Source organism: Micromonospora sp. LZ37 (genome assembly GCF_059359015.1).
Genome location: NZ_JCADBL010000002.1, coordinates 565,216 through 620,423, shown reverse-complemented (window position 1 = coordinate 620,423; position 55,208 = coordinate 565,216). Strand labels below are relative to the sequence as shown.

The 55,208-nt window shown below is 71.7% G+C and carries 57 protein-coding genes and 2 tRNA genes (2 of these 59 only partly in view); 31 read left to right on the top strand and 28 right to left on the bottom strand.

What is annotated here, in order from left to right:
• Window positions 1–1,027 carry the start of a M36 family metallopeptidase gene (locus AC5L3Z_RS07070; RefSeq protein ID WP_494840445.1) on the bottom strand. The gene continues 2,129 nt to the left of window position 1, outside the view, so 1,027 of the gene's 3,156 nt are visible here — the first part of the coding sequence; it begins with the start codon at window positions 1,025–1,027; its stop codon lies off the left edge, out of view.
• A 211-nt stretch (window positions 1,028–1,238) separates the two neighbouring features.
• Between AC5L3Z_RS07070 and AC5L3Z_RS07065 the strand changes: the two genes are divergently transcribed.
• Entirely contained in the window at window positions 1,239–2,102 is an 864-nt protein-coding gene (locus tag AC5L3Z_RS07065; protein ID WP_494840444.1) for a class I SAM-dependent methyltransferase, read from the top strand.
• Between the two features lie 298 nt (window positions 2,103–2,400).
• A complete protein-coding gene (locus tag AC5L3Z_RS07060) occupies window positions 2,401–2,871 on the top strand; it encodes a hemerythrin domain-containing protein (RefSeq protein WP_494840443.1) in 471 nt (156 codons plus the stop codon).
• 97 nt (window positions 2,872–2,968) lie between these two features.
• Here the strand turns inward: AC5L3Z_RS07060 and AC5L3Z_RS07055 are convergent, their stop codons facing one another.
• Complete coding sequence (locus AC5L3Z_RS07055; protein ID WP_494840441.1) at window positions 2,969–3,697, bottom strand: histidine phosphatase family protein; 729 nt, start codon at window positions 3,695–3,697, stop codon at window positions 2,969–2,971.
• A gap of 129 nt (window positions 3,698–3,826) precedes the next feature.
• Between AC5L3Z_RS07055 and AC5L3Z_RS07050 the strand changes: the two genes are divergently transcribed.
• Window positions 3,827–4,450 (top strand): HIT family protein, encoded by a 624-nt coding sequence (locus AC5L3Z_RS07050; RefSeq protein WP_494840440.1) that lies wholly within the window; start codon window positions 3,827–3,829, stop codon window positions 4,448–4,450.
• A gap of 264 nt (window positions 4,451–4,714) precedes the next feature.
• Here AC5L3Z_RS07050 and prfH read toward each other — a convergent pair whose 3' ends face one another.
• Entirely contained in the window at window positions 4,715–5,383 is a 669-nt protein-coding gene (prfH, locus tag AC5L3Z_RS07045; protein WP_494840438.1) for a peptide chain release factor H, read from the bottom strand.
• Entirely contained in the window at window positions 5,380–6,579 is a 1,200-nt protein-coding gene (locus AC5L3Z_RS07040; RefSeq protein ID WP_494840436.1) for an RNA ligase RtcB family protein, read from the bottom strand. The genes prfH and AC5L3Z_RS07040 overlap by 4 nt, the downstream gene beginning before the upstream one ends.
• Window positions 6,580–6,862: 283 nt before the next feature.
• Here AC5L3Z_RS07040 and AC5L3Z_RS07035 point away from each other — a divergent pair, with 283 nt between their 5' ends.
• Both AC5L3Z_RS07035 and AC5L3Z_RS07030 read left to right on the top strand, forming a co-directional pair.
• The gene (locus AC5L3Z_RS07035) at window positions 6,863–7,609 is read left to right on the top strand and encodes a phosphotransferase family protein (RefSeq protein WP_494840435.1); all 747 of its coding nucleotides are present in this window, start codon (window positions 6,863–6,865) and stop codon (window positions 7,607–7,609) included.
• Between the two features lie 53 nt (window positions 7,610–7,662).
• On the top strand, window positions 7,663–8,319 hold the full coding sequence (locus AC5L3Z_RS07030; RefSeq protein WP_494840641.1) for an MOSC domain-containing protein: 657 nt from the start codon (window positions 7,663–7,665) through the stop codon (window positions 8,317–8,319).
• Window positions 8,320–8,389: 70 nt separating this feature from the next.
• Here AC5L3Z_RS07030 and AC5L3Z_RS07025 read toward each other — a convergent pair whose 3' ends face one another.
• From AC5L3Z_RS07025 to AC5L3Z_RS07010, 4 genes are all read right to left on the bottom strand, one after another.
• Entirely contained in the window at window positions 8,390–9,400 is a 1,011-nt protein-coding gene (locus AC5L3Z_RS07025) for a serine hydrolase domain-containing protein (RefSeq protein WP_494840433.1), read from the bottom strand.
• 324 nt (window positions 9,401–9,724) lie between these two features.
• Window positions 9,725–10,951, bottom strand: coding sequence for an RNA polymerase sigma factor (locus AC5L3Z_RS07020; RefSeq protein WP_494840639.1), 1,227 nt, complete (start codon window positions 10,949–10,951; stop codon window positions 9,725–9,727).
• A gap of 2 nt (window positions 10,952–10,953) precedes the next feature.
• Complete coding sequence (locus AC5L3Z_RS07015; protein WP_494840431.1) at window positions 10,954–11,277, bottom strand: YciI family protein; 324 nt, start codon at window positions 11,275–11,277, stop codon at window positions 10,954–10,956.
• Between the two features lie 232 nt (window positions 11,278–11,509).
• Window positions 11,510–11,956, bottom strand: a complete 447-nt coding sequence (locus AC5L3Z_RS07010) for a hypothetical protein (RefSeq protein WP_494840429.1) — start codon at window positions 11,954–11,956, stop codon at window positions 11,510–11,512.
• 374 nt (window positions 11,957–12,330) lie between these two features.
• On the opposite strand from AC5L3Z_RS07010, the gene AC5L3Z_RS07005 reads away from it, so the two are divergent.
• A complete protein-coding gene (locus AC5L3Z_RS07005; protein ID WP_494840428.1) occupies window positions 12,331–12,522 on the top strand; it encodes a general stress protein CsbD in 192 nt (63 codons plus the stop codon).
• 173 nt (window positions 12,523–12,695) lie between these two features.
• Here AC5L3Z_RS07005 and AC5L3Z_RS07000 read toward each other — a convergent pair whose 3' ends face one another.
• From AC5L3Z_RS07000 to AC5L3Z_RS06990, 3 genes are all read right to left on the bottom strand, one after another.
• Entirely contained in the window at window positions 12,696–13,409 is a 714-nt protein-coding gene (locus AC5L3Z_RS07000; RefSeq protein WP_494840426.1) for a hypothetical protein, read from the bottom strand.
• A gap of 576 nt (window positions 13,410–13,985) precedes the next feature.
• Window positions 13,986–14,894, bottom strand: coding sequence for a hypothetical protein (locus tag AC5L3Z_RS06995; RefSeq protein WP_494840424.1), 909 nt, complete (start codon window positions 14,892–14,894; stop codon window positions 13,986–13,988).
• 261 nt (window positions 14,895–15,155) lie between these two features.
• Window positions 15,156–15,923: a methyltransferase domain-containing protein gene (locus AC5L3Z_RS06990; RefSeq protein WP_494840423.1), complete on the bottom strand. Its 768-nt coding sequence runs from the start codon at window positions 15,921–15,923 to the stop codon at window positions 15,156–15,158.
• An 82-nt stretch (window positions 15,924–16,005) separates the two neighbouring features.
• On the opposite strand from AC5L3Z_RS06990, the gene AC5L3Z_RS06985 reads away from it, so the two are divergent.
• The 4 genes from AC5L3Z_RS06985 to AC5L3Z_RS06970 all read left to right on the top strand — a co-directional run bounded on the left by AC5L3Z_RS06985 (window position 16,006) and on the right by AC5L3Z_RS06970 (window position 19,842).
• On the top strand, window positions 16,006–16,422 hold the full coding sequence (locus AC5L3Z_RS06985) for a MerR family transcriptional regulator (RefSeq protein WP_494840421.1): 417 nt from the start codon (window positions 16,006–16,008) through the stop codon (window positions 16,420–16,422).
• A gap of 1,562 nt (window positions 16,423–17,984) precedes the next feature.
• Window positions 17,985–18,239 (top strand): hypothetical protein, encoded by a 255-nt coding sequence (locus AC5L3Z_RS06980; protein WP_494840638.1) that lies wholly within the window; start codon window positions 17,985–17,987, stop codon window positions 18,237–18,239.
• 77 nt (window positions 18,240–18,316) lie between these two features.
• Window positions 18,317–18,991 carry a hypothetical protein gene (locus tag AC5L3Z_RS06975; RefSeq protein WP_494840419.1) on the top strand — a complete coding sequence of 225 codons (675 nt, stop codon included), beginning with the start codon at window positions 18,317–18,319 and terminating at the stop codon, window positions 18,989–18,991.
• A gap of 473 nt (window positions 18,992–19,464) precedes the next feature.
• Window positions 19,465–19,842 carry a sigma-70 family RNA polymerase sigma factor gene (locus AC5L3Z_RS06970; RefSeq protein ID WP_494840418.1) on the top strand — a complete coding sequence of 126 codons (378 nt, stop codon included), beginning with the start codon at window positions 19,465–19,467 and terminating at the stop codon, window positions 19,840–19,842.
• A gap of 115 nt (window positions 19,843–19,957) precedes the next feature.
• Here AC5L3Z_RS06970 and AC5L3Z_RS06965 read toward each other — a convergent pair whose 3' ends face one another.
• Both AC5L3Z_RS06965 and AC5L3Z_RS06960 read right to left on the bottom strand, forming a co-directional pair.
• Entirely contained in the window at window positions 19,958–20,527 is a 570-nt protein-coding gene (locus AC5L3Z_RS06965; RefSeq protein ID WP_494840416.1) for a DUF5994 family protein, read from the bottom strand.
• A 3-nt stretch (window positions 20,528–20,530) separates the two neighbouring features.
• A complete protein-coding gene (locus AC5L3Z_RS06960; protein ID WP_494840415.1) occupies window positions 20,531–20,968 on the bottom strand; it encodes a lipopolysaccharide assembly protein LapA domain-containing protein in 438 nt (145 codons plus the stop codon).
• 353 nt (window positions 20,969–21,321) lie between these two features.
• On the opposite strand from AC5L3Z_RS06960, the gene AC5L3Z_RS06955 reads away from it, so the two are divergent.
• The 10 genes from AC5L3Z_RS06955 (at window position 21,322) to AC5L3Z_RS06910 (ending at window position 29,932) form a co-directional block, all read left to right on the top strand.
• Complete coding sequence (locus AC5L3Z_RS06955) at window positions 21,322–22,152, top strand: GAF and ANTAR domain-containing protein (protein ID WP_494840413.1); 831 nt, start codon at window positions 21,322–21,324, stop codon at window positions 22,150–22,152.
• A gap of 84 nt (window positions 22,153–22,236) precedes the next feature.
• Window positions 22,237–22,968 (top strand): GAF and ANTAR domain-containing protein, encoded by a 732-nt coding sequence (locus tag AC5L3Z_RS06950; RefSeq protein ID WP_494840411.1) that lies wholly within the window; start codon window positions 22,237–22,239, stop codon window positions 22,966–22,968.
• 221 nt (window positions 22,969–23,189) lie between these two features.
• Window positions 23,190–23,909 carry a SigB/SigF/SigG family RNA polymerase sigma factor gene (locus AC5L3Z_RS06945; protein ID WP_494840410.1) on the top strand — a complete coding sequence of 240 codons (720 nt, stop codon included), beginning with the start codon at window positions 23,190–23,192 and terminating at the stop codon, window positions 23,907–23,909.
• Window positions 23,910–23,979: 70 nt separating this feature from the next.
• The gene (locus tag AC5L3Z_RS06940; RefSeq protein ID WP_334613504.1) at window positions 23,980–24,153 is read left to right on the top strand and encodes a hypothetical protein; all 174 of its coding nucleotides are present in this window, start codon (window positions 23,980–23,982) and stop codon (window positions 24,151–24,153) included.
• Window positions 24,150–25,163, top strand: coding sequence for a glycosyltransferase family 4 protein (locus tag AC5L3Z_RS06935; protein WP_494840408.1), 1,014 nt, complete (start codon window positions 24,150–24,152; stop codon window positions 25,161–25,163). Before AC5L3Z_RS06940 ends, AC5L3Z_RS06935 begins: the two co-directional genes overlap by 4 nt.
• Before the next feature lie 121 nt (window positions 25,164–25,284).
• Window positions 25,285–26,421 (top strand): glycosyltransferase, encoded by a 1,137-nt coding sequence (locus AC5L3Z_RS06930; protein ID WP_494840406.1) that lies wholly within the window; start codon window positions 25,285–25,287, stop codon window positions 26,419–26,421.
• The gene (locus AC5L3Z_RS06925; protein WP_494840405.1) at window positions 26,418–27,470 is read left to right on the top strand and encodes a glycosyltransferase; all 1,053 of its coding nucleotides are present in this window, start codon (window positions 26,418–26,420) and stop codon (window positions 27,468–27,470) included. The genes AC5L3Z_RS06930 and AC5L3Z_RS06925 overlap by 4 nt, the downstream gene beginning before the upstream one ends.
• The gene (locus AC5L3Z_RS06920) at window positions 27,467–28,963 is read left to right on the top strand and encodes a glycoside hydrolase family 130 protein (RefSeq protein ID WP_494840403.1); all 1,497 of its coding nucleotides are present in this window, start codon (window positions 27,467–27,469) and stop codon (window positions 28,961–28,963) included. Before AC5L3Z_RS06925 ends, AC5L3Z_RS06920 begins: the two co-directional genes overlap by 4 nt.
• 14 nt (window positions 28,964–28,977) lie before the next feature.
• Window positions 28,978–29,154, top strand: coding sequence for a hypothetical protein (locus tag AC5L3Z_RS06915; protein WP_494840402.1), 177 nt, complete (start codon window positions 28,978–28,980; stop codon window positions 29,152–29,154).
• Between the two features lie 13 nt (window positions 29,155–29,167).
• Window positions 29,168–29,932, top strand: a complete 765-nt coding sequence (locus tag AC5L3Z_RS06910) for a DUF427 domain-containing protein (protein ID WP_494840400.1) — start codon at window positions 29,168–29,170, stop codon at window positions 29,930–29,932.
• 193 nt (window positions 29,933–30,125) lie between these two features.
• Here the strand turns inward: AC5L3Z_RS06910 and AC5L3Z_RS06905 are convergent, their stop codons facing one another.
• From AC5L3Z_RS06905 to AC5L3Z_RS06875, 7 genes are all read right to left on the bottom strand, one after another.
• Window positions 30,126–32,078 (bottom strand): hypothetical protein, encoded by a 1,953-nt coding sequence (locus tag AC5L3Z_RS06905; RefSeq protein ID WP_494840399.1) that lies wholly within the window; start codon window positions 32,076–32,078, stop codon window positions 30,126–30,128.
• 193 nt (window positions 32,079–32,271) lie between these two features.
• The gene (locus AC5L3Z_RS06900; RefSeq protein WP_494840397.1) at window positions 32,272–33,444 is read right to left on the bottom strand and encodes an alkaline phosphatase PhoX; all 1,173 of its coding nucleotides are present in this window, start codon (window positions 33,442–33,444) and stop codon (window positions 32,272–32,274) included.
• Window positions 33,445–33,677: 233 nt separating this feature from the next.
• Complete coding sequence (locus AC5L3Z_RS06895; protein ID WP_494840395.1) at window positions 33,678–34,790, bottom strand: hypothetical protein; 1,113 nt, start codon at window positions 34,788–34,790, stop codon at window positions 33,678–33,680.
• A gap of 203 nt (window positions 34,791–34,993) precedes the next feature.
• Window positions 34,994–35,767: a ZIP family metal transporter gene (locus AC5L3Z_RS06890; protein ID WP_494840393.1), complete on the bottom strand. Its 774-nt coding sequence runs from the start codon at window positions 35,765–35,767 to the stop codon at window positions 34,994–34,996.
• 136 nt (window positions 35,768–35,903) lie between these two features.
• Window positions 35,904–36,587 (bottom strand): HD domain-containing protein, encoded by a 684-nt coding sequence (locus tag AC5L3Z_RS06885; RefSeq protein ID WP_494840392.1) that lies wholly within the window; start codon window positions 36,585–36,587, stop codon window positions 35,904–35,906.
• A 75-nt stretch (window positions 36,588–36,662) separates the two neighbouring features.
• Window positions 36,663–36,824: a hypothetical protein gene (locus AC5L3Z_RS06880; protein WP_494840391.1), complete on the bottom strand. Its 162-nt coding sequence runs from the start codon at window positions 36,822–36,824 to the stop codon at window positions 36,663–36,665.
• Between the two features lie 61 nt (window positions 36,825–36,885).
• Window positions 36,886–38,841 carry an AfsR/SARP family transcriptional regulator gene (locus AC5L3Z_RS06875; protein ID WP_494840389.1) on the bottom strand — a complete coding sequence of 652 codons (1,956 nt, stop codon included), beginning with the start codon at window positions 38,839–38,841 and terminating at the stop codon, window positions 36,886–36,888.
• A 106-nt stretch (window positions 38,842–38,947) separates the two neighbouring features.
• On the opposite strand from AC5L3Z_RS06875, the gene AC5L3Z_RS06870 reads away from it, so the two are divergent.
• Both AC5L3Z_RS06870 and AC5L3Z_RS06865 read left to right on the top strand, forming a co-directional pair.
• Entirely contained in the window at window positions 38,948–39,826 is an 879-nt protein-coding gene (locus tag AC5L3Z_RS06870) for an alpha/beta fold hydrolase (protein ID WP_494840388.1), read from the top strand.
• 104 nt (window positions 39,827–39,930) lie between these two features.
• Window positions 39,931–40,983, top strand: a complete 1,053-nt coding sequence (locus tag AC5L3Z_RS06865; protein WP_494840386.1) for an FAD-dependent oxidoreductase — start codon at window positions 39,931–39,933, stop codon at window positions 40,981–40,983.
• Window positions 40,984–41,071: 88 nt separating this feature from the next.
• On the opposite strand, the gene AC5L3Z_RS06860 is transcribed toward AC5L3Z_RS06865, so the two are convergent.
• The gene (locus AC5L3Z_RS06860; RefSeq protein WP_494840385.1) at window positions 41,072–42,406 is read right to left on the bottom strand and encodes an APC family permease; all 1,335 of its coding nucleotides are present in this window, start codon (window positions 42,404–42,406) and stop codon (window positions 41,072–41,074) included.
• Between the two features lie 70 nt (window positions 42,407–42,476).
• On the opposite strand from AC5L3Z_RS06860, the gene AC5L3Z_RS06855 reads away from it, so the two are divergent.
• The gene (locus AC5L3Z_RS06855; RefSeq protein ID WP_494840384.1) at window positions 42,477–43,448 is read left to right on the top strand and encodes a helix-turn-helix domain-containing protein; all 972 of its coding nucleotides are present in this window, start codon (window positions 42,477–42,479) and stop codon (window positions 43,446–43,448) included.
• A gap of 399 nt (window positions 43,449–43,847) precedes the next feature.
• Here the strand turns inward: AC5L3Z_RS06855 and AC5L3Z_RS06850 are convergent, their stop codons facing one another.
• Complete coding sequence (locus AC5L3Z_RS06850) at window positions 43,848–44,471, bottom strand: TetR/AcrR family transcriptional regulator (protein ID WP_494840382.1); 624 nt, start codon at window positions 44,469–44,471, stop codon at window positions 43,848–43,850.
• A gap of 142 nt (window positions 44,472–44,613) precedes the next feature.
• On the opposite strand from AC5L3Z_RS06850, the gene AC5L3Z_RS06845 reads away from it, so the two are divergent.
• Window positions 44,614–45,429: an alpha/beta fold hydrolase gene (locus tag AC5L3Z_RS06845; protein WP_494840380.1), complete on the top strand. Its 816-nt coding sequence runs from the start codon at window positions 44,614–44,616 to the stop codon at window positions 45,427–45,429.
• A gap of 133 nt (window positions 45,430–45,562) precedes the next feature.
• Here the strand turns inward: AC5L3Z_RS06845 and AC5L3Z_RS06840 are convergent, their stop codons facing one another.
• The gene (locus tag AC5L3Z_RS06840) at window positions 45,563–45,841 is read right to left on the bottom strand and encodes a hypothetical protein (protein ID WP_494840378.1); all 279 of its coding nucleotides are present in this window, start codon (window positions 45,839–45,841) and stop codon (window positions 45,563–45,565) included.
• Window positions 45,842–45,973: 132 nt separating this feature from the next.
• Between AC5L3Z_RS06840 and AC5L3Z_RS06835 the strand changes: the two genes are divergently transcribed.
• Window positions 45,974–46,369, top strand: coding sequence for a hypothetical protein (locus AC5L3Z_RS06835; RefSeq protein ID WP_494840377.1), 396 nt, complete (start codon window positions 45,974–45,976; stop codon window positions 46,367–46,369).
• A gap of 91 nt (window positions 46,370–46,460) precedes the next feature.
• Here the strand turns inward: AC5L3Z_RS06835 and AC5L3Z_RS06830 are convergent, their stop codons facing one another.
• Together AC5L3Z_RS06830 and AC5L3Z_RS06825 are read right to left on the bottom strand one after the other, a co-directional pair.
• Window positions 46,461–46,955, bottom strand: coding sequence for a DinB family protein (locus tag AC5L3Z_RS06830; protein ID WP_494840375.1), 495 nt, complete (start codon window positions 46,953–46,955; stop codon window positions 46,461–46,463).
• 203 nt (window positions 46,956–47,158) lie between these two features.
• Window positions 47,159–47,509, bottom strand: a complete 351-nt coding sequence (locus tag AC5L3Z_RS06825; RefSeq protein ID WP_494840374.1) for a DoxX family protein — start codon at window positions 47,507–47,509, stop codon at window positions 47,159–47,161.
• 186 nt (window positions 47,510–47,695) lie between these two features.
• Between AC5L3Z_RS06825 and AC5L3Z_RS06820 the strand changes: the two genes are divergently transcribed.
• From AC5L3Z_RS06820 to AC5L3Z_RS06810, 3 genes are all read left to right on the top strand, one after another.
• Window positions 47,696–47,768 (top strand) — tRNA-Glu (locus AC5L3Z_RS06820).
• Window positions 47,769–47,778: 10 nt separating this feature from the next.
• A tRNA-OTHER gene (locus AC5L3Z_RS06815) sits at window positions 47,779–47,852 on the top strand.
• A 25-nt stretch (window positions 47,853–47,877) separates the two neighbouring features.
• Window positions 47,878–49,251 (top strand): SDR family NAD(P)-dependent oxidoreductase, encoded by a 1,374-nt coding sequence (locus AC5L3Z_RS06810; RefSeq protein ID WP_494840372.1) that lies wholly within the window; start codon window positions 47,878–47,880, stop codon window positions 49,249–49,251.
• 83 nt (window positions 49,252–49,334) lie between these two features.
• Here AC5L3Z_RS06810 and AC5L3Z_RS06805 read toward each other — a convergent pair whose 3' ends face one another.
• On the bottom strand, window positions 49,335–50,561 hold the full coding sequence (locus tag AC5L3Z_RS06805; RefSeq protein ID WP_494840370.1) for a PucR family transcriptional regulator: 1,227 nt from the start codon (window positions 50,559–50,561) through the stop codon (window positions 49,335–49,337).
• Between the two features lie 83 nt (window positions 50,562–50,644).
• On the opposite strand from AC5L3Z_RS06805, the gene AC5L3Z_RS06800 reads away from it, so the two are divergent.
• The 3 genes from AC5L3Z_RS06800 to AC5L3Z_RS06790 all read left to right on the top strand — a co-directional run bounded on the left by AC5L3Z_RS06800 (window position 50,645) and on the right by AC5L3Z_RS06790 (window position 54,323).
• The gene (locus AC5L3Z_RS06800) at window positions 50,645–51,736 is read left to right on the top strand and encodes a ferredoxin reductase (RefSeq protein WP_494840368.1); all 1,092 of its coding nucleotides are present in this window, start codon (window positions 50,645–50,647) and stop codon (window positions 51,734–51,736) included.
• Window positions 51,737–51,750: 14 nt separating this feature from the next.
• Window positions 51,751–52,899 carry a fatty acid desaturase family protein gene (locus AC5L3Z_RS06795; protein WP_494840366.1) on the top strand — a complete coding sequence of 383 codons (1,149 nt, stop codon included), beginning with the start codon at window positions 51,751–51,753 and terminating at the stop codon, window positions 52,897–52,899.
• 251 nt (window positions 52,900–53,150) lie between these two features.
• Complete coding sequence (locus AC5L3Z_RS06790) at window positions 53,151–54,323, top strand: alanine--tRNA ligase-related protein (protein ID WP_494840365.1); 1,173 nt, start codon at window positions 53,151–53,153, stop codon at window positions 54,321–54,323.
• 29 nt (window positions 54,324–54,352) lie between these two features.
• Here the strand turns inward: AC5L3Z_RS06790 and AC5L3Z_RS06785 are convergent, their stop codons facing one another.
• Both AC5L3Z_RS06785 and AC5L3Z_RS06780 read right to left on the bottom strand, forming a co-directional pair.
• Window positions 54,353–54,967 (bottom strand): hypothetical protein, encoded by a 615-nt coding sequence (locus AC5L3Z_RS06785; protein WP_494840364.1) that lies wholly within the window; start codon window positions 54,965–54,967, stop codon window positions 54,353–54,355.
• Window positions 54,954–55,208, bottom strand: the 3' end of a protein-coding gene (locus AC5L3Z_RS06780; protein WP_494840363.1) for an MAB_1171c family putative transporter. The gene runs 1,041 nt beyond the window's last position; the window shows 255 of its 1,296 coding nt (coding positions 1,042–1,296); its start codon lies off the right edge, out of view; the stop codon is at window positions 54,954–54,956. Before AC5L3Z_RS06780 ends, AC5L3Z_RS06785 begins: the two co-directional genes overlap by 14 nt.

Genomic DNA, 55,208 nt, shown 5'->3' with positions numbered 1-55,208 from the left:
GGTCGGCGGGCACCAGGAAGTTGGAGTAGTTGGCGTACGTGTTCGCGTTGTTGCCGAACGTTGTCGGCCCATCGAGCCCCGCCACACCGGTCGGGTCCACATAGCCCGACGGCGACTGCGCCGTCGGTCCGAACGACCTGACAACCGGAGTTCCGCCCGCGGCGGCCCCTGGGTGGTTCTCGTAGACCGTGCCCTCGGCATCGTGCGCCACCAGCGACGCCTGATACAGCGTCTCACCGGTCGCCCCGTCGACGACCAGGTCCCATGCCTGGTCCAGCGCCTTGACGAAGAGCACCCGGTAGGCCGGGCGAGCGCCGTCCCGGGTCGGAAACGCGCCCTTCTGAACGTAGGAGTCACCGGCGAAGGGACCCCTGGCGAAGACCTGGAACCCGGCGCGCTCCCCGGCCAGCTCCGCCGGGTAGCCGATGCCGGCGGCGAGCCGGCCGACCACGCCCTGCAACGCCTGCGCCGCGGAAAGCGTGTGCGCCGCGACCGGCCGCCCGCCGCGGGCGGAGTTGCCGGCGTAGGAGAGCACCCTCCCGTCCTTGGCGACCGTCACCCCAAGGCGGCCACCGCGCACCGCCCGCAGGCCGGCGTACGTCTGCGCGAAGTTGACCACGTGCGTGCCGGTGCCGACGAGTTCGTGGTCCCGTACCACGGTCAGCGCCGCCACGTCCGCCGCCGTCAGGCCGAACGCCTCCCGGTTGGCCTCGATGAAGGATCGGGCCACCGCCACCGGCTCGCCGGTGCGTGGACGGGTGAGCCACCCGCCGTCCCTGCGAATCGTCCGAGGCGTCCCGAAGCGTCCGTCCCAGCTGACCCGCGTGCCCGCACCCGCGGCCGCGACCAACGTACGCACCGCGGCGAGCTGCGCGTCCGTCGGTCGCACGGCTTCCGAGGTACGCCGCACGTCCAGCCGGTCACTGGTCGGTGACCCGACGTCGACGACAGCCGACGCCACCGATGGATTGAAGGTCAGCAGGAGGGCGATCGTCGCCCCGACGGCGAGGGGTGAACGGATACGCATGGAAGCTCCTCACGTGCCTGCGTCGTGACGGTAGAAGCCCGTCACTATGGACATCGCCGCCACCAGCTCAAACGCAACGTGATCCGCAGGCTCGATGTGGGCCCCTCGAGGTAGCCGACCGGCACCAGCTGCACGGCCAAGCAGGGGCCAACGAGTTCGCTGCCTGCGTCCGCGTCCCGATGAGCCCTCTCAGGCCGCTATGTTGTTCGGCGTGCTCGACTACGACCACGAGGCGATCACGTACGACGCGTCCCGGGGCGGGGAGGCGAGGGCCGGCGCTACGGCCGCGGCCGTGGCGTCGTTGCTCCCCGACGGTGCCCGCCTCGTCGTGGACGTGGGGTGCGGCACCGGCCTCGTGACGGCACGCCTCGGCGGGCCGGACCGGTGGGTAGCGGGGCTCGACGAGGCGGCCGGCATGCTGGGCGTCGCGGCGCCGCGTCTCGGCGGCAGGGTGGCGCGCGGCGATGCCCGACGGCTGCCGCTGCGTGCCGCTTCGGTGGACGCGGTCGTCCTGATGTGGGTGTTGCACCTGCTCGATCCGGAAGACGCCCGGCAGATCGTTGACGAGGCTGCGCGAGTGCTGCGTCCGGGCGGGGTGCTGATCATCACGGTGGACAAGAACCGGGCGAACTTTCGCGTCGACAGCGACGTCGCCGCCGTGGTGGGGCCGGTGTTCGACCGGTGCGCCCGACCCCAGGCCGACACCATCGCCCTGGTGACCGCCATGGCCGGCCGGCACGGGCTGGCGCCGGTGGGCGAGACGACGTTCCTCGGGCACGGCCAGGGGCGCAGTCCCCGCCAATGGCAGCAGAAGATCCTGAACCTGCCGTGGGTCGCCGAAGGCCGGCAGGAGACGCTTGGTGCACTCACCCGCGCGCTGGCGGCGCTGGGCGCCGCGGCTGTCTTCCAGGGTGAGCCCATGACCGCGGTCACGATCCTGGCCAGCGTGCTGATCATCTCCGGTGTCGCGGTCGGTGCGGTGCGCATGCCGCGACGGTCGTCGTCCGGAGCCACCCCGCCGGCCCCCGGAATGGACGAGCCCGTCCCGGTCCTCACGGCGCGGCGTCCGCGGTAGGGCCGGTCTCTGCCCGGGACGGTCACGTCCCGGATCGAGCGTGACAGCAGAGGCTGGTGAGCGAACCGAGTAGGCCAGTGGCCGGGAGCGGGAGGGGAACCCGGGCCGCAGCAGCGAGCCGTGATGGCGGGCGGCTGTTGTGTGGCTCAGATTTCTCCCTTGTCGAGCAGGGCCTCGGAACGCTTCATGATAGGTTCGGCCGCAGCGTCGCGTGCCGGTGGCAGACTGTGCCAGGCATGGAGGCGCCGGACCGAAGGGAACACGACGATGATGACCGTCGTCCCTTCGCCCTCCACCTGTGAGTGAGGGCGAGAAGACCAGGCTCGTTGCCTGGAGCAGAGAGCTACGCGGCGTCCACGACCGGCTGCGGCAAGCACTGACCGTGACCCAGCAGGCTCTGGCCGACGGCGAGCCGGCGCAGCCGGCAACCAGGGATCTGCTGCTGTTCTGTCACGGGTTCTGCGCCGCACTGACCGATCACCACGTTGGCGAAGACCGTGACCTGTTCCCCGCGATTGCCGAGCAGCACCCCGAGCTGCGCGAGACGCTCCACTACCTGCGGCAGGACCACTCGATGATCGCGCATCTGCTGGGTGGGCTGCAGGCCGCCGTGGCCAATGCCAGTCCGCCTGAGGAACTGGGCCGGCACCTGGAGGGCGTGGCGGCGATCATGGAGTCACACTTCAGGTATGAGGAACGCCAACTGCTGACAGTGTTGGAGACGCTGGCGCTGGACGCCGACCCCGAGGTCGTGCTGGGACCCCTGTGACCCGACCGACGCACCCACCGGTCGGGTAGGAGCGCCACCACCGTCGGGCGACCGGGTCGGCCTGTGGTGACGGGCTGCAGCGGCCTGGACCGCGTCGTCACGGTCCGACGAAGGCCCGATCGCCCATCCCTGGCGAAAGGTGAGGGGTCGTAGCGAATTCGACCAGGGTGAGGGTGCCGCTTGTGCCGTCGTACCGGGTGATCGACGTGTTCGCCACGGGCGTCGTCGCGACGATGGCGGCGATCTCGTCGAAAGCCAAGCCCTCGATGAGATGGCGCATCACCACGACCACGGCGTCGTGGGCCACGACCAGGACCCGCCGACCGGCGTGCCGGGAGTTCATCTCCGCCAAGACGGCGGCCAGGCGGCGCGCGATGTCGCCGAACGACTCACCACCGGGGGGCCGGTAGGAGAACTCGCCGTCGGCCTCGAGGCGGGCTGCCTCGGCGGGGAACCGTTGAGCGATCATGGCGGGGGTCAGCAGCTCCAGGTCGCCCATGAGCCGGTCGCACAGGCGATCCTCGACAACGGCGGTGGGGTACGGCAGGCCGAGCTGCGCCGCGGTTTCTGCCGCCCGGGACCAGGTCTGGCGGGCCCGGACGTAGGGGGAGCAGATGATGACGTCGGGCCGGCGGTGCACGGGCAGGGCGGCGAGCCAGTGACCGAGGTGGGTGGCCTGTTCCCGTCCCAGTGGTGACAGCTCGATGTCGGCGTCTCGCCCGGTCAGACCGTGGTCGGTCAGCCCGCGGGCGTGCGCGTCGGCGAAGGCCACGTTCGCCAGGCTCTGCCCGTGTCGGATGAGGGTCAACTCAGCGACGGTGTCCATGTCTCCATTGTCCGTGGTGACGGCCAGGCAAGGTTGGGGCCGGCAACGCCGTTCCTCTGATCAGATCAGCGCCGGCTGTCAGGCTGCGATTGTCGAGAGCTGAGATCTTGTCGTACTAGTCTTCGCCGCATGGCCTTGCGACCGGACGAGTTCTATGACCACGCAGTCGCCGCCGCGGACGGCGAGCGCCGGCTCCCGTTGGCGCGCATGACGGGATGGGAGATCAGTCCGTTCGAGCCGGACGGACTGCGCGTAGCGCCGTTGCGTCCGCCGGTGCTCCCGGAGCCCGCGCGGCACGGCGAGGATCCGTCGGACTGCGACGCCTGCCGCGACCGGGACGAAGGGATCTGGTTCAACGATCACTGGCGGCTGGCCCGGATTCGGGGAGTTGGTGTCCCGCTGGTGCTCATGCTGTATCCGCGCGACCACTACGACATGGCGGAGCTACCTGACGAGCTGGCCGCCGAACTGGGGCTGTTGAGCACTCGCATCGTTCGCCACATGCAGGCGCTGCCGCACATCTCGCGGGCTCACGTCTATCGCATCGGAGATGGCGGAGCCCACCTGCATGTCTGGTTCTTCGCTCGGCCCGAGGGGCAGGGCCAGTTGTACGGGTCGTGGCTGGCCGTCTGGGACGACCTGCTGCCGGAGTACCCGGCGGACGTCGCAGAAGCTGACGCCGAAATCGTGGCAGACGCGTTGATCGCCTGCCACGGAGGCCACCGGTCGCCCACCAGCGAACCGGCCGCCTGACCGGCCTGATCCACGACGTCGATCGTCACCGTGACGGCTGTTGCCGCCGCCGTGCGGATCTGCGCGGTCGGGTAGCGGGGGCTGCCGCCTACCGGTGGTCACTCCCGGTCACGGTGATTCAGATGGTCGTGTGATCGGCCGGATACCGGGGCTGACGCCGTGCCCGCCGCCACAGTTCCGCGCGGATGGCTGGCCACCGCTGTGGAAGCGCCTGCTGGGCGTACCACAGGGTGTCCGCTGGGTACGACCGGCCACCGGAGCCGGTCACCGTCGCCGCGAACGCTTCGCCCGCGCGCATGCGGTGATACCGCCGTGTCCCGACGTCTCCGGACGTTCGATGCGGGTGGGGTTGCCACGTTCGAGCTGATCGTGGATGCGCCAGCGGGCGGTGGTGACGGCGCGCCCTGCCGCCTCGTCGCCGTGTTCGATGCGCCGTCGCAGGAGCTGCATCGCGGTGCGGCGGTTGAGGCTGAACTGGCGCTCGGTGTCGACCACGACGACTGTCCCCGAGGGGCGGTGCGTCGCCCGCACCGCCGTGCTGGCCTTGTTTCGGTGTTGACCGCCGGGGCCGCCGGTGCGGCAGGCGACGATGTCGACATCCGCTTCCGCGAACGTCGTGCGCGGGATGCCGACCTGGCACGGTTCGGCGATGACATACCAGTTCTTTCGACCCGTTGTGGCCCGGTACGGGCTGGGGGCCTGCCAGCACAGAGTTCCGGTCCAGGAGGCAGCGAACGCCTCGACGCCGGCTCCGGAGATCCGGACCAGGACCGATCGGTAGGTGTCGGGCCGTTCACCGGGACCGGTCTGGACCCGATGGGTCTCCAGATTCTGCCGTGTGGCGTCGGCTTCCAGGCGGCGCAGCAGCCGGGCCAGCGCCCAGGCACACTCCTGGGGGCCGCGCCCGGCCGACAGGAGCAGGTGGACGCTCACCGCCGGCCTCGCTCGCGGCGGCGGTTCCGGCGGTCCCGTTCGGGCGTGGACCCGAGGTCGGGCGTCTTGTACGTGACCAGGGGGACCGTGGTGGCCACGGGCGTGGCCAGGTCGTGGTCGACGAGGTCGGCGATCACCTGCTCGATGCGCTTGTAGGCCGTTGGCGCCTCCTCGAAGAGCAGCTGGCGGTCGCCGCAAACCACCAGTGACCCCACCGGCGTGCGACGCAGCTCTTCGACCGTGTGCTTGGCCCGGCCCCGGCGCAGGGCGTCGGCGCGCGACATCTTTCGGCCCGCGCCGTGCGCCACCGAATGGTTGGCGTCGGGGCCGGCGTGGGCGGCCACCAGGTAGGAACGGGTGCCTCGCGTACCGGCGACGAGCACGTCGCGGCCGTCACCCGGCGCCGCCCCCTTGCGGTGCAGGTAGACCCCGTCGCGGATCTCGACCAGGTTGTGGCACTGGTCGACGATCGGCTCGGTGGGCTCGGTCCCCAACGCATGGGCGACCCGGGCGGCCATCAGCCGCCTGTTGAGTGATCCCCAGCGTACGGCGGCGTCATGCATCGCCAGGTAGTCGGCGGGGTTCGGGGCGGGACCCGCGCCGTGGACCGCGGTGTGCGCCCGCAGGATCCGCTCGCCGAGCCCTCGCGACCCGCTGTGGACGATGAGAACGAGGTCGCCGGTGGCGAGCCCGAGACGGCTCGCGTGGCCCGGCTCGAAGACGGTTTCGATCCGCGCCAGCTCGACGAAGTGGTTACCCCGGCCAACCGTCCCGAGGCCCTCGACGTGACCGGCGGGAATATCGCCCTCCACAACGGCCCAGGCCGGGTCGTCGGCATCCTGCTCCGGACGCAGCGCGCGGTCGAGGTCGGGGAACTGGGCGGCGAGCTTCTCGGGCACGGCGCGCTTGAGCTTGATGGGGAACACCGCGATGCCGCAGCCGATGTCGGAGCCCACCAGGAACGGGTACAACACGGTCGACGCCATGGCGGCGCCGATCGGGGCGCCCTTGCCGGGGTGCAGGTCCGGCATGGCGGCGACGTGGATCATGCCGTCGAGGGCGGCCACCTGGTGGCACTGCGCCTGGGCATCGGACTCGATCCAACTTGTGGGGGAGGCGAACACGGTGACGGTGGCCGAACCCACGGCCGGGGTGGACCGCGGCAGGAACTCCTGCCGGAGGTGTCGCTGAGACAAAGACGCACTCTTCTCTGAAAGAGGGTATGGACGGACGGCATGACGGCGCGGGTCGGCGCCGTGGAGCCTCGGAGCAGAGGGGTGCTGTCCGTCAGAACGTCATGGACGCCACCTTCCCTGAGCCCACTGCGGGCAGCAAGCGATTTTCGGTCGTACGGGTCCGTGTGCCTGGGTGCTGCGCGTCCACCGATGTGCGCTCGCGCTGCGGACACGCAGCGGGACGCGGTCAGCCGCGCAGTCGCACGCGACAAAGCCGGTGACGGCGGTGGTCATCCCCGCGACAATGGCCGACGTGGAGGAGGTCGAGGTCGTCGTCGCCCATCACGAGCGCGCGACCCTGCGCGTCGGCGACGTGTTCCTGAAGATCGACGCTGATCAGACGCGCACCGACGTCGAGGTCGAGGCGATGGCTGTGGCGCCGATCCCGACTCCGGAGGTCCTGTGGCGGAAGCCGCCCGTACTCGCGCTCGCCGCCCTCCCCGGGACGGCACTCGGTCGCCTCGGCGAGCCGTCGACCGCGTCGTCGGCGGCGTGGGCCGCGGCGGGTGCCGCCGTACGGATGCTGCACGACGCGCCGCTGCCGCCATGGCCCGGCCGGAGCCTCGACGAGATCAGAACGCAGCTCGACGGCGAATGCGAGTGGCTCGTCACGAACGGCATCCTCCCGACCGACCTGGTCACGCGCAACCGCCGAGTTGCCGAGGCTGCGCTGCGGCCGTGGACACCGGTGTTCACGCACGGCGACCTGCAGGTCGCTCACGTGTTCGTCGACATGGACGAGATCACCGGCGTGGTCGACTGGTCCGAGGCCGGCCAGGGCGACGCCCTGTACGACCTCGCCAGCTTGACGCTCGGACACGAGGAGCACCTTGGCGATGTCGTCGCCGGCTACGGCACCCACGTGGACCTCGACGTGATCCGCGCGTGGTGGTCACTGCGTAGCCTGCTGGCGGTCCGCTGGCTGGTCGAGCACGGCTTCGACCCGTCCTCGCCAGGCTGCGAGGTCGACGTGCTGAGATCCCGGATGTGAGGCCGTTGGGCGGGGACTCCGAGCCGGCTCCGACAATCGATAGGTTGCAGCCCATGGGCAGGGTCCTTTCGGTCAATCTTGCCGTGCCGGAGCGCAGCACGGCGAAGCAGGTTGGCGTCACCGGCATCAACAAGCAGCCGGTCGGCGGGCCGGTGACGGTCCGTGCTCCCGGGCCGAAGACCACGGGGTTGCACAGTGGTCTGGTGGGTGACCAGATCTTCGACGTCGAGCACCATGGCGGTGACGACCAGGCCGTGTACGCGTACGCCAGAGAGGACTACGACTGGTGGGAGGCCCGGCTTGACCGGGTGCTGCCCGGCGGCGTCTTCGGCGAGAACCTGACCACGGTGGGCGTCGACGTCAACGGTGCGGTGATCGGCGAGAGGTGGCGTATCGGCGACAACCTCGTGCTGCAGCCGACGTTCGGGCGGATCCCGTGTGCCACGTTCCAGGCCAGGATGGCTGAGCCGCGATGGGTGAAGACGTTCATCCGGGAGAATCGGCCTGGTGCCTACCTGCGTGTCGTCGAGCCGGGAGAGGTTCGAGCCGGAGACCCGGTCATCGTGGTGCACCGGCCGGCGCACGGTGTGACGATTGCGGATGCCTTCCGCGCGTATCTGACCGAGCCGGAGTTGCTGCCCGCGCTGCTGGAGATCGAGGGCCTACCCGACGAACTGCGGCACGCACTGCGCCGCCGCCTGAAGAGCTGAGGCAGCGGGCACGACGTGCCTGGCCCAGAGTTTGGCTCCGGGGCGGGGTGGCCGGCGGGCGCGGCGTGGGTCAAGCCACCGCGGGGAGGATGACCCGCTCCAGCACCGTGAGCGGGGTCCGCCACTGGTCGGGGTCGTCGTAGTTGCCTGCGGTGATGGCGACTGTGAGGTCCAGGTCGGGCAGCACGAACAGGCGCTGGCCGCCGTTGCCCATCCCCGCCACCAGCCGATGGCCCGCGATGGATTCGAGGTACCACTGGTAGCCGTACTGGGCGCCCCAGCCGGTCCGGAGGCGTGGCTGCAGCATCGTACGGATCCAGCCGGCGGGAACGATCCGCTGACCGTTCCAGGTTCCCTCGCCCAGCACCAGTTCGCCGAGCCTGGCCAGGTCGCAGGGCGCGAGTCGCAGCCCGGACGCGGCGGAGGCCACCCCGTCCTCGCCGGTCATCCACTCGAAGCGGTCGATGCCCAGCGGCTCGAACAGCACCGCCTGCCCGTACTGCGGCAGCGACTGCCCGGTGCCGTCAGCGATCAGACGGCCGAGCAGGGCTGTGGCACCGCCGCAGTAGGCCCATCGGGCGCCGGGCGGCTCGAGGATCGGACGCTCCAGGATGTACCGGTACCGATCCGGGGCCAGCTCCATCGCGATCTCGGCGTTGGCCGGGCTGTTGTACGGAAGATCTTCGCGCCACTCCACCCCCAACGACATCGTCAGCGCGTGCTCGACGGTGAGCCGGGCAAGCTGGGGGTCAGCCGCCAGATCGGGGTACTGCGGGAACCGCTGCAGCAGCGGCTCCGCCGGCGCCGGGACGAGCCCGTCGCCGAGCGCGATGCCGTACATCAGCGCGGTCACACTCTTGGTGACTGATCGGATGTCGTGCAGAGTCTCGGGCCCGAACTCCACGACGCCCAGCGAGTCGCCCCAGGCGAAGTCCTCGCCGGCTCCGTAGTACTCCAGCAAGCTCTGGCCACCGCGAATCGCTGCGACGGCGTGCAGACCGCCGACCTGGCCTGCGCGGAGCACTTCGTTCAGGCGGTCACGCAACTGCGTCGTCACATGATCCTCCCCGAAGAGCGACATCGGCCAGCGAAAGCCATGCAAGTTATACCGGAATTGCGGCTCTGCGGCGGCCCGCCTGGGCAGCCTCCAGCGCGGCCCGCCGCAGCCGCCCGCCATGGCGATGATTCGGTTACGGGCACGGTCACCTCCTGACGCAGAGCCCCGATGTCGACGCGAGAAAGCTCAGCCCCCTGCACAGCGCGAGGTGCACCGGTACGTCCGCAGCCGATGCGCGCCGGTGCTGGCACGTCCGCCATCCTCGGTAGCCGCCTCCTTGGCGCGTCCGGTGTGGCAGCGTCCGGCCGTGCCGATGCCAGTGCGCCAGGTTGCGTCTGGCAGGGGGCACTACAGGAGCTGGTCGCGGCGGCGTGTCAGGTAGGCGGTCTCGGCGGTGTTGCCCGCCAGCTCGATGGCTCTGTCGTAGGCCGCGCGCGACTTCTGGCTGCGGCCCAGCCGGCGCAGCAGGTCAGCGCGGGTCGCGTGGTAGGCGTGGTAGCCGGCCAGGTTGTGCTCGAGCCGGTCGACCGCCGCGAGTGCCACCTCCGGCCCGTCAAGCTCGGCGACCGCGATGGCCCGGTTGAGGGCGATGATCGGCGAGGGGTCGAGACGGACCAGATGGTCGTAGTTGGCGACGACCTGTGACCAGTCGGTGTCGCGGACGTCGCGGGCGCAGGTGTGCACGGCGTTGATCGCGGCGAGGATCTGGTAGCGGCCCGGGGCCACCCCGGCGGCCAGGCGTTCGCGCACCAGCCGATGACCCTCGGCGATCAGCGCCGCGTCCCAGGCCCCGCGGTCCTGCTCGGCGAGGGTGACCAGTTCGCCGCTCGTCGAGACGCGGGCGGCGCGGCGGGCCTCGGTGAGCAGCATCAGCGCCAGCAGCCCGGCCACCTCACCGTCGTCGGGCAGGAGAGCGCGGATCAGGCGAGTGAGCCGGATCGCCTCGGCGGTCAGGTCGTGACGTACGGGATCGGTGTCGTGGCCGGTTGCCAGGTAGCCCTCGTTGAAGACGAGGAAGAGGACGGCGAGGACGCCGGAGACGCGGGCCGGGAGATCCTGCGCGGACGGCACCCGATAGGGGATGCGAGCTGCCTTGATCTTGGCCTTCGCGCGGGTGATCCGCTGTTGCATGGTGGTCTCCCGCACCAGGAAGGCACGGGCGATCTGGGGCACGGTGAGACCGGCGACCATGCGCAGCGTCAGCGCCACGCGGGTCTCCATCGCGAGCGCCGGGTGGCAGCAGGTGAAGATCAGCCGGAGCCGCTCGTCGTCGATGGCGTCGACAGGCTCGGGCGGGTCGTCGTCGTACAGCAGCTGAGCCTCCCGCTGCTTGTCGTCGCGCTTGTTCTCGCGCCGGACCCGGTCGATGGCTTTGCGGTTGGCGGTGGTGGTCAGCCAGGCGCCCGGGTTAAGGGGTACGCCGTGGGCCGGCCACCGCTCGACGGCGGTGGCGAACGCCTCGGCCGCCGCCTCCTCGGCGATGTCGAGGTCACCGAAACGCCTGGTCAACGCGGCGATGACCCGCGCCCACTCCTCGTGGTGGGCGCGGGTGATCGCCTCCCAAACGTCGACCACGCTCACAGGAACGGCCGCACCTCGACCTTCCGGTTGCAGTGTTTCGACCCCTCGGCGGCGAGCTCGAGCGCCACGTCGAGGTCGGGAGCCTCCATGATCCAGAACCCGGCGAGATACTCCTTCGACTCCAGGAAGGGCCCGTCGCTGAACATCGCCTGTCCGCCTCGGTTGTCGATGACGGTGGCCGTGCCGGGCGCCGCGAGGCCACCGGCGAAGACCCAGTGACCCTCCGCCATGAGCCGGTCGTTGAACGCGTCGATGGCCGCCATCTCTTCGGCGGTGGCGACGTCGGCCGCGTTGTAGATCACGGAAACCAGGTACTGCATCTTGGATCATCTCCTGTGGTTCGGGTCGCCTTTCGTGGGCGGCCGCTCGCCCTTGCAACGAACACCGCAGGCCCGATCCGACAACTCCTCCCGGCCTTTTTCAAGACTCTGGCGTGCCGGCCTCGCTGGGTCCGAGGCGCCCCTGGAAACGTCCGCTCATGCCGCAGGCCACGTGCCCGCTCGTGCCGACGCACGGTCGCGGGCGAGCGTCGATCCCGGAGGGCTGGCAGGGTCAGTCGAGCAACCAGCCGTGTAGTTGCCTGCCGTACGGAGTCAGGGCGAGCACCGCCAGCGCGAGCCACATCGCCGAGCCGATGACGAGCCAGCCGAAGGTCTTCCGGTCACCGATCCGCCAGGTGCGGACAAGGGATGCCACCCCGAAGACCAAGGTGACGAACGCGACCGGGTGGACGAGCATCGCCACCATCCGGCTGATCCCGAACACCCACACCAGCGGGTTCCACAACGAGTCCGGGCCGGCTGGCGGAAGGGAGTCCATCGGGTCGCCCAATCGTTCCAGCCCGGGGTCCAGCACAGCCGGGAGATCGCCGGTGTGCAGTGCGGCCACGAGCAGCACGCCGAAGCTGCCGACCAGGCACACCGCCAGCAGCAGCAGTTGCGCCGATACCACCACGCGGCCGCCGAATGAGGCAGCCGGGCCCTGATCCTCTCGGCTCATCGGCGCACCGTACCCGCTCGCCGTCGACTTCGAGAGCCCGCGTCGGCAGGCGGGCTCGGTGCCTCCGTGAACGCACGGCCGACATCGCCGGTCATCCGCTCATGCCGCCGTTCGTACGCGCGGCCGGGCCGTCGAGCCCGACGGCGGCCTCGGCGCCCTTGACAGGGCGATCATCCCGTTGTCGACGGGCACTGGCTGGGGGAGACGTCGGTGGCCTGTCGACATCTACAGCGAGGTCGCCTCGGAGCGGCCGGGAATGCGCCCAAGCGCCTCGGTGACCAGTTCGGGAGCTCACCAGGGTTTTCACCCACGGACGGGCGGGGACGCGGGTCAGGAGGGGTGAACGCCGCCCCGCCGGACGACAGGGAGGCGCCATGAGCTTGGAACGAGCGAAGGACCAGGTCGAGAAGGTGGCCGGCCCCCAGAGGGCGCGGCTGGGCGACATGCCCCAGAACGAGCGGTCGGAGGCGGAACGGGTGATGCAGCGAGACAAGGCCCAGGGCAGACGGCCCGGCGAACACGTTCAAGCGGATGCTCGGGAGGCGGGAGAGGACTTCACGAGCTGACCCGGCACGCCGCGACGCCCCCGGTCCGCGTGCCGGGGGCGGTGCTGCACTCCCCGCTGCTGCCCAAGATCGAGAAAGGACGTCTCCACTACGACAGCACCGGGGGTTACGAGCCGGTGGACCTACTGTCGAGGCGTCGACCCGGCCGGGCGGACACGCGGGCGGTGGTGTCGTCAGATCAGGAGACGCTCCCGCAGCTTTGCGCCCAGGTTGATCCCACCTACCGCCTGAGGGCTGCCCGGATCGTGCACGTCGAAGCTGGTGTTGCGGCGCATCAGCTCACGGACCGGAGGTGGCAGCCGGGGCGGGTCGTCCATGGCTTCGAGAATCTGCGCCGCGCTCGTGATCAGTCGATCGACCAGGGCGGCCGCGTCGGTGTCCACCCGCACCCGGCCGTACTCCCAGCCGGCTGCGGTGAGGTCGAGCACCTCGAACACGTGGGTCAGGAGCGGGTACGGGTCGGTCACCCGGTCGAGCTGGGGCGCCCGGCTGCCGACCACCGCGACGGCGGCGGCCACCTGCGCGTACGGGTGGAAGCCGCACGGCAGCGCGATCAGTGGCCACCGCAGCGCCGGGCCGGCTTCCTTCCACAACGGCCGGTAGTTCCGGCGGTTCACCAGGAGCCGTCGGCCCGTCCGTCGGTGTATGTCCTGGGCCTGGGCCTGTAGGTCCGCGTGGGCTTCGTCGGCGACCTGGCTCACGATCCGGGCCGCCACCACCAGGCCGTCGTCACCGTTCAGCATCTCGGTGACCGCCTCAACCTGATCGGGAAACCGGACCTGCGCGCGGGCGCCGTACCGGTGCTGGACGTCCCGTAGCAGCGCCTGCTGCCGCGCCGGATCGAGCTGGACCCGCCCGCCGCCCAGCAACTGCCGGAGCCAACGCATTTCGCCTCGTTTCAGCAACCGTCCCGGACCGCGGCAATGCTAGTGCGTCGGACCTCCCTCATGCCGTGATGGGGTGGCTGAGCGACCTTCGACCTTGATGGCGGTGCACGCGCACCCGTACGACGAGGCGACGAGCACGGCGGCATCCCCTGCCCATGGGCGGCCGGACGCCCATTCGTGTGGCCTGGTGACGGGGTAGCTGACGCTGACCGGCGGTGGGCCGCATCCCACTACCGGGGCGGCTGCTGGTGCGGCGTCATGGCGGCCTGACCGGCGGTCCACCGCGTGTCGATCCTTGCCAGTTGTCACATCTGCCGCTGTCGGGCCGTTGTTCGCGGTAGGTCTGGCATGCCCGGGCCGGCAGTTCGGTCAAGGGCGCCCGGCGCCAGAAGGGCCCCCGGGTTGATCCCAGTCTAGGTAGGGCCGCTGTCAGTTGAGCGGGATGTCGCCGAAAAAACGCAGCCCTCGGTACGACGAGATCGTCGGAAACACCGTCAGCGAGACAGCCCGGTCGTCTGCTGCGGAGGTGGACGAGACGGCGGCCGGTACGTGCCGTGGCAGAGATGCCAGTCGGCCTCAGCGTTCGGCGCCGCCCGGTCGGCCTGGGTCGGTCCGGGAGGGTCGGTGACCGACGCGCGGAGCCCGGATCACCGAGGAGTTGCCAGACGCCGGGCGGAAATCCCGCGCCGCCCCGGCCACCGCATCGTCGGGATCGCGCTCGAGGGCCCGCCGGATGTGCGGCGGGACGACCTCGGATGTCGCCATCGCCAGTCGGACCTCCACGGAACGGTCGTCGACCAGCCGTTCCAGATCCGCCTCGTCCAGCTCCACCGCCCGGACGAGCGCGGCACGGACGTCGGCCACGGGGTCCTGGGCGAGCGCGCTGCGCTGCTCGGCGGTCGTCCGCGGGTTGCGGGCGACCCCCTTGCGTACCCGTGCGGTGCGATCGGCCATCAGGGCGGTGATCACGTCGGGGTCGTGGGTGTGGGTGGCGAGTCGTTCCCGTACCTCGGGTGAGACGTCGTCGATCAGCCTGGCGGCCAGATCGGGCTCCAACTCCCGCATCTCCGCGAGGAGGCCGCGAAGCTCCTTGTCGGGCGCCTCTGACATCACCCGGCGAACCGACTCGTCGCAGGCCGGGTTGCCGGCGACCGCCCAGCGGACCCACCGGTCGGCGTCCTTGACCAGACGCAGGAGATTGGCGACCGAGGTCGAAGGGTTTCTCGCCACGGCCTCCCGGACCTGACGATCATGGTCCCGGGTCAGCGGTCGCAGTGCCTGCGCGGGTGCGTCGGTCCGGGCCGCGACCGCCTTACGGACCACGGGCGACGGGTCGGACGCCAGGTCGATGAGGGTCATCTGTGGTGTTGCGGGGTCCTGCGCGAGGGCGAGCCGCGCGTCGGTGCCCCCGTCGGGCGCACCGTGGGCGGTGGTACCTGACCCGCTGTGCCGATCAGACCCGTCGACGTCCTGCTGCATCCCCATGCGGGCAATCATGTCACGGACCGACTGGGCCAGCGCGAGCCTGACCAGCGCGTTGACGATGATCGAAGCGTTACCTCGCGGTGGCGCGCTTCGCGGTGGAGATACGGCGGGCGGCGCGACTACCACTGAGTGACGATCCATGCGGACGCGGGTGGACGAGGGCGGACTTTGAGGGACCATCGTCCCACGGCGTTGGCCCGGAGCCCGACTGTGATGCGGACCGGACGAACCCGGCTACACCGTCGGCGTGGTCGTCGAGCGTCAGGGTCGGCGGGTGGCGGCGGCCAGGAACATGGGGACGGCGAACATGAGCCGGCCGCCGGCGGCTCGCCGGGTCTGCTCGCTGACCCACGCCTCGCTCTCCTCGACGCTGATGGCGCCGGTTTGACGGGCGGCGGCAGCGTGTCCGGTGAGCAGCGGCTGCATGGTGGCGTCGGTGAATATCGCGGTGTGGACTTCGACCTCGACGTCGTAAAAGCCATTGTCGAGCAGCAGATTTCGGTAGGCGCGGGCGATGCGGGGGTGAGGAATGGTGTCGGCGCGGGCGTGCACGATGCGGCGGGTCAGGTCGGGTTGGTGGGAATCGATGACCAGGGCGTCCCAGTCCTGGCCGACCAGCACGATTCGCCCGCCGGGGGCGAGGACCCGGCGGGCTTCGGCCAGGGCGACGGACGGCTCGGGCAGCACGTGGTACACCTTGTCGGCCCGGTAGCCGTGGGCCTGCCCGTCGGCCAGGGGCAGGTCGATGGCGTCGGCGGCGCGCAGGTCGAGATCAGGGAATCGGGTGCGGGCGGCGGTCAGCATGGTGGGGTCGAGGTCGACACCGATGGCGTGGGCGCCGCGCCAGGCGAGTTCGGCGACGGCACGCCCGGTGCCGCAGCCGACGTCGACCACTGTCGCGCCAGGGTGCAGCCGTAGCAGCTGGTAGCCGCGTTCGCGTAGCGTGACGGCGGCGGGCGTGGCTTCGGCGGCGTGGAGTGTCTGGATGAGGGTCTCGGTGTCCGTGTGGGCGGTGTGCGTCTCCGGCATGTGGTCGAGTCTGCGACTTCAGGTTGACCTGAAGTCAACTCTCCTCCAGTTGAGGCGGGCCTGAAGTCCGGGGGAGTTGTCGATGGAGTACTCGATCGGGAAACTCGCGGCCCGCTTCGGGCTGGCCCCGCATGTTCTGCGGCATTGGGAGGAGGTGGGCTTGCTGCCCCCGGCGCGCCGGGTTGCGGGCCGCCGGGTGTACGACGCGGCGGATGTGACCCGGGTGGCGGAGATCCTGCTGGGTAAGGAAGCGGGCTTCAGTCTGGAGCAGTTGCGGGAGCTGTTCACCGCTCCGGATCGGGACCGACGGGGTGAGCTGCTGCGCGCCCAGTTGGCCCAGGTGCGGGAACGCATCGCCCGGCTCACGCTGTCGCAGACGCTGCTGGAGCACGCGTTGCGCTGCCGACACCCGGACTACCAGTCGTGCCCGCAGTTCCAGGCAATGTTGCTCGCACGCCTCGACGGGGTCGACACGGCTGAGGCCCTGAACCACCACTGATCCCGGAAATGCGCGAACCGGCTCCCATGCCGCGATCAGCGCGCTTGAGGTGTCGCAGGTCAGTTGGCGGACGACTGTCGCAGGTCAGCCGACGGAGGTGCATTGCCGAATTGACCTCTGAAGAACAAGGGCGACCCGCAGAACGGGCCGCGCCGGACCCCCGGCCTGCTGGCGACCTCCGGCCGGCGTCGGCCGCGCGCGGGCAACCAGGGCTCGTGTCATCCAGGAGGAGCGAGGATCGCTGCCTCCAGACGCAGTCCGACCCCGACCAGGACAAGAAGGCCGGCGAAGATATGCGGCTCGGCCTCCCCTGAGTCGCTCGACATCGTAAGTACGGAGATCAGCAAGCCAGCCAGCAACGCGCAAGTGCCTACTACCCGTCTGGTGGCAGCTCGCCTGGATGGAAGGTCCACTGCGGGACCGTACCGGAGAGCAGCCAGGGGAACTGTCCGCATCGCGACGACCGAACCACTTGCGCCCGTGACGATCGCGGTGCGGTCGCCCGTCGCCGGGGCGGGGCGACCGCTGACCGCAAGCCGTCGTGGCTGATCTTCAGCAGCATTCGGCCGGAGGGGTCCGTCATCCGTCGGTCTCGCAGGCGTCGATTTCGCCACCTGGGCCGGCGCGGGTGCCGACAATGAGGAAATGAGAGCGCAGAGCCTTCTGAAGAGGTCGCAAGAAGCCGCAGCTCGTCGTCGTACTCCGAAGAGACAACCAGCCGTGTCGCGTCGTCGTACGCCATGGCCGCTGATGGCGGCGCTGCTTGCGGCGGGAGCGGCCGGAGCCGCGGCGGTACGGCGCCGCAGAGGCGCCGGGCGCAGCGGATCCCCCGGAGCCGAGGCGACCGTTGACGTCAGCCAGCCCGGTCTTGCCGGCGGTGCTGTCCGGCCTCTCGGCAGCCCTGAAGGAAGCGCCCAGAGCTGGCGTCAGGCAAGGTGAGGCCAGCGTGCCCCTCCGGCGTGCGACCGGGAGCCTCCCCGATCTTCAATCGGGTGCTGTACCACCTCCGCCTGTCCCGCTCGCTCGCGCGGGCGGTGACCCGCCGCCCCAGGTAGGCAGTCCGGCGTAGTCCCACCACACGGTGTGCGTGGACCTGGCCGGGTTCGAAGCGGGGGCGGGACATTCTCGCGATGGCAGCGTGGAGTCTGCGGGCACGACGAGGCACCGGGTCGCCGACGGCGCCGTGACTGCCTGATTTGCGGGTACTGGGAGCAGCCGGGGCTGCGAGCTGGGCCTGCTGGGCGGTCGATCGGTAAATCTGTGGCATGTCGTTGCGCGTGTCGGAACACTGCGTCGGGTGACCGGTTCCGCACCGCCTCAACCGCTTCGACCTCGTGCGCTGAGGCCCGGAGACCTCGTCGTCATCGCATCGCTGTCCGGGCCGCTCCATGCCGCTTACGAGCCCGACCTCGAGCAGGCGGTGGTCGTGATCGAGCGGATGGGATTCCGCGTGCGTCGGGCACCGCTACTCGAAGCAGGGCGGCACCATTGGTGGAGCGTGCACGACGGCGGCCAGACGGCGCTCGGCTACCTCGACCTGATCGACGTGCGTCCCGTACGCGATCGACGGGCTCGGGGGGCCCGACGCGTCCCCGACCCTGCCCGAGCTGGTCCTCGACGTCCTCGGCGACCGTGACATCCCCGTCCTGGGCAACGTCGAGTTCGGGCACGCCGGCCCGAATCTGCCGATGCCGGTCGGCATCCGCGTCGGCCTCGATGCGCAGCAGCGGACGTTGTCGCTGCTCGAACCGGCGGTACGGCCGCACCCGACAACGGGACCGGACCTGTCATCGTGGGCCGCACCCGGACGGCGGTGAAGTGCTGGAGCTGACCCAACTGTCGCTGCGCCACCACACGCCAGCGAGCATCGGCGCGGGTCAGTCAGCGGCGGCGCATGCACGGACAGTTCTGGTCGGTGACAGCGGCTATGTTCGTGGTCGTGCTGGTGTCGCCCCGTGTTTCCTGCCTGCTTGCTGCATTCGTCGTCTTCGTGGTCGCCGGCTGTGGCGACGGCGGGGACCCTCCCGCTGCTGCTCCCTCGGCAGCCCCGGAGGTATCCACCGGTGCCCCCAGCGCCTCCACTTCGGTCCGTAAGGCCTCCTACACCGCCGTCAAGCTGGACTTGTGTGCGCGTACGGATCTGAGGCCGTTGGCGGACCTCGGGGTGACGGTGACGCGCACCGACCCGAAGCCGCCCGTCGGAAGGCCGGGAGCGGCGTGCCTGTTCGAGATGCGCACGAAGGCGGGCTACCAGGCGAACCTGCGGGTGGAGGCGTCCACCCCCGCGACCGAGGACGAGGCCCGTTCGCTCTATCGAGCCACCCGGCAGGTGACCGGCATGACGCTGGTGGGGGCAGTGGCCGACGTGGGGGAGGAGGCGGAGGCGTTCACGAAGCGTTCCGAGCCGGGGTTCCGGTACACCGAGTACATGGTGCACGCTCGCAGCGGCAACCTGGTGGTGAAGGTGTGGCTGGCCGTCGGCGCCGATTCCTACCCGCCCATGGCAACGTTGGCCGGGAAGTCCCTGACCTTCCTCAAGGCAACCCAGGCGTCGGTGCCCACCGCCTGACGCGGTAGGTCTGCGAACACTCGGCAGAGTGCGTGTCGGGCACGCAGGGCGTCGAGGACGCCTCCTCGCCCTGAGCGCCTCTCCGGCGGTGTCGACGCCCGAGCGGATCTGGTCGAACCCCATGTTGAACGGCTCGCCGTACTCGAGGTCGGGGGTTCCAGACTGCATCGGGTGTTGGCGTGGCTCGGGTACGACATCCCGTCAGTCGACACCGGGGCGTCGCGGTGCGGCTGGCGGCCGGTGCCGGAGCACTGCTGACCCTGATGATGTGGACCGTCCCCCTGGCGAGCGATCCGATTCGCCCTGCCGTCGGCCGACCTCCATCGTTTCGGCGCAGGGAATGAACGGCGCGATGGCGTAAGGTGGGCGCGTAACGGCCGCCCTGGTCCCTGGTGGTGCCCCAGCCGCAGGCACACCACCAGGAGCATCGGATGCCTGTTTCCCCGGTCTATGTTCTCCCCGGCCCGGAGTCCGTGAACGACCTCGTCAGGCGGATCGCCGACCGTGACCGGGCCGCCTTCGGTCGGCTCTACCGCCGCCTCGTCCGCACGGTCTTCATCCAGGTGTGTGCGAGCGTGGGTAGCCCATCGGCCGCCGTCGCGGTGACCCGGGCGGTGTTCGTCGAGGTCTGGCAGCTCGCGCCGAGGTGCGCCGCCGGTCAGGTCGATGGGTTCGCATGGGTGACGGCCATCGCCGTTCGCCGGGCCGCGGAACGGCTTCGCGAGGTCGATGGCAGCCCTTCGCCCCTTACCACCGTCTACGACGAGTTCCTCGGGCGCGTACTGACCGGCGCGTTGAGCGGCGAGCCGCCGGCACTGCTCGGCCCGTCGGTTCCCCCTACCACCAGATGACCGTCTGCCGATCGGGTCTCGGCCCGGTGTCCGGCGCGGTCATCGGGCCGAGCAGCCGTTCTTGTCAGTCAGCCCACCGACGCATGACCGTCTGCCGATTTCGTCTGATGTGGATTCAGGCGGCGTCGACCTCTTCGTGGGCTCGAAGTCGGTGAGGATGCGCGCCGATCGGCGCGGTGCTGCCACCTTCGTTGTCCCACACCGCGTACGTCCCGGAGCCGGTCGCCGCCGCAGTTTGGGGCCGAGCCGGTGCGTTGGCCAGGATGTCCGGCGCGCGCCTGACGTTGGTCGGATCGGCGGCGGTCGCCATCGCCCACTCGGCTGCCGCCCTCGATGTGGCGGGCGGCACCACCAGCAGGTCGACCTGGACGTCGCGGCCGGTGGTGGCGACCAGCAGGGCGGGGTCGAGGGTGTCGAACCAGCCGATCCGGACCACGTCCGGTCCGACGGTCAACCGGCGGACCGGGCTCTCCCAGGTGTGGATGTTGAGCATGAGGTGCCGGATCCGGCCATGACGTTCGGACAGGGCGAGGACAAGGCCGGGAAGTTCGGTGGCCGGGTCCCAGGACCGCGGCCACCACCCGCCGTCCAGAACCGCCCGGTCGTTGGGGAGGGCGAGGACGAGCCGGGGTACGGAGGGCGCCGGTGCGGGGACCGTGGTGGCTGGTCGCGTGGTGATGGACATGGCTCATCCGTCCTGATTCTCTGGGCGACGCGGCAGCGGGACGCCGGCGATGCCGGTCGTCGGCGGGGGAGTCGGACCGGGCTCGGGCGCGGCGGCTTCCTGCGTGACGCGACGGCGGCCCAGCATCCTGAGTTGCACGATCCGGGCGGTGCCGGGGAGGGCGACGAGCAGGATCCCGGAGACCGCGGCCAGCAGCAGCGCCACCCCCATCGGCAGAGTGCCGTGCGCGCCGAGGAACGACACCTCGGCGCGTTGCCCGTTCTGCAGTACGAAGATGAGCAGCAGCAGGAGCACGACCGCGAACACCACGGCAGCGACCCACAGACCGCCGGCCCGCGAGCGCTTCACCGCCGGCCGCGTGGGCATCGGAGGAGAAACGTCGGTGCCGTCGTGACCGTCGAGCGGGAAGAATCGAACATGGTTGTTCCGGGGTGCGGTCATCAAGAACCGCCGCCTTCCGAGGAGTATCTGGCCGGCCTGAGCGCGGTGGTGCGCTGGCACGCCTGGTTGATGGCGGGCCTGCGACAGACCGTCGCGGTCCGACGTGCGGTGAGAGGGGCCTCGCCAGGAACGCGAGGAGGTCCGGCGACCTGACCGGTGGGGGTGGCGCGGCGAGCGGTCAACACGGTGACCTCGATCGGTGGGGGCGTCCGCCAGCGGCGGACTGTCAGCCACCGGGGTCCCGAGCGACACCGCCAGCGTACGCTTCCGCGCCTCGACCGGCTCGTCAGCCGCTGGCGCCGTCGCGGTCCGGTGAGCCACCGGTCGCGCGGCGTCATCATGCGGAGTAGGGTGTGAACGCCGCCCGGGACCTCGGCGCCGTACCGCAACGTCCGCTTCGAACGATCCGGGTCGGAGTCAGCAGTGGACGACAAAAACCCCGGTTCGGCGATCCGATGACCTCCGATCGCCAGCTGCGGCTGTGGGCCGTTCTCGCCGATGCCGCCCGGGGTGGCCCGGTCGCGGTCGATCATGTCTGCGCGGCGGCGGTGTCGGTCGCGGGGGTCGACTCCGCCGCCGTCGCGGTCATCCTCGACGCCACGCCGCGTGAGCTGGTGTATGCCACGGACCGGACCGCGTCGGAGCTGGAAGAACTGACCCTGACCCTCGGTGAGGGGCCGTGCGTGGACGCGACCACCGGTGGGCCTGTCCTGGTAGCCGATCTGACGGCACCGGATTGCTGGAACCGCTGGCCGGTGTTCGCGCCGGCCGCGGTGCTCGCTGGGGCCGGCGCGGTCTTCGCGTTGCCACTACGGGTGGGCGGGATCCGCCTCGGTGTCCTGGACCTCTACCGGGCTCGCGCCGGTGGCCTCGGAGTGGAGCAACTGGCCGACGTGCTGGTCCTGGCGGACACGGCGTGCGCGGTGCTGCTGGACGACGCGACGCGCCACGGGGTGGACCAGAGCGATCAGTGGCCCGAGGGGACCGGCCTGCAACACCCCGAGGTGCACCAGGCGACCGGCATGATCGTGGTCCAGTTGGGAGTGCCCGCGGCGGTGGCGCTCGTCCGGATGCGCGCCTACGCGTACTCCCAGGACCGGCGGCTGCGGGAAGTGGCAGCTGACGTCGTCGCTCGGCGCCTGCGGCTCGAACCGGCGGAGACACCTGGTGACCGGAATGCGTGAACAGGGGACAGGCGCCAGGACGGCGCGTTACGGACCATCCCGGTCGGGCGACCGGTGGAACCACTGATTGACGAGGTGACTGACATGGCCGAGACCCCGCTGGCCGACGTTTTCGTGGAGATGGCCGACACTCTCGTCGACGACTTCGACGTGATCGAGTTCCTGCACGTGCTGACCGAGAGGTGTGTCGAGCTGCTGGGTGTGTCGGCGGCCGGGCTGCTCCTGACCGACCAGCGGGACACGCTGCAGGTGGTCGCCGCCTCCTCCGAACGCACCCGACTGCTGGAGCTGTTCCAGCTCCAGACCGACCAGGGGCCCTGCCTCGACTGCTTCCGTACCGGCCAACCGGTGTCGGCCGCCGACCTGACCCTGGCCACTGCCCGATGGCCGAGGTTCACCGCCGCGGCCGCCGAGGTCGGCTTCGCCGCGGTGCACGCCCTGCCCATGCGCCTGCGCTCCGAGGTTATCGGCGCGCTGAACCTCTTCGACGTCCGGCCGGGAGCCCTCGACGAGGGCAAGCTCCGCATCGGTCAGGCACTCGCCGACGTGGCCACCATCGGACTGCTGCAACAGCGCGCCATCCACCGACGCGACATCCTCACCGAACAGCTGCAGACCGCCCTGAACAGCCGCGTCCTGATCGAACAGGCCAAGGGGGTCCTCGCCGAACGCCTTCAGGTGGACGTGGGCCAGGCCTTCGCGATACTGCGCGACGCCGCCCGCAGCCGCAACCGGCGACTGTCCGAACTGTCCCAGGCGATCGTCGACGGCTCCGAGCAGTTGGCGCCGGGGGCGGTCACCAACCGGCCCGGCTGACGACCGGGGCGACAACCGAGCCGGTTCCTCGGGCGCGTCCAGGTGTCGGTCGGGGGGATGAAGGCGTACGGTGAGGGTGTCGCCCGGGTCCCCGGTGGCCGCCAGTATCGCCGCCACCAGCCCGTTAGGGGCGCTGAACAATGGTCACCCCCATCGTGACGCCGACGGCCGTTTCGTCCCCTCCGACGCCGAACCCGGCCAGGGGGGACAGCGAACAACTGTTGCGTCGACGCGCAGCCCTGAACGTCGACGATCCCGACCGGGCGCGGCTGCGAACCCGGATCATCGAGGCGCACCTGCCGATGGCGGGTCGGCTGGCCCGCCGTTACGTCGGCCGCGGAGAGCCGTACGAGGACCTGGCGCAGGCCGGCGCGCTCGGCCTGATCAAGGCCGTCGACGGATACGACTGCAATCGGGGCGTGCCGTTCGCCAGCTACGCCGTCCCGACCATCCTCGGCGGCATCCGGAAGCACTTCCGCGACACGACCTGGGCGATCCGGGTGCCGCGCGCGGCCCAGGAACTGGGGGCCCAGGTGCCCGAGGCCCGGGGCAGGCTGGCGCAGCAATGGGGTCGCCAACCGACGGATCGAGAGCTCGCCGACGACCTGGAGGTGACCGTCGCCCAACTCGTGGCCGCCGTCGCCGCCCTCGACGTCTATCGCCTGGCGTCGCTGAACGAGCCACGACCCGGGGCCGACGGCCTCGAGCGTCACGCGCTCATCGGCGCCGCCGATCCGGCGTACGCAGCCGTCGACGACCACCTCACTCTCCAACTGCTCCTCGCGGCGCTTCCCGCACGTGAACGTCGGATCCTGACCATGCGGTTCTACGGCGACCTGACCCAGGCGGAGATCGCCACCCGGGTCGGGCTGTCCCAGATGCACGTCTCCCGGCTGCTGAAGCGCTCGCTGGCCCAACTGAGAGCCGGGATGCTCCGCTGAGTCCTCGCCACCGGCCATACCGCCACCTGTGACCAGGACCAACCCGAACGACTTCCCAAGGGGGCAGACGATGAGGATCGCCAGGTACCGGATCGTTGCGGCTCTGCGCGAGCGCGACCAGCAGTTCAGGGCCGACTGGGTCGAGCGCGAACTACCGGAGCGGGTGGACCCCGCCAAGCACGTGGGGCTGCTCGCCACCCTGCGCCTCGATCCGGCCGACCTCGCCGACGCGCCGTCTCCGTGAGGGTTGCCCTGCTCGGGCCGGTCGCCTGGCGGACACCCCCACACCACTACGGTCCCTGGGAGCAGGTAACCGGGCTGCTCGCCGAAGGGCTGGTCACCCGCGGCGTGGACGTGACCCTCTTCGCGACGCTGGACTCCGTCACCTCCGCCGCCCTCGACGGCGTGTGCCCCCGGGGGTACGCCGACGATCCGGACCTGGACGGCCGGGTGTGGGAGGCGATGCACGTGTCCCACGCGATGGCCCGCTCCGGGCAGTTCGACCTGGTGCACAGCCACCTCGACTGGCTGCCGCTCGCCTTCGCCGAGCACTGCGGTGCTCCGCTGCTCACCACCGTCCACGGCTTCTCCGGCGCGGGGATCCTCCCCGCGTACGCCCGGGCCCGCTCGTCCTACGTGTCGATCTCCGACGCCGACCGGAACGCCGATCTCGACTACGTCGCCACGGTGCACCACGGTGTCGACCTCACCGGGCTGCCGTTCACCCGCGACGCCGGTCCCGGACTGGCCGCCTTCGGCCGGATCCATCCCGACAAGGGCACCCACACCGCCATCGAGATCGCCCGCCGCGCCGGCCGGCCGCTGACCATCTGCGGCATCGTGCAGGACGAGCGGTACTTCGCCGAACACGTGGCCCCGCACATCGACGGCGACCAGGTCGTCTTCCTCGGATCCGTCGGCCCCCGTCGGCGTGCGGAGGTGCTGGGATCCAGCACCGCGCTGCTGCACCCGATCGCCTTCGACGAGCCGTTCGGACTGTCGGTGGTGGAGTCGATGGTCTGCGGCACGCCGGTCGTCGCGTACGCCCGCGGGTCGATGCCGGAGATCGTCGACGAAGGGGTGACGGGCTTTCTCGTACACACCGTCGAGCAGGCCGTCGACGCCGTCACCCGGGCTGCCGGGCTCGACCGGGCCGGCTGCCGGGCCCGGGCCGGGCAGCGCTTCGGCGCGGACCGGATGGTCACCGACTACCTGGCCGTCTACGACCACCTCACCCGCCGACCGCACCGCTGAATCCGGCCACCGCCTACGAATCCGTTCCGCCGGCCGCACACGCTGGCCGGCGTGCGCCGATACCGCGTGAGGTTCGTCCCCGTACGCCGGAGGCGGCCGACAACCAGAAGGCCCGACACCCATGCCCAGCTACGGATTCCTCAGCACCCACCCACCGACCCGGTGTGGACTGGCCACCTTCAACTCCGCCCTCGCCGCCCACCTGACCGCCGACGGTACGCGCGGCGGCATCGTGCGGGTCACCGACCGCGGCGACGACCTGCGGGCCGGACCGGGGGTCGTGCACACCTGGTCGACGCGTACCCAGGCCGGATGGCGGGATGCCGCGGCGGCCCTGAACACCTTCGACGTGGCCGTCGTGCAACACGAGTACGGCATCTACCCCGGCGCCGACGGCGAGGATGTCCTGCCGCTGCTGCGCCGACTCAGCGTGCCGAGCATCGTGGTCCTGCACACCGTGCTCCGCCGGCCCTCGGCCCGGCAGAAGTCCCTGCTGGAGCAGATCGTCACCGCCGCCGGGGCGGTCGTCACGATGACCGACACGGCTCGCGACCGGCTGCTCGTCGGCTACACCGTACGTCCGGGCAAGGTCACGGTCATCCCGCACGGCGCCGCGGAGCACGTCGGCGTACCCGCCGACCGCCGTACCCGCCCGCACCTGCTGACCTGGGGACTGCTCGGTCCCGGCAAGGGCGTCGAGTGGTCGCTGCGGGCCCTCGCGCAGTTGCAGGACCTGGACCCGACCCCCACCTACACCGTCGCGGGCCGGACCCATCCGAAGGTGGTCGAGCACCACGGGGAGGCGTACCGGTCGGGACTGCACCGGCTCGGCGCGCAACTGGGCGTCGCGCACGCCGTGGACTACCAGGACGTCTACCACGACCAGGGCGCCCTCGGCCGGCTGATCCGCTCCGCCGACGTGGTCGTGCTGCCCTACGACTCCCGCGAACAGGTGACCTCCGGCGTGCTCATCGAGGCGGTGGCCGCCGGGGTACCGGTCGTGGCCACGGCGTTCCCGCACGCCGTCGAGCTGCTCACCGGCGGCCCCGGTCTGGTCGTACGCCATCAGGATCCCACGGCGCTGGCCACCGCGATCCGGCGGATCCTGACCGAACCGGGCCTGGCCGCCCGGCTCGCCGGCCGCAATCGGCCGCTCGCCGCGGACCTGCGCTGGCCGGCGGTGGCGGCCCGCTACGGCACTCTCGCCGAGCGGCTCACCGTGGCCCGCCCGACGGTGGTCAGCGCGGCGTCGGCGTGACCGCGACCATCGGCCGTCCCACGACGCCGGACAGCGGTCACCCGCCGACCGGGCCCGGACCGAGCTTCGCGCACCTGAGCCGGTTGAGCGACGACACCGGGTTGTTCGAGCACGCCCGGCACGGCATCGTCCGCCGCGAGCACGGCTACTGCACCGACGATGTCGCACGCGGCCTGGTCGTCACCAGCCGCGAGCCGGAGCCGGCCGAGGAGGTGCTCCGGCTCGCCGAGTGCTACCTCGCCTTCCTGACCCACGCGCAGGACGGCGGCGGCGCCTTCCACAACCGGCTCGGTCACGACCGGCGGTGGACCGACGAGCCCGGGCTCGGCGACTGGTGGGGTCGGGCGCTGTGGGGGCTGGGCACCGCCGCTGCCCGCAGTCCGGCCCCATGGATCCGGGAGGAGGCGCTCGTCGCCTTCAGCCGGGGCGCCACCCGGCGCTCCCCGGCCCCGCACGCGATGGCCTTCGCCGGGCTCGGCGCCGACGAGGTGCTGCGCCGCCACCCGGGCCACACCGCCGCGGCCGCGCTGCTGGCGGATGCGGCCACCACGGTCGGTGCTCCCGGATCCGACCCACGGTGGCCCTGGCCGCAGCCGCGGCTCACGTACGCCAGCGCGGCCCTCGCGGAGGTCGTCGTCGCGGCCAGTCAGCTGCGCCACGGCGGGCCACCCCTCGACGACGGCCTGCGGATGCTGGCCTGGCTGCGCGACGTCCAACTCCGCGACGGGCACCTGTCGGTCGTACCCGCCGGCGGGTGGCAGCGCGGCGCGGCGCGGCTGCGCCACGACCAGCAGCCGATCGAGGTCGCCGCCTTCGCCGACGCCTGCGCCACCGCCGCCACCGTCACCGGCGACCCCGGCTGGGAGAACGGAGTACGACAGGCCATCGGGTGGTTCCTCGGCGACAACGACGTCGGCACCTCGATGTGGGACCCGGAGACCGGCGGCGGCTACGACGGGCTGACCCCGCACGGGCCCAACCTCAACCAGGGCGCCGAGTCCACCCTCGCCCTCATCTCCACGCTGCAGCACGCCCGGCGGTGGTCGTGACCGGCGCCCTGGCCGTCCGGCACGGCACCACCCTCGCCCCGGACGCACGCCGGGTCATCGTCAAGCTCTTCGTCCCCGGTGAGGACGACGCGGTGGTACGCAGCCGCGCGAGGGCGCTCATCGACCGCGTCGCGCACCTCGACGACGAGGAGACCGGCCGGTTGCTGAGGGACACCTTCGACCGCTTCGGTGCCCGACACCGCGACCTGGACGACACGTTCCACCACCACTACGACCTCGTCCGGCACCGCATCCTGCGGGCCCGGGACCTGTCCCCGACCACCCGGCTCCTGATCGGCGCCTACTTCAGCCACGAGTACGCGGTCGAGGCGGCGGCGCTGTGCAACCCGTCGATGGTGGCCCATCCAGACCAGGTCGGCCTGATCGCCGGGCAGTTGCGCGTCGCGGTCAGCCTGCGCCAGATCGGCGAGGGCCACGTCTCGTCGATCGGGTTCGCCAGCGCGGTCCTCGGACCCGGGCGCCGGCTCGCCGTCGCCGACCGGTCCGGCCCCCTGGTCGTCGGGCAGCGGGCCGGCATACGGCACCGCCGGGACCTTCTCGCCGCCGGCCTGACCGAGGCGGCCTGCGACAACGAGATCACCGCCACCGTGCTGGACGCTCTGCCCGAACGCTACGACGAGGCCAGCTTCGAGCAGGTGCTCGGCGACCTGCCGCCGGACCTGCTCTCCCGCAGCACCGGACCGGGCACCCTCGAACACGTGCGCCGCACCAACGCCGCCAGTTACGCCACGACCTTCCCCTCCGACACAGCCCTGCACCAACGGGTTCTCTGGCCGGCCGTTCCGGCGGAGAGCAACGGCATGGAGGACGCCCGGTTCGTCAGGTTCACCGGCGAATCCGGGTCGGTGTACCGGGCCACCTACACCGCCTACGACGGACGACGCATCGCCACCCGCGCGCTGACCAGCGGTGACCTGCGTCGCTTCGAGATCACCCCGATGCGCGGACCGGGCGCCCGCAACAAGGGCCTCGCGCTGTTCCCCCGTACCGTCGGCGGCCGGCACCTCGCCCTGTGCCGCGCCGACGGCGAGACCATCGGCCTGACCCGCCTGGACGGCGAGAACCGGTGGCAGGAACCGGTACCGCTGCACGCCCCTCGGGACAGCTGGGAACTCATCCAGGTGGGCAACTGCGGATCGCCCATCGAGACCGACGCCGGCTGGCTCGTCCTCACCCACGGGGTCGGCCCGATGCGCCGGTACGCCATCGGTGCGCTCCTGCTCGACCTGCGCCGGCCGGAACGGGTGGTCGCGCGGCTCCCCGGTGCGCTCCTGGCGCCCGACGAGGCCGAGCGGGACGGATACGTCCCCAACGTCGTCTACTCCTGCGGCGGGCTCGTCCACGACGGCGAGCTTTGGCTGCCGTACGGGGCCAGCGACAACCGGGTCGGGTTCGCCACCGTGCCGGTGGCCGACCTCGTCGCTGCGATGGTGGAGTCCCCGCCGCCGGTCGGCGAGCGGCGTGTCTGCTGACCCGCCATGACCAGGTGCTGGTCGACTACGGCGACGACGCACGCACCGACCAGGTGATGGCGGCGGTGCAGGCGGACGGCATCTGCCGGGCGGGCGGTACGACCCGTACAGGTCGATGCCTCACCGAACCGGCGAGACACCAGGGCCTCCTGATCGTTGAGCCGGTGTCCCCGGAATCGGGGCGATGCTGAACTGGAGGACGAGGTGCCGGACTATCCGAAGGCGATCGGCCCGGACGACCGCGTTGAGCCGGTGCCCCGCCGGATCCGCGCCTACCTCGCCGGCGAACCGGTGCTGGACAGCAGGCGGGCGCAGTACGTGTGGGAGTGGCCCTTCTATCCCCAGTACTACATCCCCATCGCCGACGTGGAGCGCAGCTTCCTGATCGACGAGCACCGCACGGAGCGGATCCGATGCGGGACCGGGCGGGTGCATGGGGTGCGCGTCGGCGAGACCTCCCGTCCATCGTCGGCCCGGTGGTACGGAGACGACGCGCTGCCCGGGTTGGCGGACACCGTCCGGTTCGAGTGGAGCGCCATGGACAGGTGGTTCGAAGAGGACGAGGAGGTCTTCGTACACCCCCGGAATCCGTACACGCGGGTGGACGCGCTGCGGTCAACCCGCCGCGTACGGGTGGAACTCGACGGGGTGGTGCTGGCCGAGTCGGCGTCGCCGGTGCTGGTCTTCGAGACCGGTCTGCCGACCCGCTACTACCTCAACCGGACCGAGGTGGACTTCGGGCACCTCGTGCCGTCCGAGACGACCACCTCCTGCCCGTACAAAGGCCGGACGGGCCGCTACTGGTCCGTGCGCGCCGACGGCAGGGTGCACCCCGACCTGGCGTGGTCGTACGACCACCCCACGGGCTCGCTCCTGCCGATCGCCGGGCTGATCGCCTTCTACAACGAGAAGGTCGACCTGATCATCGACGGGGAGCGACTCACCCGCCCGAGGACGCACTTCTCCTGATGACCGCCCAGGGGCCCCGTGGGCGGCGGAGACACCGCGCTGCCGGGTATCTGCCCCTGGCCGACCTCCGCGACGACGTGCGGTGACACCGACGCCGGACCGGACCGGCGGGGGATGTGGCGGCCGAAGCCGCCACATCCCCCGGGCCTTCGAGGGCACTGTCCCCTCATCCGTGCCCGACCGGGGGAGCTGACTAGGGCGCTGCAGTGCAGGGCAGCCCCGCGCAGGTGTCCACGAGTTCCCCGGTGGCGAGGAACCGGGCGATCATGGCCCGGATCGCCGGCGAGTTGGCCGGATGGCCGTGCGGGTCGAGGCCGGCGCGGGGCGGGACGTTGCCCGCCGGCGGCGCTGGCGAACCGCTGTCCACCACCACCAGCGCGCTGCCGGCGTAGGGCAGGGTGGGTGCGGCCGGGATGCCCCAGAACGGCACGGCGTCCGCGCTGCGTCCGGGGGCCAGTGCCGGGGTACGCAGCCGCGCGCCGATGCTGCGCGCCATCACCTCGGTCGCGATGTTGGCCACCTGGTGGTCGCCGAACGCCTCGACGAGGATCACCCGCTTCGCCGGTGTGTTGGGCAGCGGGTCGCGGGTCAGGTGGGCGAGGTAGCCGTTCGCCTCCCCCCGGTCCCAGAGCACTTGCGCGAGCCCGAGGATGAGCTGCCGATCCAGCGGGTCGGGGTACGCGGTGCCGAAGACCGGAAGGAACTGGTCGAAGTCCACGCTGCGGTTGAGCAGGGTGGAGTAGTTGGCCCCGGGTACGCCCAGGGAGCAGCGGGTGAGGTCGGTGGCGACGGCGCAGAGTGCCCCGCCCAGGATGCCGCCCTGGCTGTTGCCGAGGTAGACGAGCTGACCGGAGCCGGCGCGGAACAGTGAGCCACCGTCGCGGAACGCGGAGCGGGTGCTCAGCCCGCCCCAGGAGTGGGTGAGCGCCCGGCCGAGGAACAGGAAGTTCAGGAAACCCTGCTGGGTGCGGTCCGGAATCGACGGGAACTGGGAGAAGTCACCGAGCGAGTAGATGACGTTGGGTACGTCCTCGGTGGCCATGCCGATCCAGGCGGTGGCGCAGAGCATGGTGTTCGACTCGTTCGAGTACTGCTTGAGCCGGGTCTGGTTGATCTCCAGCGGGGAGCCGAGCAGGCCGTGGCCGTAGAGCGCCGGCCGGGCCGGCGTCGCGGCGCTCGCGGAGCGGGGGATGTTGCAGTGGAACTTCGCCAACTGGGTGTTCACGCCCTCCTGCTCGGGCAGGCCGTCGTCGCCGGTGTTCAGCCAGGAGCCGGGCGGGCCGAGCGGGTTGTTGAGGTAGCTGGGCACCACCACGGTCCCCTCCACCTGCCGCCGCAGGTACGGGTCGGTCTCGGCGGTGAGGTCGGTGACCTTGTCGATGGTGACCGCCGGAGCGAAGATGCCGAGCCGGCGGAACGCCTCGTCGCGCATGTGGGTCATCCGCCCGGTCAGCCCGCGCCGGCTGGCGACGGTGAAGTCCCAGGCGAGGTGCAGCTCGCTGGTGTCGACGCCGGCCGAAGCGAGGGAGCCGAGGGCGCGTTGCGCGTACTCCCAGCGGCGATGCAGGGCCGGATCGGCGGGCGGCGTGGGGGCGCGCAGGACCGTGAAGGCCTCCGAGGCGGCGACCGGGGTGCCGGTGGCGGTGCGCAGCCGACGCAGCCCGACGACGTACCGGGTGTTCTCGTCCAGGTTGCGGGCGGGCCGGATGATCAGTGCCTGCCGGTCGGGCCGGTCGGCGGCGGTGGCGTCCAACTCGGCCCAGTACGGCTGCCGTGCCCCGGTCCGGGTGTCGATCAGCACGATCGGGGCGTCGGCGGCGAGCGAGCGGCCGATGTCGGTGGCCGGGGCCAGGCCGGTCGACGCGGCGTCGAGCCCCGGCACGTGGGCGAGCAGCGCCGACCCGGGGGAGAAGCCGTCGCTGCGGTTCCATTCCCAGGGGTTGATCCGGGTGCCGAGGAGGTTCGCCGGCATGTCGGCCCGGTCGAGGTTGAGCCGGATGCCGGTGTCGGTGCGGGGGTCGGCGACGGTGTGCACGTCGCTGGGGAAGGGCAGCAGGCAGCCGGCCGGGTCGCAGCCGGCGGCTCCGGCCGCGTGGGCGGGTGGGGCGGCGACGGCCCCGGCGGCGAGCAGCAGCACCAGGGGCATCAGCCGAGCGAGGCGATGCGGGGGACGGGGACGCATGGGAACCTCCGGGGGACGGGGTTACCGGTAGGTATCCGCCATGAGACACCCGATAGAGACATGCGTCAATGGGTTGGCTTGTCGGGGTGCGACCCCACCGGCGTCGACGCCTGCCTCGCGCGGGCGCTCGGGCAGGTCGCGGCGGGTGCGGCGTGGGTCAGCGGCGGAACGGGCCGTGCACCTCGAAGGTGACGCCGCCGGCGCCGCCGATGCCCCGCTGCGAGGAGAAGTACAGCCGGTCGCCGGCCGGGTTGAAGGCCACCCCGGTCAACTCCGATCCGGCGTGCCCATCGAGCCGCAGGAAGGTGGCGACGACGCCCTCTGGCGTGATCACGCAGACCTCCATGTTGTCGCCGTCCTCGGCGACGTACAGGTCCTTCGAGTGCGACATGGTGATGTTGTCGACGCCGCGCAGCGGGGTGCCGGAGACCGTCAGGTCGTCGTCGTAGAGCAGGCCGAGTTCGCTGGTGGCCGCCCGGTACGCCCACACCCGGTTGTCGCCCTTGGTGGTGAAGTAGCAGACGTCGTCCTCGTACCAGCAGCCCTCGCCGCCGTTGAAGTGCTGCGCGGCGGCGACCTGGTAGCGCGTCGACGTGCCGGAGGCCGACGGGTCGGGCACCGGACGCCAGGTCACCGGGCCGGTGGTGGTGGCGGAGCACAGGACCTCGAGCACGCCGGTGGACAGGTCCGGGAACCGCGTGGGCCGGAACCGGTAGAAGCATCCGTCGGTGCGGTCCTCGGTCAGGTAGACGACCTGGCGTACCGGGTCGACCGCGGCGGCCTCGTGCGTGAACTTGCCCATCGCCGGGCGCGCCACGGGGGGCTGTTGCCCGCGCGGGTCGCACTCCCAGATCTGCCCGCGGGAGACCTCCTCGCCCGAGAGCCATCGGGCCGACGTGTCCCGGCGGCCCACCACCGTCGGCCCGCCCGCGCAGTTGCGGTCGGTGCCGGTCAGGATGGCGTACGCGCCGAGGATGCGACCGTCCCCGGCGAACCGGATGGCCGAGGCCCCGCCCCGGGGCGCCTCGATCTCGGCGTTGGAGACGTAGATCCACCCGTTCTCCGTGGACGTCGCGAAGGTGGCACCGCCGTCCGGGTTGTGGTGCCAGGTGAAGGACGTGCCGGGCACCTTCGCGCCGGAGCGCGCGACGATCCGGCTGCGGAACCCCTCGGGCAGGCGCAACCCGTTGCCGTCCGCGGCGCGTAGCGGGCCGTACGGGCTGGGCCCGGGCACCGCCGGGGCGGCCAGCGCGGAGCTCCACAGCGAGCCCCCGAAGGCGATCGACCCGGTCGCCACCACTCCGGTGCGAAGAAGCCACCTGCGGTCCATCCTGGTCACCTCTCGTGGGTGCCGACCGGCCGAACGGGCTGAACAGGGCCGGACTTCCGGCACTCACGAGCCGATCCAGCCGGCATCCAATCGATCAGATCCTATGGAAAGTCTCGTCGGTCTGCCAAGAGGTCCGGGTGCGGACGTTTCACACCGCGCTGGTCCCTGATTGCCGGTGGGTGGCCTGGCTGGGCGCCTCGTCGCGCTTCTGCCTCGCCTGATCGGGAAACCGGTCAGGAGATCATGGTGCGCAGCACCAGATCCACCGTGCCGGTCACCGCCGGCACCAGGAGGACGACGATCGCGGTCAACCACAGCGACGCCCGGCGGGCCGGTCGGATGAGCACCCCGTACAGCCAGGCGCCGGCGGCCGCTCCGGTGAGCACGAGCACCGGCGCGCAGCAGGCCGCCAGGGCGTACCCGATCGGCGTGATCGCTGTTCCCCAGACGAGGAACGCGTGCAGTCCGAAGGCGGCGCCGGCGACCAGGTACCGGATCCAGACCGTGCGGGGTCGCGGCACCGCCAGCACCAGCGCGGCGGTCAGCAACGGCAGGCCCGCCGTGACCCGGGGGTCGGCGGCCAGCCCGTACCGCTGCGCCTCCGCGCCGGCCGTGCCGCTCAGGCTCAGACCGACCAGAGCGGCCACCACCAGCCAGTAGCGGGCCCGGGGGTCCACCGCCCGCAGGAAACCCAGCGCCAGGCCCGCCCAGGCCGCTGCCACGAGGACGTACGCGGGACTGGTGTGCGTCAGGTTCGCCTGCGTGACGATGCGAACCAGGTGTTGATGGTCCGGGTCCGATGCCAACGCGCCGAAGCTGCCAGCCGCGACGGCGAACTCCCGGGTCGGATAGTTCTGCAACGGCCCCATCACCACCGCGCACGCGAGCACGGTCAGATAGCCGAGCAGGTACCGGGTCGCACTCCACATCGGCCGTACCTCGGTGAGGGCGTGCCGACAGGACCAGAACCCGACGCTGATCAGGGCCAGCGAGCAACCCAGCATCGCGTGCGGGAAGGACCAGTTGGTCTCGTCGAGGCCGAAGGACGTGTGCCAGGCCGCGTCGGCCGGACCGGCCAGGGCGATGCCGGCCATGCCGCCGGTGAGCAGGATCAACGAACCCGGATGGCGCTGACCGAATACCGGCACGGGCCAGGGCAGCGTGACGTCCGGACCGAAGCAGTCGCGCAGACGCGGCCGCACGTCGAGCACCGCGACCAGGGCCATCGCGACTGCGGCAAGGGTGTAGATGAACAGGTGTGGCGGCGAGAAGAAGCCGTCGAACGGCTGGGTGCGGTGATATTCGGCGTCCCACGATCCGCCGACGAGCAGATCGACGGCTACCACCCACATCACCGCCCACAGAACCCACCACGCGACCCGCGGACGCCGGTCCGTCGCTGGCTGGACGGGATGCGCGGTTGGTCGGGCCGGCTGGGACATCCCGGTCTCCTCTTTGTCGGGTCGGCAGCAGGCTATCCGCCCACACAGCGGGTGGCACCACCGTCCTGATCGGCAGCCGCGACCCGACCAGGCCGTCGCCGTCGACTTCAGAGCGTGGCGAGGGCGAAGGAGAGCACGAACCCGGCCGTGGTGCTCAGGGCGACAGCCGGTCCGCCCTTCTCGTAGGCCTCGGGCATCAGGGTGTCCGCCAGCGACGCCAGCACCGCTCCGGCGGCGAAGGCCAGCGGAAGGGAGATCGTCTCCGGTGCGGTGTTCGCCAGCGGACCCGCACCGAGGACCACCGCCAGGACGAGAAGCGCCGCACAGGCGGTCCAGGTCCCCAGCACGAAGCGGCGGGAGCGTCCCTGCGCCCGCATCGACGCGCTGCCGACCAGCGCCTCGGGGAAGTTCGACACGAAGATGGCCGCGAGCAGCGCCAACCCCCCGGTGCCCTCACCGAGCGAGACCCCGAGAGCGACGTTCTCCGGTACGCCGTCGAGGGTGACCGCCGCCAACAGCGCGAGCCCGGCAGCACCGGTCATCGACGCCGTCGACGGCGTACGGTCGCTGGCCGCCGCGTCCGGGTCGAGTTTCTCGCTGCCGTGCGGCTGCGCACGGTGTCCCCTCGCCGCCCGGTCCAGGCGGGCGCTGAGCACGGTGAACACCACCGCACCCGCGACCAGACCCAGCACCGCACGCCAGATCCCCCCGTGCTCATAGGCGTCCTCGAACAACTCGAACGCCAGCGCGGTGATGAGTGCGCCCGAGGCGAACGCGAGCAGCGCAGCCAGCAGTCGCTTCGGCAGGCGGAACCGGACACCGGCCACCGCGCCCAGCACCAGGGCGCTGGAGGCCACCACCCCGAACACGAACGCTTCCATGCCACCGCGATACCCCACCAGCCGGCCACATCAACCATTCCCGATCAATCAAGTGGCTGCCGTCGATGCATCGCCCTTCAGGGGTGGGCCCGTCAGCGTGGGTGCGGCCGCGGGCGTCGTCGCGTCGTGGCGCCGCTCACGTGGCCGCCTCGCCGGCCGGTGACCCGTCGGCTGCGGCGGCTGTCACCCAGCCCCGCGCGGCGCCGAGGTCGATGAGGGCCTGGCCGTACCGCCACAGCTCCGTGGAGGCGTCGCCGATGACCGACTTGCGGTCGCGCACCACGGCGTCGGTGACCCCCGGCGTATGCCACGTCCCACCGCGGCTGTTGAAGTTCAGCAGGAGCGGCTGGAGCCGGTCCATCGCCTTGGCGAAGCGCGCCTCCGGCGTGGCCCGCTGCTCGAACTCCTCCCACAGCGCCCGGAACTCCGCGGCCTGGTCGGCGGGAAGCAGGTCGAACAGCCGGTCCGCGGCGCGCTGCTCGCGCTCGGCCTGGTCGGCGCAGGCGGCCGGGTCGTAGATCGGGCTGTCCCCGGCGTAGATCTCCACGAGGTCGTGCACCAGGACGAGCGCGAGGGTCCGGGCGACGTCGATCGGCTCGTCGGCGTACTCGGCGAGCAGCAGCACCATCAGGGCCAGGTGCCAGGAGTGCTCGGCGTCGTTCTCGCGCCGGTCGGCGGCGAGCAGCGGGCTGCGCCGCAGAACGGTCTTGAGCTGGTCGACCTCCACGATGAAGCGCATCTGCGCGGCGAGCCGCTCGGGGATGCCGGTGGGCTGCTCAACTCGGTCGGCGATCAGGGGACCACTGGTGTCCGCCGTCATCGGTCTGCCTCTCGGGAGTGCGGGATCAGCGGGCCAGGTACCGCAGGGCGATGCTCAGGGCCAGCAGCGTGGTGGTCACGACCATGACGAGATTAGGCCGTACCGCGGGGCGGCGCAGGCGCCGAACTGCAGGCCGAACCCGACGAGCATGGCCTGGTCGATCGCGCAGGGCAGGCCGGTGACGGCCGAGGCGATGCCGGATCGGGCGCCGGCATGGATGCCGACCACGCTTGCCACGTACGCGACGTGGCTGGTGGAGCCGGCGACGAGCAGACCGGGGCGGCCCGCCCGCGACTCGTCACGTCTCCGGCAGGGCGGCGGCGAGCCGGTCGAGGTGAAGCACGACGGGGCCGACGGTGAGCATGCCACTGCCGGCTCCGGCCAGCTCGCCGACCGCCGGCGTGAGCGCGGTCCGGGTGCGTCTCATCATCGGCCGGTCGTTGAGCGCGATGGCCGCGTGGCCGGTGAGACACCATGATGCTTCGAACAGCAGGTCGCGTGGGGGGCTCGGGGTCCGGCGCAACGCTGCGGCGGCGTCCTGCCCGCGGTCCATCGCGAGCAGAACCAGCGGGTGCGCCCAAGGTGCGTAGGGTCCCCAGTCGGTGTCCTGGTCGACGCGCACCGGAAGCCCGTGCCACACCCGCAGGCACAGCAGGGCCAGCGGCAGGAGGCCACGCTCGACGCCGGGCATGCCGGTGCCGGTGAGCCGAGTCGCCGCCTCTCGGTACGCGGCCTCCGCGACCGGTGGCGGCGCGCCGGTCGCGGCGAGCCGCATAGCGCGGTACCAGTGGGTGAACACACCAACGAGAGGGCTCTCGTGCCGTGCGGCGAGCCGGTCCGCGGCGGCGGCGTGCTCGTCGGCAGCGGCGAAGTCGGCGAGCGCGCTGCGGGACTGCAGTCGGATCAGATGCCCAAGGATCTCGAACGTGGCCAGGCCGTGCCGGGTGCACAGCGCGACGAGTTCGGCGCCGATCGCGTCCCGCTCGGCGGCGAGTCCCGCGCGGTGGAAGGTCTGCATGAAGGTTCCGTTGAGGGCGAACGCCAGCAGCGTCGGGTCGGCCAGGCGCCGGGCGATACCCTCCGCCTCGTACGCCGCCTGGGATCCGCGCGCCGACCAGGTACCGCGTGACTCCACAGCGATGGTGGTCAGCAGCCGAGCCCGGGTCGCCTCGGCCGAGCCGGGATCCAGGTCGGCCAGGGCCTGCTCGGCCGCCGCCACGACCCGGGCCGCCTGCGCCGGGTCGTCCGAGCGGGTCCAGATCGCGGGTACGTCGTAGCCGCCGATCACCCGGGCGGTGAGGTCGGGATCGCCCAGGTGCTCGGCCGCGGCGATGGCCGCGACGCGCTGGTCGCGCGCCGCCACCAGCCCGCCCGGGCCGGTCACCGCGAGGCTGCGGAGCAGGCCGACGCTCGACTCGAGTCGGGCGCGGGAACCGGGCACCACGGCGCGCTCGTACGCCGCGGCGGTCTCCGCCCACACCTGCGCCGGGCCCGGCAGGCCCACCCAGTCGGCCTGACGGAGAATGTCGGTCTCCAGACGTCGCAGACGCGGACCGGGGTCGACGCCGAGCTGCTCCTGGAGCAGCCTGCGGGCGCGGCGCAGCACCGCGAGAGCGTCCCCCTGGCGCCGGGCGTGGTAGAGGGCCAGCGCCAGCAGTCGCCACGCGTCCTCCCGCCACGGGTGCGCCGCGACGTGGGCGTCGAGCTCCGGCACGACATCGGCGGCCCGCCCGAGCGCCAGCAGCGTCTCAGCGCGCCGCTCGACCGCGTTCAGCCGGAGCTGTTCGAGCCGGGAGCGCTCGGCGCGCGCCCACGGCTCGTCCTCGAAGTCGGCGTACGCGGGCCCCCGCCACCAGCTCAGGGCCGGTTCGAGGCGGTCGAGTGCCGGCTGGGGGAGCGCACTGGTGGCAGCGGAGACGACGTCCTCGAACCGCCACGCGTCGACCGCGTCCGGCGCCGCCCGCAGTACGTAGCCCGGCCCCTCGGTCACCAGCAGAAGGGCCGGCTCCCGCGGCCGGCGCTGCGGCTCCAACCGGCGCCGCAGGGCTGCCACGAAGGTACGTACCGCGCTCACCGCGCCCGGCGGCGGCTCCTCCCACAGGTCGTCGACAAGCCGGCCGACCGGCACGACCCGACCCTTGGCGACGATCAGCCGGGCGAGCACCGCGCGGTGCCGCGGGCCCTTGATGTCGATCGGTGCGCCGGCGTCGTCCCAGGCGACCACGGGACCGAGCACGCCGAACCTGACCTGCACCGATCAACCTTCCTCCCGCACCCAGGTCAACGTAGCGCGCTCATCGGCTGCTCATCCGCCACCGGCACGCTGGACCTGCCCCACCAAGCCGAGAAAGGAACGACCGATGACACCTACCATTCCCGGATTCGACTACGGGCGCGTCGACGTGGCCGAGGACGTGACCCTGAATGTGGTCGTGGGAGGCTCCGGCAGCCCGATCGTGCTGCTGCACGGCTTCCCCCAGACCCACCTCATGTGGCGGCACGTGGCTGCCGATCTCGCCGCCGACCACACCGTGATCTGCCCGGACCTGCGCGGCTACGGAGCCAGCGACAAACCTGTCGCGCGCGCCGTCGACACGTACGCCAAGCGAACCATGGCCGCCGACGTCGTCACCCTCGCCCGTACCCTCGGCCACGAGCGCTTCGCGCTCGCCGGACACGACCGGGGTGCCCTCGTCGCCATCCGTGCGGGCCTCGACCATCCCGACACGATCACTCACCTCGCGTCGCTCGACGTCCTGCCCACCCTCGACATGTGGGACGTTCTGCACGGATCGTCCGCCGCTGTCGCCTTCCACCTCTACCTGATGGCCCAACCGCCCGGCCTGCCCGAGCAGATGATCAGCGCCAGCGCAGATGCCTTCTTCGGCTATTTCCTCGACATCTGGACCCGAGACCCGATGGCCATTCCCGCTGACGTCCGCGCCGAGTACCTCAAGGCGTCGCGCGAGGCGGTCGACTCCATCGTCGCCGACTACCGCGCCTCGGCCGGCGTCGACGTCGCGCAGGACCGAGCGGACCGGGCCGCCGGGCGGCAGCTGGCGATGCCGGTCACCGTCGTCCAGCAGGACTGGGGAGCGGCGCTCGGCTTCGACGCCGCGGCGCTGTGGCGCGCCTGGGCTCCGAACCTGGAGCACCGCACCACCTCAGCGGGGCATTTCATGGCGGAGGAGGCGCCCGCCGAGATCAGCGAGGTGCTGCGCTCGCTGCTGACCCGCTGACCGCACCTGCTGCCGGAGTGCTGGAGTGCCGGACGAAGCGACGGTGTGAGTGAGATCCATCGCCCGTGGGAAGGCATGGGTGAGCCTGAGACGTTGTCCGGCACGTGGCGGAGACGGATGTGGTGGTTATCGGGGCCGGGCAGGCGGGGCTCTCCAGCGCGTACCACCTGCGCTCCTCAGGTCTTGACTTCGCCGTCCTGGACGCCGACCCGGCGCCCGGCGGGGCCTGGCAGCACCGGTGGCCGACCCTGCGCATGGCGACCGTGCATGGGATCTTCGACCTGCCCGGCCTGCATTTCACCCCTCCGTCACCGAACGTGCCGGCCGCCGAGGCCGTACCGGCCTACTTCGCCGCCTTCGAGAAGGAATTCGGCATCGACGTGCGACGGCCCGTCGCCGTCACGGCCGTCCGCAACGCTCGCGACGGACGTCTCCTGGTCGAGTCCGGCGGCGGCACCTGGACCGCCCGGGCGCTGATCAACGCCACGGGAACGTGGACCAGGCCGTTCGTGCCGTACTACCCCGGACAGGAAACGTTCCAAGGGCGGCAGCTGCACACCGCTCATTACCGGGGGCCGGCGGAATTTGCGGGGAAGCGGGTGGTTGTCGTGGGGGGCGGAACGTCGGCCGTGCAGCTCCTGGTCGAGATCGCCGACGTCGCGGCGACGACGACCTGGGTCACCCGCCGGCCGCCGGTGTTCCGGGACGGGCCCTTCACGCCGGACTACGGACGCGAGGTGGTCGCCAAGGTGGAGGCACGGGTACGGGCCGGCCTGCCACCGGGAAGCATCGCCAGCGCGACCGAGCTGTCGTGGACACCGCAGCTGCTCGCAGCCCGGGAACGTGGTCTCCTCCTACGCCGACCGATGTTCGACCGGATCGTTGCCGACGGCGTGCGGTGGCGCGACGGCGCGGCACAGGACGTGGACGTCATCCTCTGGTGCACCGGCTTCCGACCGGCGCTCGACCACCTGGCCCCGCTGCGGCTGCGGGGGCCTCGCGGCGGCGTCGTCGTGGACGGCACCCGGGTGGTCGCCGACCCCCGGATCCACCTGGTCGGCTACGGACCGTCCGCGAGCACGGTCGGCGCGAACCGCGCCGGTCGGGCAGCCGTCCGCGATCTGCGCGCTCTGCTGGCAGCGTCCGCCCCGGCCTGACCGCGTGGCGACGGCGAGCGCTGCGTCGGGGCACCCGCGCCGAGCGCCTGGGCCGACACGAGAGGCGTTTGTCGGATCGGTGCCCGCATCATGGATGCGGTCGGCCGGCCTCCTCGACCTGCTGCCGGTCGGGTACCCGGCGGGGGCTCGCCGTGCGGAAATAGAGCAGGCAGGCACCGGCGAGGAAGATGGGCCAGAGGAGATATCGTCCGGTGGTGATGAGCAGTGTGCCGGCGGCGGCCAGCGACACGAGCGCGCACCACCAACCCGGGCTGCGGGCGGGTAGCAGCCGCAGGGCCGACGCGGCGCCCAGCGCGTAGACAGTCGTGAAGGCGCCCGTGGTGAGCAGGACCAGTGGCCCCGGGTCCGCCGCGCCGACCAGGGTGACCAGGGCCAGTGCCGTACCGGCGAGCGCGGCGACGACCAGCACGCTGCGGACCGGGACCTCACCCGACTCGCTCCCCGGCGCCAGCCATCTGGGAAGGGCCGCGTCGCGGCCGAGGGCGGCTCCGAGCTTCGCGGCCCCGGCCTGGTAGGTGTTCATCACACCCAGCGTGAGCATCACCGCCACCGCGGCGGCGATGACGCGGCTCGGACCGCCGATGCCGATTGACAGGAGATCACCCAGCGGTGCGTCGGATTCGCCGGCCGCCGCGCCGAGCACCAGGACGCTGGCTGCGGCGACGGCGAGGTAGAGCACGCTGACGATCACCAACGCTGCCGCGGTGGTGCGAGGGATGTCCCGTTTCGGTTGGCGGAAGTCTGCGGAGAGGTGGGTCATCGCCTCCCAGCCCGAGAAGCTCCACACCAGCAGCGCTGCGGCCGTCCCGACCGCCGCCCAGCCGTACGGAGCGAAGGGATGGAGGTTGTCGAGTTGGGCGTGGGGCAACGAGGCGGCGGCGGCGAGCAGCAGCAGGAGCGCGAGCACCCCGGCGAGGACCAGCGCGAGTAGTCCGGAGACCCGCAGGCCGAAGACGTTGGCCGCGGTCACCGCGGCAATCAGTACGAAGGCGGTGCTGATCACGGTCGGCACGCCGCCACCGCTGGCGCTTTCCAAGTACGCGCCGGCGAACAGCGCGGCGGCTGCCATGGCGGGCGGGACCGTCAGGTAGAAGCACCATCCCACGAGGGCCGCCAGGCGGTGGCCGAACGCCCGCCGGACGTACGTGGAGACCCCGCCGGAGTCGGGATAACGCGACCCGAGGGCGGCGAAGGTGGCCGCCAGCGGGATCGACACGAGCACCAGACCGAGCCATGCGAGCAGTGAGGCCGGACCGGCGGCACGAGCTGCCAGCGCAGGCAACGCGATCGCCCCCGTGCCGAGCACCGCGCCGACGTAGAGCGCGGTCCCCTGCAGGAACGAGACGCCGTGCCGCTGTTCGCCGTCCCGCGTCGGGGCGGGCTCTGCCGCTGTTTCCACCACCACGTCAGGCTGTCCCGCGGGCGGCGGTGGCAACAGCCGCAGGATTGCCAGAACACGCTACGTTTCTGCCATGTGCCCACACGTAGTCGCCGTCGCGGTCACTGACAACATCCCGATCTTCGAGCTCGCCGTGCCGTGCGAGGTCTTCGGGATCGACCGCTCCGATCTGGTGGACCCGTGGTACGAGCTGCGGTTGTGCGCCGCCCAGCCGGGTCATCTGCGGTCGGCGGCCGGCATGCGGATCGAGGCGCCGTGGGACCTGGCCGTGCTGGAGCAGGCCGACACGGTGATCGTGCCGGCCTGCGCGCGTGGTGTGCAGTTGGATCCGCCTCCCGCCCTGCTGGAGAGCCTGCGTCGGGCACACCGGCGGGGAGCGCGCATCGTGTCGATCTGCACGGGTGCGTACCTGTTGGCGGCGGCGGGACTGTTGGACGGCCGGCGCGCCACGACGCATTGGATGAACGTCGTCGATTTCGCGCACCGCTGGCCGCGGGTCGAGGTGGACGGTGGGGTGCTCTTCGTCGACGAGGGGGACATCATCACCTCGGCCGGCACCGGTGCCGCGGTCGACATGTGCCTGCATCTGGTGGCGCTGGACCACGGCGCCGGCGTCGCTACGGCGGTGGCCCGGCGGATGGTGGTACCGCCGCACCGTGACGGCGCGACCGCGCAGTACGTGGAGCCGCCGGCACGCACGGTGCGGGGCGACCAGCTGGGGGCGGTGCTCGACTGGATCCGGCAGCACCTGGACGAGCAGCCGGTGGTCTCCGACCTGGCTCGGCGGGCGAACATGAGTCCGCGTACGTTCGCCCGTCGGTTCACCGAGGTGACGGGGGTGAGTCCGCTGCGATGGATCTTGCAGCAGCGGGTCCGGGCGGCTCAGGAGCTGTTGGAGACCACGGATGAGCCGATCGAGCGGGTGGCCCGGCTCGTCGGGTTCGGCTCCTCAGCCGCGTTGCGGACGCACTTCCAGCGCGCGGTCGCGGTGAGCCCGCAGACCTACCGGCACGTGTTCCGGGGCCGCCCGCGCACGCCGTCCTGAAAGGGCGAGCTGCACCTGATAGCCAGTAACCTCGGCGACTACCTGTGGCTGCTGGCCAATGGCGTCGGCCCGCTCGAGACCATCGACGGCATCCACCGCACCACCACGCCCATCCCCGCGCTCACCGCGATCGCACAGCGCTACACCGGCGACCGGCACCGGCCTGCCGCGACGGTGATCGACACAGCCCGAGCCGAGATCCACGCGCTGATATCGCTGGTCGACACGACCGCCCGGTAGTCGCTGGCCGGAGGTCTGAATGCCCGGCGGCCTGCTGCCGGGCGACCTGCTGGTCTCAGACGCGCGGCTCACCGCGGTCATCGACTTCGGTGGCCTCGACGTCGGGGTGTGACCTGCGACCGGCGTTGGAGCGTGCTCCCCGGACGCAGCCGGAAACGGTCAGCCGCCCTGCGTCCCGCTGTGAACGTCAGGTCCGGCAGCGGTCCCACGCCCGGTCGGTTCAGCCGCGGCGAGCAGGTCGTCGACCGCTCTGAGAAGCGTGTCGCACACGCGGTCCGGGCTGCTGAGTGCGCCGCCTTGAAGGGCGCCGTCGCGCAGGAGCACCAGCAGCCGCGCGGTGTGGTCGGGGTCGGTGTGCCCGGCCGCTGCCGCCTGGTCGCGGAGGGTCTGGAAGAACCAGGTGTGGTGTTCCTCGACGGCCCTGCGCACCGGGTGGGCCGGGTCGGGATATTCCGCCGCGGCATTGAGGAACGCGCAGCCACGGAAGTCGGCTCGGCGCACGTCTTCGGCGACGGACCGCATGATGAGCAGCAGCGCCTCGCGTCCGCGCCGGTGCGCGGGGATCTGCGCGACGGCGTTGCGGATCTCCTGGCTACGGCCTCGCAGGTAGGCGACGATCAGTTCCTCCTTCGCCGGGAAGTGGCGGTAGAAGGTCGCCCGCGTGACGCCGGCCTCGGTGACCAGGCGGTCCACGCCCACCGTGTGCAGGCCTTCGGCATAGAACAGGCGCGAGGCCGTACGCAGCAACCGGTCCCGCGGGGCGAGCTCCGAGGTGGAAGACATCCCCTCAGCATAAGGACAGACTGTTCGTTCTGCCACCGTACGCGACACCCACGTGACGTGATCCACCCCGCCTTGCGCACCCCGGTAGAACGACTAGTCTTTCGAGCAGAAAGACCGATCGTTCTACCTTCGAGGAGTCGTCATGCGCATCCGGAACCTGCTGAGCCTGTCCGCCCTCGCCGCCGTCGGAATCGTGGCCAACCTCGGCGGCAGCGGCACGGCGAGCGCCGCCGCCGACGACCGCCACCACGGCCCCAAGCCGACCGTGGTGCTCGTGCACGGCGCCTTCGCCGACTCGTCCAGCTGGAACGGGGTGGTGTCGCGGCTGCAGAAGCGCGGCTACCCGGTCATCGCGCCGGCGAACCCGCTGCGCGGCCTGAGCTCCGACGCCGACTACCTGAAGCGCCTGCTGGCCACCGTTTCCGGCCCGATCGTGCTCGTCGGACACTCCTACGGCGGCGCGGTGATCACCAACGCGGCCGCGGGCAACCCTGACGTCAAGGACCTGGTGTACGTGGCGGCCTTCGCCCCCGAGGCCGGCGAGACCGCCCTCGGCCTGTCCGGCCAGTTCCCGGGCAGCACCCTCGGTGACGCCCTGGCGCCCCCGGTTCCGCTCGGTGACGGCACCCACGACCTCTACATCCGGCAGGACGCGTTCCGCGACCAGTTCGCCGCCGACGTTCCGGCCGCGGCGGCTGCCCTCTCCGCCGCCACCCAGCGTCCCATCCGCGACGCCGCCCTCGGCGAGGGCTCCGGCGCCCCGGCCTGGAAGTCGATCCCCTCGTGGTTCGTGCTCGCCGGTGCCGACAAGAACATCCCGATCGCTGCCCAGAAGTTCATGGCCGATCGGGCCGGCTCCCGCCGCACCGTCACGGTCGAGGCGGCGTCGCACTCGGTCGCGGTCTCGCACCCGGGCGCCGTCGCCGACCTGATCGTCGAGGCCGCCACCGCCAACTGAGCGCCACCGGAGAAACACCCCTGGCCCCTGCCGGCCCGCGATGTGGCGGGCCGGCAGGCGGGCCTGGCCCCGCTGCTTCGGCGGCGGCCGACGGCCCCGCTGTTGGCGACCTCGCCTGGGCGGAGTTCGACAGCTACTCCGCGAGGTATCCGGTGGCGGGATCGATCTGAGCGAGGAAGTCGCGGATGGCTTCCTCCATCTCCGGCAGGCTCATCGCGTGGTCGCCCGACCTGCTGAGGCCGAAGCCGTAGTCGTGCGGTCCGCTGAGCCAGTCGAAGTCGTAGGTACCGGGGTCCTCGGCGCGGACCCGGACGCGGAACTGCTGCCCGTCGACGGTCAGCATGACCGGATCACCCGTATAGCGGGTCCGCAAGTGCTCCGGCACCACGCCCGGTGTCGGCTCGATGGACATGCCAACTCCTCCCTGCCGTCCGACCGTCCCGTACCGGTTCATTCTCATGGGCGCTGCTCGGACGAGAGCCAGACACCGGTCTGCCGCGCCGGGTTGATCCCTCAACTGGCCACCGGTGGGAGGATCGGCGGCGTGATCGAACTGCCTGAGGGATCGTGGTGGGACTGGGACGTGCTGCACTTCGAGGGCTCCCAGCTGCGGTTGGCAGCGGGACACGACCTGACCTACCACCACGATCTCGAGGTGGTCTTCACGGACGTCGCATACCTGGCCTGCGCGACCCAGTTCCAGGATCCTCGGTTCCGGGAACCCACCCTCGACGAGCGCGCACTGGTGCGTCGGCACGTCGGTGAAGACCCGCCAGTGATCGTCGCCTTCGACGTCGACGCACCGGCCGGAGGTGATCTCCTTGGCTGTCTCGTCGCAGCAGGGTCGGTTGAGGTGGTACCCGGCCTGGTCTACCGCTACTGGCGTGACACCCTCGCTGCCGGAGAACGTCTGGCTCCCTACGTGCGGCCGCCAGAGTAGGCGCCGGACAGCCGCGCACCGAAGACCCGTGACAGGTGGCCCCACTCGTACCAGCGACCAACGTCGACCGTCATCGGCCCGGGTCGCGACCTCACCGGCCGGTGGCGCCGTCGAGGAGCTCCCGCAGGATGTCGGCGTGACCGGCATGCCGGACGGTCTCGCTCGTCATGTGGGCGAGCACCCAGCGAAGCGTACGAGGCGCGTCACCGACCGGCTGCGCGGTGAGGACTTCCGGGCCAGCGGCTGCGGTGATGCGAGCGTCGCTCTCGGCGATCGCAGCCTGATAGTCGGCGATGATCTGATTCGAGGGGCGGTCCGGCTCGACCGCCATGGCGAAATCGACGTCGGCGTAGCGCGGGTCGCCGGCGAACGTGTAGCCGAACCAGTACCGCTCGGCGTCGGCCAGGTGCTGGACCAGGCCCAGCAGTGTGGTGTCGGAGACGACCAGGCGGCGCCGCAGCTGTTCCTCGCTCATGCCCGCGACCTTCTTCAGCACACATGATCGAGCGAAGGACAGGAAGGCGAGGGCGGTGTCGAGCTCGCCAGCGTCGTTGCGCGGCACCGCTTCCCGTTGCGACTCGAGCATGTCCCGACCCTACGTGTCTGGTGATCGAGGAGGCAGGTGCGGACGTCGTCCGAGCGGTCCCGACCAGACGTCCGCTCAACGTCATGGTCGGATGTGCTGGCCTCACCGCTGAGCCGTCAACGCACGGCCACCGGCAGGTCAGCGCGGGCGAAAGCCGCGCCACCCTCGGCGCACCGATGTTCGTGCCCTGGCCTCCGCACCAATCACCAGTGGTAGGTCAGGTTCACGGTCAGTGCGGCCACCGCAGTGGAGAAGAACACGGCCCATCCCACGAGCTGGCGGGAACCGACGCGCAGGTGCGCGACGAGCGCGCCGAGGAAGTACAGCACGAGGCCGGCGGCGGCGAGGGTGCCCAGCAGTGGTACGGCGAAACCGGCCAGCAGCCCCGAGGAACCCGCGGCCAGCAACATGCCCAGTACCGGTAACCACGATCGCGGCACGCGCTTCATGTCCGCCTGGGCCTTGGGATAGTCGTGGCCGATCAGGTAGGTGACGGCGGCGATGCCGGTGAAGACCGACGCGAGGATGGTGACGGTGACGTAAGCGGCGAACATGGGCTCTCCTTCCTGGTTGCTGCAAGGACGAGCCAGCGCTGCGGGTTGTGACTGCTGCTCGACGGGTATCGCGACCACCCTCGACACCCGGTGGACCGACCCCCCGGGAACGTCGGTCCGGGCGGATGGGGTCGCACCAATGTGGTGGCAGTGTGTTGATCAGGCTCGCTAGGATGCCACGCGATGGGACCCGTAGCGCAGAGGTAGTCGCGCCGCCTTCTCAGGGCGGAGGATGCCGGTTCGAGTCCGGTCGGGTCCCATCCTGCCGGGTGGTCGGTAGCGCAGAGGTCGACGCGCCGCACTGCAATGCGGAGGACGCCGGTTCGAATCCGGCCCGTCCACGTCCGGTGGCGAAGGGTGAGGGGACGATGAACGGCGACGAGGTCGAGGCGGCGCTGCGAGTCCTCGGCGAGATCCGCGCGCTGCCCGTCGACGACCCGGTTCGCCAACGAGTGCAGCGCGCAGTGGACGGGCTGCTCAAGGATGCCCAGCGACAGCGGCGCGCCAACCGTCGTCGGCAGACCGCCGCCGCCGACCGGGCGGTCGTCGCCGGTGCGGCCACCGCCGCTGTGGACCGCGCCGAAGGGGTGCCGGTCCCGCCGCCGGCCGGTGGGCCGACCGATGTGGATGGTGCCGGCCGGACCCGGCGGGAGCGCCGGTGTTACGCCTGCCGCAGCCGGTTCCGTACGGTCGACGGCTTCTACCACGCGCTCTGCCCCGCCTGCGCCGAGCTGCATCGGCACCACCGGGACGCCCGCACCGACCTGACCGGCCGGCGAGCGGTGGTCACCGGCGGCCGAGTGAAGATCGGCTATCAGGTGGCCTTGAAGTTGCTGCGGGACGGCGCCGCCGTCACGGTGGTGACCCGGTTTCCGGCCGACGCCGCCCGCCGGTACGCGCAGGAGCCGGACGCGGCCGCGTGGCTGCCGTCGCTGCGGGTCATCGGCGCGGACCTACGGGACCCGCGCCAGGTGCTGGACCTGGCGGACCGGCTGGCCGAGGACGGACGCCGGCTGGACATCCTGGTCAACAACGCGGCCCAGACGGTGCGGCGGCCGATGTGGGCCTACCAGCCACTGGTGGCGGCGGAGCTGCTGGCCGCCCGCGAGGGGACGGCCGTCGAATCGGTGACCGGGTACCGGCCCAGTGCCGCGCCGCCCGAGTGGAGCGCGCGCCTCGCCGCCGTCGCCGACGCACCTGGGTGGGGGGAGTTGACGTCCATCGTCGACGCCACCGGCGCGTTGGTCGTCCCCGGCACCGTGAACTCCTGGACCGCCCGCATCGGCGAGGTCGACCCGGTCGAACTGCTGGAGGTGCAGCTCGTCAACGTGGTGGCGCCGTTCCTGCTCGTCGACCGGCTCCGCCCGGCGCTGACCGCACCCGGCCCCGGCAACCGGTACGTGGTGAACGTGACCGGCCGGGAGGGCTGGTTCGGCGGAGGCGGCGACGGACCCGACCGGCACCCGCACACCTCGGTCAGCAAGGCGGCGCTGAACATGCTGACGCGAGTCGGCGCAGCCGACCTCGCCCGGCACCGCGTGTACATGTGCGGCGTCGACACCGGCTGGATCACGGACGAGAACCCGACCGCGATCAAGGCACATCGGGCCGCCAGCGGCTGGCGGCCGCCACTGGACGTGATCGACGCGGCGGCGCGGATATACCACCCGATCATCCGCGGCGAAGGCGGTGCGCCGCTGCACGGCGTGCTGCTCAAGAACTACGCCACCGTGCCGTGGTAGGCACGCCATCGGCGGCGCGGTTACCGGCCTGTCGGCAGAGCGCCCTGCGGCGCGCCGCCCCACCGAGCCGACCCGGCGGTGGCTCACTCCGGCTGCTCCGGCAGGAAGGCCAGCGCCATGGTCAGGTCCAGCACCGTGGCCGGGTCGTTGAGCCGCTCGCCGTACAGCTCGCGCAGCCGTCCCATCCGGTAGCGCACGGTCTGCGGGTGCACGAACAGCTCCGCGGCCACCTCGTCGCGCCGCCCCTGGTGCAGCAGCCAGGAGCGCAGCGTCTCGGCGAGCCGCGCGGCGGTGGCCGCCGGCAGCGTCGACAGCGGTTGCAGGACCTGGGCGCGCAGGTCCGCCAGGGCCTCCGGGTCGGTGCTGAGCACCAGTCGGGCCAGGTGCTCCTCGGTGTCCAGCGGCGCCCCGTCCTCCGGCAGGTGCAGGCCGAGCGCCAGCGTGCGCAGCACCCGCTGGTACGACTGGGCGACCTGGGGCCACGGCCGGGCCGGCCCGAGAACCGCGCGGTGCCCGTGCAGGGCGCCGGTGAGCTGCCGGCGGCGACGGTCGTGCGCGTCGGGGACGAGCAGCACCGCCGCGTCCTCGGCCAGCTCCACCCCGGGCAGGTCCTCGCCGCTCTCCAGGGTGTGCCGGCTGAGCATGGCCAGTACGCCGCGCAGGTTGCTGCGGGGCAGCACCGCCACGGTCAGGGTGCGCGGTGGGGGCCACTCCGCCCGTTCGGCACTGCGGCGCAGCACCTCCTCCGGCTCCCCGGCGAGCAGTTGCTGCACGAGCCGTTCCAGGTCGCGCCGGCGGACCCGGCCGGCGCTGGCCAGCTCGTCGGAGTGCCCGGCCACGCTGGCCGCGGAGAGTTCGTCGATGTAGGCGAACATCAGCTCGGCGAACTCGGCGACGGTCTCCGCGGAGAGCCCGTTCTGCACGGTGGTGGCGGAGACCTCCCGCCAGGACACCCGCGCTCCCACCCGGTACGCGGCCAGCAGCGCGTCCATGCTGCGCCCGGACCGGGCCTCGCCGCTGCCGAGGGCGTACGCGGCCTCCAGTGCCCGGCTCAGCGGGGTGCTCGGGTCGGCGGTCTCGGCCCGCTCCAGGAGCTGGAGGAAGGTGCCGAGGGCGATCCGGACCGCGTTCTCGATCTTGTCGCGCATCTGCCCGGTCAGGGTGCCGGAGTAGTCGGGCACCTCGCCGGTGATCGCGGTGACGGTCCGCTCGGCGACCTGGGGCAGCCGCGCGCGCAGCTGCTCGGCCACCCGTTCGTCGAGTCTCAGCTGGGCGGCGCGGTGGTTCGTACCCCCGATTGGCTCGATCATGCTGTTCTCCCCGCACAAAAAACAGTGTGGAATTCACCTTCGCCGGTCAAGATGTTATGCGAAGGGGCGAGCACCCTGGTGGTATGACCACCACTGTCCCTCGCCCTCCGGCGAAGGTCTCCGTCCGGGACCGGCTGCTCCGGCTCGCCGAGACGGTCACCACCCCGCTGCTGCCCGAGGACTATCTCGACCTGGTCGCGCCGCTGCGCGCCGGTGCCGCCCTGCGCGGGCGGATCATCGCCGTGGACGCCGAGACCCGGGACGCGGCGACCCTCACCATCCAGCCCGGCCGCGGCTGGCGCGGCCACACCCCGGGCCAGTACGTCCGCCTCGGCGTCGACGTCGACGGGGTCCGGCAGTGGCGGGCGTACTCGGTCACCTCGGCACCGGGTCGCGCCGACGGCCGGATCTCGGTCACCGTGAAGGCGATCCCGGACGGCAAGGTCAGCAACCACCTGGTCCGCCGGGTACGGCCCGGCACCATCGTCCAGCTCGACCAGGCGCAGGGCGACTTCGTCCTGCCCGACCCGGCGCCGGCCCGCGTCCTGTTCCTCACCGCCGGCAGCGGCATCACCCCGGTCATGGGGATGCTGCGCGCCGGTGCGTGCGCCGGCGCGGACGTCGTTGTGGTGCACTCCGCACCCACCCCGGACGACGTGGTCTTCGGCGCCGAGCTGCGGGAACTCGCCCGGCGGGGCGCGCTCCGGCTGGTGGAGCGGCACACCGACACCGAGGGCATGCTCGGTGTCGACCAGCTCGCCGCGCTGGTCCCCGACCACCTGGAGCGGCAGACCTGGGCCTGCGGGCCGATCGGCATGCTGGACGCCGTCGAGGAGCACTGGGCGGCGGCGGACGCCGCGGACCGGCTGCACACCGAACGGTTCCGGCCCACCGTGATCTCACCGGGGGAGGGCGGCACCGTCACCTTCACCCGGTCCGGTCTCAGCGTGCGGGTTGACGGCGCGACCCCCATCCTGGATGCCGGGGAGGCGGCCGGCGCGCTGATGCCGTCGGGCTGCCGGATGGGCATCTGCTACGGCTGCGTGCTGCCGCTGCGCCAGGGCGCCGTCCGCGACCTGCGCACCGGGGAGACCACCACCGCCGTCCCGGGCGACGGCGTACTCATCCAGACCTGCGTGTCGGCGGCGGCCGGTACCTGCGACATCGATCTGTAGACAGGAGGCCGGACGTGACCGTGATCCAGAAGAAGTCCGACAACCCGATCGCCCACCTCAGCGCCGAGGACATCGAGAGCCTCGGCAAGGAGCTCGACGCCATCCGCGACCGGGTGATCGCCGAGCGCGGCGAGTCCGACGCCCGGTACATCCGCAAGGTCATCAAGACCCAGCGGACGCTGGAGCTGAGCAGCCGCGCGGTGCTGCTCTTCTCGCTCTTCCCGCCGGCCTGGCTGGTCGGCACCGCCGGCCTGTCGATCGCCAAGATCCTCGAGAACATGGAGATCGGCCACAACATCCTGCACGGCCAGTACGACTTCATGCGCGACCCGAAGATCCACTCCACCACCTGGGAGTGGGACCACGTCTCCCCGGCCGACCAGTGGAAGCACTCGCACAACCAGCTGCACCACACGTACACCAACGTGATCGGCAAGGACAACGACCTCGGGTACGGCATCATGCGCGTCGACGAGGACCAGAAGTGGCACCCGATGCACCTCGGCCAGCCGCTGTGGAACCTCATCAACGCATGCTTCTTCGAGTACGGCATCGCCGCGTACGACCTGGAGCTGGGCCGCAACCTGCAGAAAGGCCGGCACAGGAGCCCCGAGTTCCGGGCCCGGGCCCGGGCCGTCGGTCGCAAGATCCGCCGACAGGTGCTCAAGGACTACGTCGTGCACCCGCTGCTCTCCGGCCCCTCCTTCCTCAGCACCCTCGCCGCCACCTTCACCGCGAACCTGATCCGCAACCTGTGGAGCCACTCGGTGATCATGTGTGGGCACTTCCCGAACGGGGTGGAGACCTTCGAGAAGAAGTCCATCGAGGGCGAGACCCGCGGCGAGTGGTACCTGCGGCAGATGCTCGGCTCGGCCAACATCAGCGGCAGCCGACTGATGCACATCATGACCGGCAACCTGTCGTTCCAGATCGAGCACCACCTCTTCCCCGACCTGCCCAGCAAGCGCTACCAGGAGATCGCCCCGCAGGTGCGGGCGCTGTTCGACCGGTACGGGCTGAAGTACACCACCGGCCCGCTGCCCAAGCAGGTCGCCTCCGCCTGGTGGAAGGTCATCCGGCTCTCGCTGCCCAACCGGAAGTCCGCCCGGCCCACGCCGGCCGACGAGCTTCCCACCCGTACCCTCGCTCCCTCCGCGGCCTGACCGACGACGGCGCCGCCGCCCCACGCGAAATGCGGTGGGCGGCGGCGTCGTCGCGCGCTACGGTCGGGGCATGCAGACCAGGCGCAGCACCGTTGCCGCCGCGCGAGCTTCCCGCTCGCCGGCCGCCGCCGCCTGATCGACCCCACACCCCGCCGGCGACCGGAAACGGTCCGCCGGCTTCGTCGTTTCACGGCACGCGTCTCCCGCGCGGCGGACCGTCTCCGGTCGCACCGACCCGGAAGGCCACCGCCATGGAACCCGACCAGATCGTCCGCACCTTCGTCGAGCACTACCGCCGCCGCGACCACCGGTACGCGCCGGAGAGCACGCTGGTCCGGCCGCCCGACGACCCGGTGCTCTTCACCACCTCCGGGATGCACCCGCTGACCCCCTACCTGGCGGGCCGGCCCCACCCGTCCGGGCGGCGGCTGGTCAACGTGCAACGCTGCCTGCGCACCACCGACCTGGACGAGGTCGGCGACCGCACCCACCTGACCGTCTTCGACATGCTGGGGTCGTGGTCGCTGGGCGACTACGCCATCGCGGAGAGCCTGAACTGGGGATACGAGCTGCTCCGCGACGGCTTCGGCGTCGACCCCGGCCGGCTGCACGCGACGGTCTTCGGCGGCGACGACCAGGTCGGACCGGACGAGACCGCGTGGCGGACCTGGACCGCGCTCGGGGTGCCGGTCGAGCTGAACCGCGAGGAGAACTGGTGGTCCAACGGGCCGACCGGGCCCTGCGGACCGGACTCGGAGATCTTCGTCTGGACGGGGGAGGGGCCACCCACCGGCACGCCCGGCACCGACGACCGGTGGCTGGAGGTCTGGAACCACGTGCGGATGCGCTACCACCGCCACGACGACGGCCGGCTCACCCCGCTGCCGCAGCCCGGCATCGACACCGGGATGGGCCTGGAACGGCTGGAGATGGTGCTGCGCGGCGGCCGGTCCGTCTTCGAAGGCGAGGGCCTGGCGTCCTGGGTGGAGGGCGTGGGCGGGCTCTGGCCGCTGGACGAGACGCCGCTGCGCCGGGTCTGCGACCACCTCCGGTCCGCGGTGGTCGTCCTCGGCGACGGGGTACGACCGTCGAACACCGGGCGCGGCTACGTGCTGCGCCGGCTGGTCCGCCGGGCGCTCACCGAACTCTGGCGCGACGACCCCACGCGCGGCCTCTCCGCGCTACCCGACGAGCCGTACGCGGACACGGTGCGCCGGTTCCGGCAGCACAGCGACGTCGACGTGGTGCGCCGCACGATCGCGGACGAGGAGCACCGGTTCCGTGGCCTGCTCCGCCGGGGCCGCCCGGTGGTGGAGCGGCTCCGGTCCCGGGGGCCGCTGACCGGGGAGGACTACCGCTGGCTGCACGACACCCACGGGCTGCCCCGCGACCTCGTCGACGGCCCGCTGGCGGAGCGGGGGTGAGCGGGGGCCGACCGGACCGGCCGACCCGGCTAGCCGAGCAGCAGGTACGTGGGCACCGCCACCAGCACCCCGGCGACGGCCCCGGCGAGCACCTGACCGGTGCTGTGGTCGCCCAGCCGTACCCGGGACCAGCCGATCAGCGCCACCAGTCCGGAGGCCGGCAGCAGGGCCGGGCCGAAGAGGACCACCAGCACGGCGGTGGCCCCGGCCGAGACGGCGGCGTGCGCGCTCAGCTTCCAGATCTGGTTGACGGCGGTGACCACGAGCAGCACCGCGAACATCACCACCACCATCGCCACCAGTGGCCGGGGCGCCCCGAGCAGCACCAGCGCGGCGAGACCCGCCAGCACCGACAGCAGCCCACCGATCAGCGGGCCACGGCGCTGTTCGCGTACCCCGATGTGGTGGTCGGTGAGCCGCCCACGCCGCACCCCCCACCAGATGATCCCGTACGGCACGGCGGCGCTGAACAGCAGCGCCAGCAGCCCCCAGCCGAGGCCGGCCGCCCAGCGCGGCGCGCTGGCGTGCACCGCGACGACCAGCGGCATCACCGCCGCCCACACCGCCGGCGCGAACACCTCGGTCACCGTCCGCGCCACGCTCGGGGTCGCCGGCGCGACCACCTCGGTATCACCGGAAACCATGCTGTTCCTCCACGTTCCGCTCTTCCGTCACGTCCCGCCCCGCGATCCCCTCGGCCGCCGGCGCGCCCGCCCGGTGCCGGGTGACCCGCCGGTGGGCGCGGGCCACCGCGATGAGCCAGGCGACCTGCCCGGCGGCCTCACCGGAACCGTCCGCGGGGCCGGCGGGCAGGTCGGGCAGTTCGTCGTGGTCCCCCGTCGGGGGCGCCCCGGCGGCGCGCGCGTCCAGCGCGGCGGCCAGCAC

Bases quoted from the DNA above. Each gene is read 5' to 3' on its own strand.
- AC5L3Z_RS07055 (WP_494840441.1), bottom strand. From the start codon at position 3,697: ATGGACACCGTCGCTGAGTTGACCCTCATCCGACACGGGCAGAGCCTG.
- AC5L3Z_RS07050 (WP_494840440.1), top strand. From the start codon at position 3,827: ATGGCCTTGCGACCGGACGAGTTCTATGACCACGCAGTCGCCGCCGCG.
- AC5L3Z_RS07035 (WP_494840435.1), top strand. From the start codon at position 6,863: ATGGCCGACGTGGAGGAGGTCGAGGTCGTCGTCGCCCATCACGAGCGC.
- AC5L3Z_RS07030 (WP_494840641.1), top strand. From the start codon at position 7,663: ATGGGCAGGGTCCTTTCGGTCAATCTTGCCGTGCCGGAGCGCAGCACG.
- AC5L3Z_RS07025 (WP_494840433.1), bottom strand. From the start codon at position 9,400: ATGTCGCTCTTCGGGGAGGATCATGTGACGACGCAGTTGCGTGACCGC.
- AC5L3Z_RS07015 (WP_494840431.1), bottom strand. From the start codon at position 11,277: ATGCAGTACCTGGTTTCCGTGATCTACAACGCGGCCGACGTCGCCACC.
- AC5L3Z_RS07010 (WP_494840429.1), bottom strand. From the start codon at position 11,956: ATGAGCCGAGAGGATCAGGGCCCGGCTGCCTCATTCGGCGGCCGCGTG.
- AC5L3Z_RS07005 (WP_494840428.1), top strand. From the start codon at position 12,331: ATGAGCTTGGAACGAGCGAAGGACCAGGTCGAGAAGGTGGCCGGCCCC.
- AC5L3Z_RS07000 (WP_494840426.1), bottom strand. From the start codon at position 13,409: ATGCGTTGGCTCCGGCAGTTGCTGGGCGGCGGGCGGGTCCAGCTCGAT.
- AC5L3Z_RS06995 (WP_494840424.1), bottom strand. From the start codon at position 14,894: ATGGGGATGCAGCAGGACGTCGACGGGTCTGATCGGCACAGCGGGTCA.
- AC5L3Z_RS06990 (WP_494840423.1), bottom strand. From the start codon at position 15,923: ATGCCGGAGACGCACACCGCCCACACGGACACCGAGACCCTCATCCAG.
- AC5L3Z_RS06985 (WP_494840421.1), top strand. From the start codon at position 16,006: ATGGAGTACTCGATCGGGAAACTCGCGGCCCGCTTCGGGCTGGCCCCG.
- AC5L3Z_RS06975 (WP_494840419.1), top strand. From the start codon at position 18,317: ATGCACGGACAGTTCTGGTCGGTGACAGCGGCTATGTTCGTGGTCGTG.
- AC5L3Z_RS06965 (WP_494840416.1), bottom strand. From the start codon at position 20,527: ATGTCCATCACCACGCGACCAGCCACCACGGTCCCCGCACCGGCGCCC.
- AC5L3Z_RS06960 (WP_494840415.1), bottom strand. From the start codon at position 20,968: ATGACCGCACCCCGGAACAACCATGTTCGATTCTTCCCGCTCGACGGT.
- AC5L3Z_RS06950 (WP_494840411.1), top strand. From the start codon at position 22,237: ATGGCCGAGACCCCGCTGGCCGACGTTTTCGTGGAGATGGCCGACACT.
- AC5L3Z_RS06940 (WP_334613504.1), top strand. From the start codon at position 23,980: ATGAGGATCGCCAGGTACCGGATCGTTGCGGCTCTGCGCGAGCGCGAC.
- AC5L3Z_RS06930 (WP_494840406.1), top strand. From the start codon at position 25,285: ATGCCCAGCTACGGATTCCTCAGCACCCACCCACCGACCCGGTGTGGA.
- AC5L3Z_RS06905 (WP_494840399.1), bottom strand. From the start codon at position 32,078: ATGCCCCTGGTGCTGCTGCTCGCCGCCGGGGCCGTCGCCGCCCCACCC.
- AC5L3Z_RS06900 (WP_494840397.1), bottom strand. From the start codon at position 33,444: ATGGACCGCAGGTGGCTTCTTCGCACCGGAGTGGTGGCGACCGGGTCG.
- AC5L3Z_RS06890 (WP_494840393.1), bottom strand. From the start codon at position 35,767: ATGGAAGCGTTCGTGTTCGGGGTGGTGGCCTCCAGCGCCCTGGTGCTG.
- AC5L3Z_RS06885 (WP_494840392.1), bottom strand. From the start codon at position 36,587: ATGACGGCGGACACCAGTGGTCCCCTGATCGCCGACCGAGTTGAGCAG.
- AC5L3Z_RS06870 (WP_494840388.1), top strand. From the start codon at position 38,948: ATGACACCTACCATTCCCGGATTCGACTACGGGCGCGTCGACGTGGCC.
- AC5L3Z_RS06855 (WP_494840384.1), top strand. From the start codon at position 42,477: ATGTGCCCACACGTAGTCGCCGTCGCGGTCACTGACAACATCCCGATC.
- AC5L3Z_RS06850 (WP_494840382.1), bottom strand. From the start codon at position 44,471: ATGTCTTCCACCTCGGAGCTCGCCCCGCGGGACCGGTTGCTGCGTACG.
- AC5L3Z_RS06845 (WP_494840380.1), top strand. From the start codon at position 44,614: ATGCGCATCCGGAACCTGCTGAGCCTGTCCGCCCTCGCCGCCGTCGGA.
- AC5L3Z_RS06840 (WP_494840378.1), bottom strand. From the start codon at position 45,841: ATGTCCATCGAGCCGACACCGGGCGTGGTGCCGGAGCACTTGCGGACC.
- AC5L3Z_RS06830 (WP_494840375.1), bottom strand. From the start codon at position 46,955: ATGCTCGAGTCGCAACGGGAAGCGGTGCCGCGCAACGACGCTGGCGAG.
- AC5L3Z_RS06825 (WP_494840374.1), bottom strand. From the start codon at position 47,509: ATGTTCGCCGCTTACGTCACCGTCACCATCCTCGCGTCGGTCTTCACC.
- AC5L3Z_RS06810 (WP_494840372.1), top strand. From the start codon at position 47,878: ATGAACGGCGACGAGGTCGAGGCGGCGCTGCGAGTCCTCGGCGAGATC.
- AC5L3Z_RS06805 (WP_494840370.1), bottom strand. From the start codon at position 50,561: ATGATCGAGCCAATCGGGGGTACGAACCACCGCGCCGCCCAGCTGAGA.
- AC5L3Z_RS06800 (WP_494840368.1), top strand. From the start codon at position 50,645: ATGACCACCACTGTCCCTCGCCCTCCGGCGAAGGTCTCCGTCCGGGAC.
- AC5L3Z_RS06790 (WP_494840365.1), top strand. From the start codon at position 53,151: ATGGAACCCGACCAGATCGTCCGCACCTTCGTCGAGCACTACCGCCGC.
- AC5L3Z_RS06785 (WP_494840364.1), bottom strand. From the start codon at position 54,967: ATGGTTTCCGGTGATACCGAGGTGGTCGCGCCGGCGACCCCGAGCGTG.